This is a genomic window from Microcoleus sp. POL10_C6, assembly GCF_036701585.1.
In the GTDB taxonomy this organism is placed as follows: Bacteria; Cyanobacteriota; Cyanobacteriia; order Cyanobacteriales; family Microcoleaceae; genus Microcoleus.
This window is the reverse complement of sequence record NZ_JAUBRB010000048.1, coordinates 1-54,624: the sequence shown is the minus strand read 5'-3', so window position 1 is coordinate 54,624 and position 54,624 is coordinate 1. Positions and strand designations below refer to the sequence as shown.

The following is a 54,624-nucleotide window of genomic DNA, read 5'->3' as shown; positions in this document are numbered from 1 at the left end:
CAATTGCTGAAATCAGCATTTTATAGGATTCGTATGTCTATTTTCAGAATCCTATCAATAAGCGTTCAACACTTCTGGTTCTGAAGTTTATCGCTATGTCAAAATGCCTCATGCTGAATTTGAAGCACAGAGAGAGGAACTTATTCGCAAAGTTCTTGAGTTAGCAAATCAACAATTTGGTTATTTAGCATTCTAATAGCGTTTATCTGGGTCGCTCCCAGAATTCTTACTTATCATGACAAACTACGAACACAGTAAATTAACGCTGGGTAGAATCCTAAAAAATGCTCGGCAAGAACTTGGTTTTAGCCAGAAAGATTTGTGTAAATTGCTGGTAATTCCATCAGAAGATGAAGAGTTTCTTACGATCGATCGATACCTGTTATCGAAAATCGAAAACAATAGAATCGACATCCGAACCAGTGAGTATGACTGGCTTATACCCAGAATTGCTGCAATATTCGCTCTTGATGTTGCTTGGCTTGAAGTAATCCGTCAACAAACCGAAGTTGAACCTCTGGATTTAGAAAACGCTGTAGCAGTATTTCCCATTTACTTCAATCGCAAAACCTATGACCTATAAAACAGTGTATCTGCATCGGATGGTGGCAGAACAAACTCTCGATCGTAAACTCAGACCAGGTGAAGTTGTTCATCACCTGGACGAGGACAAATCTAACAACTCGCCAGTAAACCTGGTAATTTGTTCTAGTCCTTCTGTTCACGGACGATACCATGTCCGTTCTCTGAGACAAAAACTTGAAGCCGATCGACCTCTGATTCAAGTAGGCGATTTGTGGCTTTAAATCAACAGCTTGCTCAAATAAGTTATTCCAGTTCCAGTAAACCATTTTGGGTATTTCCCTGAAAACACAACACACGATTCTTGCCGTTACAACAGCTTTGACCGTCGCACTAGCAGCAACCAGTCCTCTATTTACTTCAGGCAAAGTAACTGAAGCTAGCCAAGTCGATCCATATCTTGGGGAATATGATGAAGAGTCATATCCGATGGGCATTCAAATTGAAGAACTAGAAGGCAATCGTAAAAAGTCACAGTAATGCTTCGCTGTAAGGTAGTGTTGCTTTTCTCAATGCTATGAACTTAAAAGAATTAGTTCGGTTTCTGAAATATGAAGCCGACCTCCCTAACTTTTTCCAGACTTCTGCCAATTACTACCATGAAAATCAAACACTACCTTCACAAACTGAAAGTCAGAAAATCAAGGTAGCTTTAGCCGTCAGCGATCAAAAAGAAGGTCAGCAGCCAAAGAGTAATGATCCACTCTATCAACAAGCCTATCAAATCGCTCAGTCTATTTAGTTGGAGCTGATAAGTAGATGGAAGGCATTAATATTTGGTCTGGCTCTGATATTGGGATTGGTGCAGCTTTGACTAATCCCACAGAGCTAGCTTTCCGAAAGGGCAACATCAAAAATCGCTACCCGGTAACATTCAATGGCGTGAATTACCGTGATGCTGAATCTGCATATCAAAAGTACAAAAGTCGTGATATGCAGGAATCGATCGAGATTATGACGGAAATCATTGTGTGCAAATTACAACAGCATCCGCGACTGTTTGAAGAAATTACCAAACGAGGCGGTGTTGAATGGCTTAAGCGATGCCGTCACATTGTTGGAGTAAGAAATAGTCGTTGGGAAGGCTACGGATTGGAAAGCAATTTCATCCTGTGCTTGGTATTTGCCTATCAATTGTGTAGTGAATAGCGTGATTGCCGGGTCGCTCCCGGTCTTAAATTATGTCTAAGCCTAAGTCTGAAATTAAGTTTGCGATTCTTAAGGCGAGTTATTGGGTTGGCGATGCTACTGAATATGGCTGCGTTTACTGGTTACTCGGAATGAAAGGAAAATGGTCTGAAGAGTTTGAAGCAGCCGAATTCTTCGATACTCGATCGGATGCTGAATTACGCTTAGCTGAGGAAAATCGTGCTTCTGAAAATCCTCATAGTTCCATTGTTGAAGTTGAATTGTACCGTGATTAAGTTAATGCTTCGCTCTGAGATTTTAACTTTAAGGAGAATCAGTCATGACAATTACAGTCGAACAAATCAAATCAATCCTTGCTGGTACTGAAGAAAATCTGCGACTTTTGCAGAAGCAGCCAGAGTATCAGGCGCTCGAACAGAGCGAGAATTTTGTTACGCAAAATGAACTACGTTTGGCGGATGCTATTCAGGCACTGAGTGAAATTTATCAGGCAATTACTGAATCTGAATGCGATTTAGTCATTGCTGTCGTTAGTTCACATCTACCCCCCAACGGAATTTCTTACTAATTAGTCAGCGCATTGCCGGGTCGCTCCCGGCAGTCTCATGAAATCTACAAGTGTTAAATGGAATCCCCCCACTGCTGAAGAGTTGCCGTGTAATTGGTCAGTTCAGGCGATCGGTGATGATGGCGGAGCTTATAGAAGTCGCGACGGTTTGGTTGTAATAATTTCTTGTTCGATCGAAAAAGACGGCCATTCGTGGGTTCATCTCTCACTGTCTCGGAAAAAATCAGTTCCAACTTGGATAGATTTGGTCAAAGTCAAAGAGATTTTCTTGGGTGCGGACGCTTTGGCACTTCAGATTCTGCCTGCTCGATCGGAATGGGTGAATGTTCATGAATTTTGCCTGCATCTTTATCATTGTCTCGACGAACGCCCAGTACCAGACTTTCGCAAATTAGGAACAATCTAATGACGATCGATCCACATGATATGAGAACCTATGAGGTTCGACAACTGCCTTGCAAAACTTGTCCGTTTAGTGGAGAAAAACCACTAATTCTATCTCCTGATAAGTTGGCAATGTACTACGAAAACTTGATGGGAAACGGGCAACACATTTGTCATACCACACATAACACGCAAATTTGTCGTGGTGGTAGGGATATACAACTAAAATGGTTTCATGCGATGGGAATGTTACCTGAGCCAACTGATGAAGCTTTCAACGAAGCAGTAAACTGGGCATTGAAAAATAAGGAGTCAGCAACGTCAACGACCCATAACTAAATCTTAGATTCTAGTGAGGGCTTGAGAAATCAAGTCCATAGTTGACCCGTCTAAGTTCCTTGAGAGCTACGTTATCTAAACCACAGCACCCGAGAATGCTTCAACAGTTCTCGGCTCTGCTGTCAGTTATTAAACGTCCGATTTGGGTTTAGGCAGTGTGGCTGACCTCGACACCGCCTAGATAACATTGACCAGTTGAACTTTACCCTAGCAATAGGAGCTTTCAAATGCCCAATAAAAATGCAGTTTTTGTAATTGATGCCGATCGCCTGTTGCCGGGGAATGTACCGGGGTTGGACGATCGGTGAAGCAACTGTTGGCAAAATATTCTTACTAACTATGATCGCTGCAATCATGTTTCGCTTATGGCAATCATGGCCGCATGAGTTTGTGGTGTTAAGTGTGTGGCCTCAAGGCGCGTTTTGGGTGTTTGTTGGGGGATTAGTCGGCTGCACTTCCAATTGGGGTGTCGAGCGAGTGTTTTCCCGTTGCTGATAATTATCGTTGCGAACCATCGCCTCAAACCGAATCGTCCATCCACCCGGACTCCGGGCAATCCCAATGCACCGGGGGCGTTTCATATTGGGGATAAGTCATTTCACATTGGGGACACCGGCCGGTAAACAGTGGGTGCGTGTCCAGTAGCTCCAACTGTTGCAAGGCGTGTCCACTGTTGCTATGGTTGCAAAATCAATTTGTCGCCATAGTAGCTCGCCCCTTCAGGTTCCCACAGTTCCTCCCGTTCAGCGTCGAGGCTTTCTCGAAAGTCAATCCAAGTATTAGTGTTAGGGCCTGTGGGATGCACGGCACAGACGAGGTGTGGCTTACGAGCGAGCGAGGAGACAGCGATGGCTCCGCCCCGGCTTACGCCTACGCATTCGGGGATTTTGGGCATAGCGTGTTGGGGTTTGGGGTTCGGTTTTAGTTTTCCCAACATGGGGGTGTTGGTGGCGATCGCACTCACGTCAAAACACCGCTGCTTTACCCGCATCAAGGATACCTCGCAAAAATTGGGCTAGCTCGGCAAAGTGCTCTGGGTTATTTTCAAGCAACCATTCTGTAAGCATGATTGAGTGTTTGGTTTTCCTAAACTTGACCCGCGCGAACGATAACTCGGCAAACAGCACATCGAGCAGTTTGGCTGCGTTAATATTTTTGTCAACGTATTGGGGATTTAATAGCTCATCTGGAGTAGCATCTTTAGGGAAACAATCCTTCTTCTCCTTCAACTTATCTTTATTGCTTTCCAGCCCTTCTCGAACTGCTTCGCTAGTAAGAGCGTGTTCTCGTCCCGCATCGTCTCGATTGAGAACGGCTGCTATAGCATCGGGATGCAGCAGGTAATTTTCATACATACACCTTTCGAGAAAATGAACTGCTTCCGAGCTTCTTTTCTGCAAATCCGCGCGATCCTGTTTAGTTCTATTTTCCCGGTCAAACACAAATCCAACCGCAGGAGGGTACAAATTATTCCCACCGCTGAGCCGTTGGTATAGGTCAAACATAACATCAACAAAGTGAGCTTTCTTTCCCAATAAATCCCCCGTGTTTTTGATGCTGACAATTTTAGATCCTGTCAAAAGTTCGGGAGCTAGCTCGGACAATATGAGCGGAAAGCACTGCTCCTCGGTGGGCCCTTCCACCCACAGAATGCTATCGGCACCGAAAACATCAGACAAACTCACCCCCAGTTCGGCTAATAGAGAGCGCTGTTCCTTAATATCTTTTGCATTCATCGCTGATGCTTGGGTTTGGCCGTCCTCATATCGAAGCTTCACGATAGTTGAGGGATTGGCAGCAGCAATAATCTCGGCCGAATGAGTGGCAATAAAATATTGGTGCTGCGGAAACTCCTTGAGGATTTGTATCAGCTTCTTGGCCGCCCCTGGATGCAAATAAGATTGGGGTTCGTCAATAATAATCGGCCTGGGTTCTCGGGAAGCCAGTACCGCGTAAAGAATCGCCAAAACCTGTCCTGTCCCCGTTCCGCACTCTGACAAGGGAAATGCTAAATCTTCTCTATCATTTTCAGACGCTTCTTGCGACCAGATTAGAATTTCTAATTCGCGGCTTCTTCGACTCGTATCGATTCCGGTAAAATCTTTGAGGTTTGGCTTAGGTCTGACAGAAACTAAACCTATTTCTGGAAAAATAGCGGATACATAGGTTAAAAAACGATTAAAAAGTTTCTTTTTTCCAGGCTGTTGAAGTTGATTCAAAACTTCCGCCAAGTTCGAGGCATCCGGTTCCAATTCGGAATTATCGCCAAAAAGGCAGCTTCCTAAATTGGGGCGTTCTGCATAAAGCCTATATGTATGACCACTCAAATATTGAACAATTCTGGTTGTTATTTCGTTGTCGGCAGTGTTCCTATTGAAATTAGTACCCGACGCTCTATCAATAAGGTAGTCTTGTTTGTTGACGCAATAGATGTTAAAGGTTAGGCTATCGCTTAAGCTTTTCTCTATTTCAGCTACCTTGCAGCTCTCCTCCATCCTAACTCTAATTTCTACAGCAGCACGAACCTCCAACCACTCTAGAAAAAGGCTGTGCATAGTTTGAGCCGATAGAGTTCGGTCTGTTTTGTGGCTGTAAACGAACTGAAAATCAATTGATATTTTTTGGGCAACTTCTTCGATTGCCGACTTGTCTGCTACTAGAGAAACTTTGGCGCATGAGTCTGAATTAAAATGTAGCCATGTTTGGAGACTGCGATGGGATTTATTCTCGAAATTTAAGCTTAAAGCTTCCAGCAGCGCTGTTTTGCCTGAATTGTTGGCTCCCACAATAATGTTGATGCCAGGTTGGAATTCTAATACCCCCGAATCCCGGAATGATTTGTAATTAAGTAACTGAAGACGGGAGATGTACATAGCTGTTTCTCGGGGCAAACTTTAATCAATAAGCTAGCGCAGTTGTAGAAGCGATCGCACTTCTGGTCAGTTAATCCCATTCGGCAAGTATAAATCGTCACCGGGCCGCCGTCGCTCGATAACTTCTTGCCGATACTCCAACATAACCGAATCAACGAATTTACCAAACCGCACATTGTACTTTCTTTCAGTGCGCTTGTGGCTAAATGCTGCATCAGCCCGCCGTTTGATAGATTCTGCTATGCTAGCTTACACTAAAAACCGACTTCATAACTCCAATTGCATCGACTTTGTACCCACCGTCGGGTAACTGGTAAACGTGAAGGTTTACTAATCAATCAATTGTATTTTGGGTAAAAAAATTAGTTGGGTGGCTACCGAACCCAGCCAGTTCGGTTTTCTGCACCGCTGTACTGCACGCCTCAAACAAACGTTCGATGTCCCGAAGCAGCTCCTTCGCCAGCCATCGCGTAGAATGCTAAAGTTTTGCCTATCGTATCCAATTTTTCAGGGTGTATTTTGCAAGACAATGGCAATATGTTACACAAAACCGAAAACAGTTGCTAACATTGTAAAAAAGCGTTAAGTACCTTCTTATGGCAACCGTTTTTATCGGAGCCAGAATCCCGCTCGCGCTCTCGGAAAAACTTTCGGAGTTCGTTAATCGGGTGGGCGCAACTAAGTCCGAGATTTTGACAGCGGCGTTGGTTCAGTATTTGGGTATAACAGAAGATTTGCCATTGAGTCAGCGGATGGTGGAGTTAGAGAAGCGGATGACCGCGCTAGAAGCTAGGTTTTACGGCTAATTCAGCATTTTTAAATAGGAGTCGATCGGTGAGCAACCCAACAGGTTTAATCGCTATCTCTGGCTGCGATAATGCCAACCGGATTGGTGATGTTATTTTCGTTCACGGACTCGGTGGCGATGCGCGAGGGACATGGCATCCCGCAGAGAAACGCGATGATAACAACTTCTGGCCGACTTGGTTGGGAGAAGAATTACCCGATATGGGTATTTGGTCGCTGGGGTACGAGGTAGAACCCTTTAAATGGAAGGGCAATACCATGCCGTTGGTGGATCGGGCAACCAACACTTTAGCCGTTCTGGACTCCCATGCAATTGGCGATCGCCCCCTAATCTTCATTACTCATAGCTTAGGGGGGCTGTTGGTCAAGCAAATGCTGCGCCACGCTTTGGATTATGGAAATCCTGAATGGAAGATAATCGTCGAGGAAACTAAGGGTGTTGTTTTTTTGTCCACGCCTCACTCCGGCTCCAATATGGCGAATTGGGTCAAGTATATTGGTGGAATTCTCCAAGCCTCTGTCAGCGTTGACGAGTTAGAAGCGCATCATTCCCGGCTGCGCGAACTGACCGAAGTGTATCGAAATCACGACTGGCTCAGTCAGATTCCCATACAAGTCTACTGTGAGAAGCAAAAAACTTCTGGGTTTCTGGTTGTGGACGAAACTAGCGCTAATCCTGGAATAAAAGGTGTAACGCCTATTCCAATGGATGACAATCATCTTTCAATTTGCCGACCTTCGTCGCGAGAAAGTTTGCTTTATCGGCGAGTAAGGGAATTTATAAAAAAAAAGTTACCTTCTTCCAACCGTCTCAGACCATCAATCAGACTATCATCAATCAGGGCAATGCAGCGTTAGCTCTAAACAATTATGATGTTTTATTAGCTGCTGTAGACACAATTAACAGTTGCTACTTCTCTCGCCTAAAAAAAGAAGCAATTGCAGGAAAAATAATTCTCAGAGATGAGGTAGTTCCTATTGTGGATAAGCTCACCTCACCAGAACATAAACGCGGTATATTAGTTACAGGTCAAGCCGGAGTTGGTAAAAGTGGTGTTATACATCAAACTATGGAAGCACTTATTCAAAAAAGTGTGCCACTCATAGCTTTTCGGGTAGATCGTTTAACTCCAACCCAGTCACCCAATCAAGTTGGAGAACAGTTGGAAAACTTACCGACTTCTCCTGCTCATGTTTTAGGCAACATTGCACAGGGGCGTGATTGTGTTTTAGTTATAGATCAGCTTGATGCGGTGAGTACAGCTTCTGGTCGCATTTCTGATTTTTTTGATTGTATAGAACAGATCGTAGATCAAGCTAAAGACTATCCGAAGATGCGTCTGTTGCTAGCTTGTCGCAAGTTTGACTTAGATTATGACTACCGATTGAAGCGTTTAACGGGTGAAAAGGGAATTGCTGATATGGTACCAATTAATCCCCTATCCCATGAAAAAGTGCAAGAGGTTGTTGCACAATTGGGATTAAATAGCATCTCCCTTAACAAAAAGCAATTAGAGCTGTTATCCATTCCTCTGCACCTGAGATTGCTAGCAGAAGTTGCAGAAGGCTCAAAAGCTAATGTCCTCAATTTTACAACAGCTAAAGATATATATGATAAATTCTGGGACTATAAAAAGGATATTATCGACAGACGGGGTAATTATGACCATTGGACAGATGTGATATACACTCTCTGTGATTCTATGAGCAAAAAGCAGAGGTTATCTGTCCCAAAAGCTCGTGTGGATCAATATGGAAAAACGGCTGAATTAATGACATCTGAGCACATCTTAGTTTTAGATGGACATCAGTATTCATTTTTTCATGAAAGTTTTTTTGACTATGCTTTTGCACGTCGATTTGCAGGTAAAGAGGAAGAACTATTAATTTTTTTAGGGAGTGGGGAGCAGCAACATTTATTTCGACGCGCTCAAGTTCGGCAAATTTTGGTTTATGAGCGGGATGCAGAGCGCGATCGCTATCTTGCTGACCTCGAAGCTTTAATTACTAGCCCGAACGTCCGCTTTCACATTAAGAAGGTAGTATTTGCCCTGCTTGCAGCGCTAGATGACCCCACACAAGAGGAGTGGGAGATTATTGCCCCGCTAATAGGTAAGCAAGCCGATCCCATCACGCAACAAGTTTGGCAAACTTTGCGTAGTTCTGTTCATTGGTTTCAACTGCTAGACTCGCTAGGATTAATAGAACAGTGGCTCAGGGATGAGAAGGACGAGCGTATCGAGCAAACGCTGATACTGCTATCTATTATGCAGAGGCAGATACCGGCTCGGGTGGCTGAGTTAGCAGAGCCTTTTATTGGTGTATCAGAAGCATGGCGCGATCGGCTCAACTACCTTATACAAAGGGCAGAACTTGTTACTGAGCGTCGTTTTTTTGAATTTTTCCTGCGACTTATTCATGCAGGAATTCTTGACCAACCACGAGGAAGAATCGCTTCCAATCGCGACTTTTGGAGGCAAATTTATTCTTTACCTCAACAGCGTCCAGACTGGGCTTGTGAAGCTATTAGCTGCTATCTCAATCGGTATTTAGATTTAAGTGTCGCTGCTGGACAACCCAATCTGTTCGATCGCAACTCTGGTACTCTACCTCACAGCCAATTTGGTGAACAGATTGTAATGGCAAGCGCGCGTCGGGCTCCAAGAGCATTTATTGAACACCTTTTTCTTTTTATGCTACGGGTCATGGAGTTAACATCTATACGGGAAAATAATCCACCTTGGCGTGATTCAGTCTGGTGTTATCGGCATTATGGTAAAGGCTATGACATTAATCATGCCTTATTAAGTGGGATGGAAGAAGCACTATCTGATTTGGCTGCGAACCATCCTGAAGATTTTTCCATCATCCTCGCAGAGCAACAACTTCGTAGCTCTAATTTTGAAACAATCCAGTTTTTATTAATTCGTGCCTATACTGCGAATGGAGAAAGATTTGCCGATGAAGCTATTGATTACCTCTGCGAACAACCAGCACGAATCCAAACAGGATATACCATTTGTAGCAGTAGTGAAGGAGCTTCCTTCTGGGCAACTCGCCAACTCCTAGAGGCGATTACTCCAAACGCCTCTAACGGGCATTTAGCAATGCTTGAAACAGAGCTCTTAAACTATTATCCTGAGTGGGAAAAAACAGCTAGTATGTACTCTTATGGTATGTACTCTTATTACGGTCATGCACAGTTTGTTTTGCTAGAAGGTATCAATTCCTCTCGGCGCTCAGAGTCAGCTACCCGTCGGTTACAAGAATGGCAGCGAAAGTTTAGTAAACAGTCAGTAGAAGCGCCGAAGCCAATGGTGGCAAGTTTCGTTGGTTCTCCCATACCAGAATCGGCAACACAGAAGATGACTGATGAACAGTGGTTGAGAGCAATTCAGCGCTATGACAAGCATGGCTTGGACTCCAACAAAGACTACTCTTTTGCAGGTGGGGCAAGCGAGCTATCACATCTTCTAGAAAGGCAAGTGAAGATTGAACCAAAACGTTTTGCTGCATTAGTTAGCCAGTTTCCAGATCGCACGAATTCATCTTACTTTGATGCAGTTTTACGCGGTATTGCAGAAGTTGAGCTAGATATTGAGACTGCTTTTTTCGTATGTCAGCGTTGCCATCAATTACCCAATCATCCTTGTGGTCGTTGGATTAGTTCGCTAATCGGAAAATTAGCTGATTTACTCTGGTCTGAAGAGGCTTTTGATATTGTAATTTGGTATGCCTTAAACGACCCTAACCCAGAACAAGAGTCTTGGCGCACTGAGACTTCCAACGGACAGGTTTATTACGGTGGTGATATTATTTTTGCTGGAATTAATTCGGCACGAGGTAGTGCTGTAAGTGCAATTGCCCAACTAATTTTTGCGGATAAAAATCGTGCCTCTTATTTTCAACAATCTCTCCAACAGATAGTTCAAGACTCTTCGATTGCTGTTAGATCCTGTGTGGCTCAAGCACTAACAGCAATGTTGAATTATGACCGAGACTTAGCTGTCAGTTTGTTTCAGCAACTTTGCGATACCGAAGATGCACTTCTTGGAACTCGGACTGTTGAGGATTTCTTGTGCTACGCTTTACAAACGCATTTTGAAGTGCTAGCATCGATTGTTGAACGGATGATTATGTCTCCTATACCGGAAGTAGTAAAGGTTGGGACTAGACAAGCCTGTAGAGCAGCTTTAATTATCGAAGAGGTACGTTGGCTGGCAGAACTTTGCCTGTCTTGTACAGAAACTCATCGAATCGCTGCGACTGAGATATTCGTTGCCAACTTTCGTCAAGCACGCTTTCGTGAATTTTGTGAAGATGTTTTAATTAAACTTTTCCAGGATTCGGCTGAACCAGTGCGTTCTCAAGCAGCTAGGTGTTTCTTACATTTTGAGGGAGATGAACTGGGTGATTACATCAGTTTAGTGGAGGCATTTGTTGATAGTTCCGCATTTTTTAGTGATGACTACAACTTAATCAATGCCTTGGAAGAGACAACAGCTAAACTTCCCGAGGCTGTTACTTATCGAGTGTGCAATCGCTTTATAGAGGGCTTGAAATCGGATGATGCTGAGGTCAGTAAGCGTGGAAGGCTTGAAGCAGACAAAGTTAGTAAATTACTCCTGCAATTATATAGTCAAAGTAAAGACCAAGAGTTACAGTTGCACTGTCTTGATCTGATTGATTTTATGACTCAGATGGAAGTTTACGGATTAGCTGAGGCGCTAATGCAATATGATTATGATAGATGAAAGCGATTATAGTAGTTCTTGGGTAGAGGAGGTTCGCACTCAAACTTAAAAAGCTTGGCAACAGGCTTGTTTTGGCATACTCTCGCACAGCTTCATCGAAGGCAGCTTGCTTTACAGAATCCACAACTCCGTGGCAGATCAACTCAACCATTGTTCGGTGGCAAGAGTTAGAAGTTCGCGATCATCCTTTCATGTTTGTTGGGCTATGACGATCACAATTCCTCCCCCCCGCCGATCGCATCCGACTCAACCTTACTCAGCACTTTGGGTTCCATCCCGTACAAATCATTCAGCACCGCCTTGACGTTCGGAAACGCAAAATACTCTGTCAGCTTGCCAATGCGATAATTAAAAGCTTTGTACCGGTGCTTGAAGTACAGCTCCACATTCCCCCGGTGTTCCCAAAGTCCCAGCAAATTGACGGTCACATCCGAGTAATGCGCTTTCACATCCCGCTGCACTTCGGCGATGCGTTCCTCGATCGATCGAGTTGTCACCCCAATTTTATAGAAGCAGCTTTCGTCAGCTTTAACTTCCAGAAAATAGAGCGCGTTCACCAAAATCCGACGAAGCTGTGCTCGATAAATCAGCAAATCAGCCCGCCGTTCTTCTAAGCAGGATAACCCCGCAGCTTCGGCAATCTCTACAGAGCTTTCCAACGAAGCCAGCTCCGACAGCAGCAAGGGTTCTTGGACTTTGTTGAACAGCGCCAGGGGAAGAGCACCCACTGGGATTTTACCCAAGTCGGTAAATTGATAAGTGCGATCGCCCTCTGATTCCAGCAATCCTTTCAACTGCCACCGAAAGTTTACCAAGTCTTTGGGAATGCCGTAATTTTGTGCGCCGTACTCTTTCCACAGCACTTTCAATTGCTCCAATTCCTCACCCTTAAGCTGGATTGTGAAATTATCGTAGAGGGGCAGCGCGGGGAAAGCTTTGGTTTTAATCCGCTGGCTGACGAACTTGCAAGTTTTTTCACTGTGTGCGAAGTGATGTTCTTTCACCGAGCCCTTTTTTGCTGTCAATCCGCCACCGCAGTAGAGGCAAGTTAGCTGAGTTTTTCCGCGCGCCACTTCATCTATGCTCACCAGTTCAGCACTGGGAGCAACACCAAATTTAAGCCACATCGCCTGTCAATTCTCCTTTGAGCCGGTTTTGGAGATGCACCTGCTCCACATGACCAACGATTCTAACAAATCTAGGGGTTAGGGCTTCTGCCTTGGGAAAGAAAGCGATCGGCACTCGATGCTCTTGATGCGTGGCTTTAATCCTTGCATCCAAAATCTAAAATCTAAAATCTAAAATCTAAAATTGCTCGTCACCAATCAGGAATTTCTTCAGTCCGAGTCTGATAGGTATTGTGACAGTTGCTCTCTCGCTAACGGCACTGCGGGCAATTCATGCTCTAATCCGCTACTTGGTTCAAGATGGGACTGGACAAAATTAGCCCGTTCCTTCGCTGACCGTCATACAGCGCGATCGCACAAATTTGTCTGGTAAGCACGATTATGCTTTGCTTCGGCTGCTGTGGGGTAATGCTTTGAGACGAAACAACTGGGGCCGCCACCAACAAGACGTTACCGAAATGCTTGACTCTATGTTTTGAATATTTTTACTGGCTTGGCTCAGTAATTCGTTGATTAGAGCTTGTTTTTGCCTGCGAGCAAGTCCTAGATTTTGCGGCATTGGCGACGATAGAGTATTGGCTGTCAGTGGTTTTACGTTTGAGGTGCCTAGAGAAGTTCTAAAAACTCTCCAGGAGAAGTATCCGGGGCTTTTGAGCGATCGGGAGCCAAACCGGTTAATTTTTGTCAAGGAGTCGCAGGCAGGAGATTCTAAGCTGGTAGAGTTCGATGTGGGAAAATTAGTAGCAGCTTGGGCTAAGGGTAAGTTTGTAGTACCGGTGTGGTTAGATGTGAGATGTGATTTATGGGCGGTTGCGTGAGAGAGTGGAGGGGTAAAGTGCGATCGCTCCAACTGCTAGAATTTGCTCGGGAGTGTGATCGCATCTTTGGAACAAGGTAAACCTGTTATTCCTATGTGGTTAAATGTAATTTATCAACTGTTACAATAAAAAAAAATTATTAACTTTATTTTCCTTAAAATATCTGAGTTATGGATAATTTACAGATGAATATGTTGCGTGGTTAACTTAATTGTTAAATTAAGTTTGCTAAAACAAAAATAGTAACTGGAGTATAAAATCTTGATTGCTGATGAAGACATGAAACCAATAACCGTATGTCGGGGGATGCCTAAAGTTTATCCATCAGCCGATCATGTCTTCAATGGTATTCCTATTCCTAAACCATGTCGTGTCGCTAGCTTCTCCCCCGAAGAATGGGAGTCATTTACAGAGGAATGGGCAAACTCGTTGATAGACTCCTATGCCAGTGTCCGAAGGTTTGGAGGATCTGGTGACCAAGGGATCGATATAGTTGGATTTCCAACTGATACAATGTGGGGTGGGGGTTGGGATAATTACCAGTGCAAGCGGTACAATAATCCTCTGTGTCCTGGTGATATCTGGGTCGAAATTGGAAAGATCATTTATTACTCTTACAAAGGAGAATATCCACCACCACGCAAATACTACTTTGTTGCACCCAAAGGGGTAGGCACAACTTTACAGAAGTTGCTGGGGAATCCAGAAAAACTAAAAGAGCAGGCTGAGGCTAAGTGGAAAGATAATTGTCAAGATAAAATAACTACAACTGTTAGTATTCCGTTAGAGGGCGAGTTACTCGATTGGTTTAACAAGTTCGACTTCTCAATTTTTTCCGAAAAATCAGTATTGGAACTCATAGATAGCCACGCTAAAACACGCTATCATTCCGTGAGATTTGGTGGTGGTTTACCTCCTAGACCTGAAGTTACACCACCACCACAAGAGCATCATGCCGAAGAGAGTGGCTATATTCAGCAATTATTCGACGCTTATAGCGATCATAAGGGAATAACTATAAATGATATTTCAGATATCCCTTCATCTCTAAATCAAGATTGTTTACTACAAAGGGAACGTTTTTATCACGCGGAATCTCTACGCAATTTTGCCCGTGATACTGTTCCCGATGGTACATTCAACAGTTTACAGAAAGAGGTCTTTCACGGAGTAATTGATATTTGCAATAATGCTCATACAGATGGATTAGCTCGTATGCGAGCAACCGTTACCCAATCTGCAAACATTTCGATTTCATCAAACCCACTTGCAAGTGTTGTTCAGGTGCAAGATCGACAAGGCATTTGTCATCAACTTGCAAATGAATACAAGCTAGTTTGGGTGCATAAGAATGGGGAGGTGCAAGATGATATCACCATTCAATAGTCCACTTGAGACGGGCATCAGAACACTTGCAATTTTGACGGCAGTATTTCCTAGATCACTTGATCTCCAACACCTTGTCTATTTTGACTATCTAGTTTTACATTCGGGTGATGTTGAAGGCCCAGACAGCCTACACGCACCACTTCCGCTACGTTTGGGTGAACTAAGTGTGCGCCGTGGTCTGATAGAGCGTGGCATTTTTTTGATGATGAGCCGTCAGCTTGTAGAGCGTTTAGTTTCATCCTCAGACGGCTTTCAATATATTGCATCGGAAAGTGCTAGTGCATTTCTCTCGATGATGAATTCTCGATATATCTTGAAGCTGAAAGAGCGTGCAGAGTGGGTAGCTGAAACCTTCGGTGAATCAACTCTTGAAGAATTGCAAGCGTTAGAGCGTCATTTTTTCAGGGAGTGGTCTACACAGTTTCATTCAGTTGATCGCGCAGGAGGCCAAGGAAAATGACCTGGAATCCTCTTCAATTACGTGGAATTTCGTTCAGCGGCCCGTATAAAGATCATGCTTTCTTAGAATTTCAAACTGGCTTGAATGTTATATGCGGTGCATCGGACACTGGAAAATCGTTGATTGTAGAGGCGATTGACTTTCTTCTCGGAGCTCAAGATCCTCTAAGGCATATTCCTGAGCGTGATGGATATGATCGGGCAAGGCTAGTTTTAGAACCAACTGATGGCGAAGTTTTCACGCTTGAAAGAAGTACGGATGGGGGAGATTTTCACAAATTTGAGGGAGATTGGCTGTTAGGTAATCCTAATGTACAACCACATATTCTTGGCAAAAAACACGCAGCGGGAAATAAAAATACACTTTCAAATTATCTTTTATCCACTATAGGAATCACGGATCAGCGTGTACGAACAAACCAAAAGGGAGAGACAGCAAGCCTTAGCTTTCGTAACCTTGTTAAATTAGTCGTAGTTAAAGAAAGTGATATAACAAAACGATTGTCGCCGTTTCTATCTGGACAGAACGTCAGCAAAACAGTAGATTATTCAGTCTTCAAGTTACTACTTACTGGTGTAGACGATAGTGCGTTGGTAGGACAGGCTCAAATCCAGAATGCCCAAGAATCTACTCGGCAGAATAATATTGCTAAAGTTGAATTAATAAACGAGCTTATTCAAGAGTTGGAAACTGAAATCCACCAGTTTGGTATTAATCGTACTGAAGCTGAAGTTCAGCTATCGCAACTAAAAGCGCAATCCGAAGCGCAACAAGAGATACTAAATAGATCAGAACGTGAATTGAATGACCGAATAATTCGTCGTCGTGTGCTCATGGAGCGACTAGAAGGCTTTTCTACTAGGATCAACGAAATTGCTAGTCTTTTATCACGTTTTGAACTTCTGAAAGAGCATTACCAAATAGATATTGAGCGTCTTGCTGCAATTGAAGAGTCTGGGTCTCTTTTTGTCCACTTAGAGAGAACCCCATGTCCTCTTTGCGGATCTCTTCCTGACGAGCAGCATCAAAGTGTAATTTGTGACGGTGACGTTGCGAGTGTAGTTTATGCTGCAACTGCTGAAATTGCTAAAGTAGAGAAACTTTTAAGGGAACTCGACCAAACCACAGAGGATCTCAGAGATGAAGTTGAGGAACTGACAGCACAACGGGAGCGGCTCAACCCTGAATTCCAGATACTCAATCAGGAAATACAAGAAATTAGCTCTCCTATTAGGGATGCTCAAAATATTTTCAGTGAGATTGTAAAACAGTCTGGTGATATACAACGTGCTATTGATACATTCAATAGGATTGAGCAACTACGAGATAAGAGAGTTGAGTTTCTGGCGGAGACTGAAAAACCAATCAAGGTTGTCATTCCGCCAGTTAGTCTTTCAGCCTCATTACTTGATTTATTTGCTCAAAAAGTTCAACATCTGCTCCAATCCTGGGATTTTCCTGACTCCAATCGAGTACATTTTTCCGAGGATATTAAAGATATTGTCATAGGTGGGCAACCCCGTACTAGCAGCGGGAAGGGGCTGAGAGCTATTACCCATGCGGCAATGACCATCGGTCTTATGGAATTTTGTAAAGAGAGGAATCTATCACATCCAGGTTTTGTTGTGTTAGATTCACCTCTTTTGGCATACTACAAGCCAGAAAGTGAGGAAGATAGCCTACAGGGTTCGGATCTCAAGGTTCGGTTTTATAATTATTTGGCTGACAACCATGGCGACAGTCAAATAACCATCATTGAGAATGAGCATCCCCCAGATGATCTTAAAAATAGGATTACCTTTACACACTTTACAAAAAATCCTGGTTCGGGACGCTATGGGTTATTTCCTCATGTTTAGTAGCTTTGTTCGATAATTCAGAGAAAAAGCCTTACAGAATAAAAGTGAAAAGAGAGGTTAAAAGAAAAATTAACTAAGGTTAAGATATTTAAACTCTCTTTTGCTTTTTCTGCATCTCCCTACACCCCATAAAACACCTCGGACACCACCCATCAACCCACAATGCTGGAATCTTAAACCTCGCCACACAGTGGGGACATTCCGATCGCAACATTAATTGATGCCGTAGCTTGCGGGGCGGAACGCCATCGCACCCCGTTGCCGTCTTAAACTGCCACTCGATCCGGTGACAAGGCGACTGGGGATAACACGCCCCACACAACCTAATCGGTTTCAACTTCATCCTCCTAGTCAAAACAGAAGGTTGCATTTCTTGTAACCATTCCAGGCTACTTTGGAGTAACACCCTACGGCAAACCGAGATGCCGAAACTCAGTATAAGGGGCTTCGATCGCACTGATGACACATTGAAGATTTTAGGGAAGAGATATGGCACTAAGGCAAAGATTATCGACTGGATTAACCCCTAGCCATAACACAAAAGCCCCCAACCTAAGTGCAGGCGGCTTCTTTGGGGCGTGTCACCGCTGCATAATGATATATATTCTGTCGATCGCCATCACCGCTCAAAATTTTAAAAATTGTCTCCACATCTGCCCAGTCCGTCTTACATTTCTTACGTCGGTCTTTCAACTGGCGCCAGCAAAGTTGCCGATTCTGACAAATCCACACTGGCAGGCTGCGATAGAAGTTCGGCGATTTCCCTTACCAGTTCCCGGTTTTTTTCCAACTGCTGGAGCAATTTGCTATTAGCTTCAGTTAAATTGGCTTTAGCATCGCTCGCGGGCGTTCTCGCTGCCAGCGTACTGCCGGAGAGTTCGATCGCCCGCCCTTCAGGCGTGAACATCAGCCATTTTATCTCTCAACTCTTGCTTGAGCTGCGCTAGTTCTTTGCTCACGCCTGCAACAATCGCAAGCTGTTCGGTAAGATTGTGTACCTCTAGTCCCAAGTCGCCGTTCCGCTCGTGCAATTGCAAAAGCTCCTTTTCCCGATCGGCGACTTGCTTCTGGGCAGCTCTCCACTCCTACCGCTCGTGATTTATCGTTGCCATCACGAGCGCCGACTATTTCCCACAGCTTTGCGCTCAACTCTGCCTTTGCTTGCTCAATCGTACTTGCCTAAGATGCCTTGAGGTCAGCTAGTTTATCAGCTAGCGTCTCTCTAGTATCAGCAAAACACATTCGAGATGGGGTTTCTTTTTCCCCTACAGTTACGAGATGGACAAGTTTCAAGAACACGATCCTCGCTGTGGCCGTGAGACACAGGGCCAGTGGTATAGCCAGCCACAAGACATCGCTTTAGCCGACACTCCTGAATTCAGTCAACGCTTCTTCGCTGAAATGTTCAAGGAATTCCCAACATTGGCGACAAGCGTCGCTTTCTTGCGATGGTGTGTTCAGCCAAACCACCTTTACGCCATATTTAACTTCTCTAGCGGTGGGTTTGGCGTGCAGATCGATCCGGGGCTAGAGTACATCATAGTGTGGGGGGCGGGCGAGCATGGGGAGTATGGCGATTGGATGGGCGATGGCGATCGCTTAGCTTCAGCGCTAGATCATGTCCGTACCTTAGTATGGTGGTTTGAGAGTTTGTCTAATGCGGTTGAGTGAGGATGAGACAAGTGCTGCCTGGTGAACGATCGTAAATTCCTCTGGCGGTCAGTTTTAGTCTGAACTTTCCCCTGCAAATATTACTTGCATAGACGAGCGAAGCTTTCGATCGCAAAGATTTTAATTGAAGTACAAGCAGCAGATAGATTTGGGCTGCATATCTCCAGCAAAACCATATCCAAGCTAAACTGATAATCGCCCAAAATTTTAGAATTATCTATGGGACAAGAAAGCGCAATATTATGATATCTGGGGAAATCAAAAGTCAAATAGATAAAATCTGGGATGCCTTCTGGTCCGGTGGTATCTCCAATCCCCTTGAAGTCATCGAGCAGATTACTTATCTGCTGTTTCTGCGTCGTCTCGACGATTTACATATTCTGGAAGAAAACAAAGCTAACCGGCTCAAGCGCCCAATGGAACGCCGGATTTTCCCAGAAGGGGAAGATATCAAAAAACGCTCCTATGAGGATTTGCGTTGGTCGAGGTTCAAGAATTTTGCGCCGAAGGAGATGTTTGAGGTCGTCAACGATCATGTTTTCCCTTTTCTGCGGACTTTGGGAGGCGATGGTTCGACTTACGCGCACCACATGAAGGATGCCCGTTTCACAATTCCGACACCGGCCCTGCTTTCTAAAGTGGTGGATTTGCTGGATGGTGTACCGATGGAAGACAGGGACACTAAAGGCGACCTTTATGAATATATGTTGGGCAAGATTGCCTCCGCTGGACAAAACGGACAGTTTCGCACACCGCGCCACGTTATTCAGTTGATGGTGGAACTGACTGCACCCAGCCCAGGCGATGTGATTTGCGATCCCGCTAGTGGAACTTGCGGTTTTCTGGTGGCTGCTAATGAATATCTGCGATCGCATCACCCGGAAATTCTGCGCGATACCAAAATGAAGCAACATTTCCACCATCAGATGTTTCACGGGTTCGATTTTGACAATACCATGCTGCGGATTGGCAGTATGAATATGCTTTTGCATGGTGTAGAAAACCCGGATGTGCGCTATCAGGATTCGCTGGCACAGGAACATTCTAGTGATGCAGAATCTTATAGTCTTGTTCTCGCTAATCCACCCTTTGCTGGTTCGTTGGACTATGAGAACACGGCTAAGGACTTGCAGGCGATCGTCAAAACCAAGAAGACTGAATTACTATTTTTGGCTCTGTTTTTGAGATTGCTGAAGCCTGGGGGACGGGCAGCGGTGATTGTGCCGGATGGGGTGCTTTTTGGTTCTTCTAAGGCTCATAAGGAATTGCGACGCTTGTTGATAGAGGAACAGAAGCTGGATGCTGTAATTTCTCTGCCTGGTGGTGTATTTAAGCCTTATGCGGGTGTTTCTACTGCGATTTTACTATTTACTAAAACTAACTCTGGTGGAACTGATTTTGTTTGGTTCTACAATGTGAATGCTGACGGGTTGAGTTTGGACGATAAAAGAACGCCTTTGCTTTCTGAAGATAAATTAGGTGCTGTGCCTACTGGGACGCTAACAGTAGAGGAACATACTAAGAATAATTTGCCGGATGTGTTGAGTCGTTGGCAATCTCGAAATACTACGGAACGAGAGCGATCGCCCACTGCTCAGAGTTTCTGTGTACCCAAGGCTGATATTGCGGCTCAGGGGTATGACCTCAGCTTAAATCGTTATAAGGAAGTGGTGCATGAAGAGGTGGAACATCGCGCACCCAAAGACATCCTCGCTAATTTGGCAAAGTTAGAAGTGGAAATTCAGCAGGGGATGGAGAAATTGGAGGAGATGTTGGGATGATTAGCTGGTGTAAAACTAAGCTTGGTGATTGCTGCGAAATCATTTCGGGGTCAACTCCAAGCACTAATGTGGAATCTTTTTGGAATGGTAGTATCTGTTGGGCTACTCCTAAAGATTTGAGTCAACTTGATGGAGCTTATATTTCTGATACTCCACGCAAACTAACACAATCAGGTTTAGATAGCTGTGGGGCTACGATTCTTCCTAGTAATTCTGTATTGTTCAGTTCCCGCGCACCTATCGGACACGTTGCAGTTAACACTGTACCGATGGCAACAAATCAAGGGTTTAAAAGCTTTGTACCAAAGGACAATAGAGTTTACGCTAAGTTTTTATATCATTGGTTGCGAAAAAATCGTGCTTATTTAGAGAGTCTTGGTAACGGTGCAACATTCAAAGAGGTTTCTAAAACCATTGTATCTAGAGTTGAAATTCTTCTACCCTCTTTGGAAGAACAGAAGCGGATTGCCGAAATACTCGATCGCGCGGAAGAACTCAGGTCTAAACGTCGGGAGGCGATCGCGCAACTCAACACCCTCAACCAAGCCATCTTTCTAGAAATGTTCGGCGATCCGTTAAGTAACCCAAATGGTTTTCCTATCCAAAAGCTTGGTGAACTTTGTTCACGTGTTATAGATTGTCCTCATTCAACTCCTACTTACGCTACGAAAATCACTCCATACGCGTGTGTGCGAAGTTCAGATATTCAAAGCAGTGAATTAGTTTTTAGTGATGTAAAATATCTCGAACTGGAAGAATACAAAAAACGTATTGAAAGAGGAGTTCCACAGCAAGGCGATGTTATTTACTGTAGAGAGGGCGCTAGATTTGGAAATGCTGCACTATTAACTGACGATACTCCTCTAATCTGTCTAGGGCAACGGATGATGCTCTTTCGCCCTGAAACCAGTAAAGCAAATGGTGAATTTATCTGGGGATATCTTTCCAACCCTATAGCTTATCATCAAGCACTCCGAGAAGTTGGCGGATCAGCATCTCCACACATAAATATCCGCGATATAAGAGCGTTTCAAATTCCCGTACCGCCACTAAATAGACAGTGTGAATTTGCTCAACGCATTTCTGCTGTCAACAAACTCAAAATCGCACACCGCACCTCACTGTCAGAACTTGATGTCCTCTTCTCCTCCCTTCAACATCGAGCATTTAGAGGAGAATTATGAGATGAACGCCATGCTAACCGAATTTACCCTCGCCAACTTCAAAAGTTACAGCACAAGCCGATTGCCTCTTGGGCCGCTGACTGTACTAATCGGAGCCAATGCCGCAGGCAAAAGTAACGCCCTTGAAGGTTTGCGCTTTCTGTCATGGCTAGCACAAGGTCAAAAACTCTCCAGTATTCAATATGCCGTGAATAGTGCAGAGCGTGTTGTGCGCGGTCGAGTAAATGACTTGTGCCATCGGGGAGAGTCAAACTTTACCATCGGTTGCCGTTTGGACTCAACAGAATGGAACCAACTTGACATCACCCTAAATGTGCGTGACGGAGAACTGCACATCAGTAATGAGCGAATCGTTGACTCAACAAGTCAAGTCCCGCTATATCAGCTAGATCAGCCTTCTCAAGGAGTAGGAACTGATGTTCGTGTAGCCTATAACAACTTTACAAAAGGGAAGAACAAGCCACGAATAACGTGCAGCGATCAAATGGCTATATTCGTGCAATTAGACACCCCTGCCCATTTTGATGCAAAGTACACCAAATCCCAAAAAAGCATTCCTGAAATCGTCCGCGAATATCAAAAAGTCTTACAAAATATCCTATTTTTAGATCCCGTCCCCGCCAGAATGCGCGAGTACAGCTTCAAGTCTGATAAGCGATTACAAGAAGATGGCACTAATCTTTCCAGCGTCTTGTTTCGTTTGTGGGAGAATCAAGCCGAAAATCAACAGGCAATTCTCAACTTTATCCAGAGTCTACCAGAGCAAGCTATAGATGGGCTAGATTTCATTTTCGGCCCGCGGGATGAAGTTATGGTGCGACTAGCAGAAACCTTTGGCAATACCCGCCGGGATTGTGAGGCTGCATTATTATCCGATGGCACTTTACGGGTGTTAGCGATCGCGGCTGCTATGCTATCGGCTACCGAAGGCAGTTTAGTTGTCATCGAGGAAATCGACAACGGCGTTCATCCCAACCGCGCCAAGCATTTACTCGCCAGCATCCGAGATATTGCCGAACGTCGTAAATTGCGAGTGCTGCTATCGACTCATAACCCCGCGTTAATGGATGCCTTACCCGACGCTGCTCTGGGTGATGTAGTGTTTTGTTACCGCAATCCAGAGGAAGGAGATAGCCGCCTGGTACGGCTTGGGGAGATGTACGATTTTCCTAGTCTGATATCTCAGGGGCCGCTCGGTCAACTGGTAACTGCTGGGGTAGTCGATCGATTCGTCAAATCGCCGCACACCCCTGAAGAGAGAAAACAGCAAGCTATGGCATGGCTGTCTCGTTTGCAGGAGTACGGCAATGAGTAGTATCTGCCTAATAGATACCAGCATATTCCTCGAAATACTCAACGTTCCCAACTATAATCAGCATAGAGAATCAGTTCTCGAAGATTTTAGAACCTATTCTCTAGCTGGCTGTACTTTTCTGTTGCCAATGGCAACCATACTCGAAACAGGCAACCACATCGCCCAAAACGGGGACGGCACACTACGAAGGAAAACCGCCATACGTTTTGTTGAACAAGTTAAAGCAGCCTTCGCAGGCATAGCTCCCTGGAGGCCTACTCCATTCCCGAGTACAGCAGAGATACTGGAGTGGATTGACCAGTTTCCTGATGAAGCTGGTAAAAACAAAGCTCCTAATAAACAAGAAGGAACAAGTTTCGGCGATCTCAGCATCATTCAGGAATTTCATAAATCCTGTAATATTTTCTCAATGAGTGAAGTTTTTATCTGGTCACTAGACAAGGATTTAGAGAACTATCACCAAATGCCTACATAAATATATGACCCAGTTTGCTTTCCTCCAAGCTGAATTCCCTACAATTTATGAATCCGCCAAGAAAGCTGTTGATGCAGTACATCCAGACCCTCGCACTGCCTGCTTTTATGCCCGTCGAACTTTGGAGTTAACCGTAAATTGGTTATATAAATACGATAATTCTCTTGAACTGCCTTATCAAGATAATCTAAGCGCCTTGATTCACGAACCTACCTTTAAAAACTTAGTAGGTGAAGCAATATTTAACAAAGCAAGAGTCATTATCAAACTAGGAAATCCGGCAGTACACAGCCCCAGACCTATCCCTGTTAATGATGCTATAAATGCTGTACGAGAGTTGTTTCATGTTACATATTGGTTAGCCCACACCTATGGACGCACTAGCAAACCGAATGCGGGGCTTACCTTCAACTCTGACGCATTGCCCAAGACTGCACCTGTTCCTAAGCAAACTATTGAACAACTTCAGAAACTAGAAACTCAACTACGCGATCGCGATGAAAAGCTCTCAACAGTTCTAGCAGACAAAAATGCACTTGATGAAGAACTGAAACAACTACGGGCAGAATTGGCAGCAGTCAAAAAAGCCAGTGTCACCCAGCCAGATACCCACGACTATTCTGAAGCACAAACCCGCGACATCTTCATAGACCTTTTGTTAAAAGAAGCCGGATGGAACTTAGATCAACAACGCGATCGAGAGTTTCCGGTTACAGGGATGCCCAATTCATCAGGTCAAGGTTTTGTTGATTACGTCCTCTGGGGCGATGATGGTAAACCCCTGGCAGTCGTAGAAGCCAAGCGTACCCGAAACGACTCCCGCACCGGGCAACAACAGGCTAAGCTATATGCCGATTGCCTAGAAAACCAATTTAACCAGCGTCCAGTTATTTTCTACTCTAACGGTTACGAGCATTGGCTGTGGGATGATACTAATTACGCACCGCGACAGGTGCAAGGATTTTATAAAAAAACTGAATTACAATTACTTATACAGCGCCGAGCTACCCGTAAATCTTTAGCAACAGGCACAATTAACTCTACCATTGCCGAACGCTATTATCAAACTCGTGCCATCCGTCACATTACCGAAGCCTTAGAGACTGATAAAGACCGCAAAGCCCTGATAGTTATGGCGACTGGTGCAGGCAAAACCAGAACCGCGATCGCCTTGGTCGATCTGCTGATGCGTTGTAACTGGGCGAAACGGGTTCTATTTCTAGCAGATCGTGTAGCTTTGGTAAATCAGGCAATCAATGTATTTAAGAAACATCTCCCCGATGCCGCGCCAGTAAACTTAGTCACAGAAAAAGATACTGAAGGACGAGTATTTGCTTGCACCTATCCAACCATGATGGGATTAATTAATGATACCCGTGACGGTCAGCGTCGTTTTGGCGTCGGGCATTTTGACCTAATTATTATTGATGAAGCTCACCGATCTGTTTTCCAGAAATACCGCACAATTTTCAACTACTTTGATTCTGTCCTGCTAGGGCTAACCGCTACACCAAAGGATGAAATTGACCGCAACACTTACGGGCTCTTTGACTTAGAAAATGGCGTACCTACCGATGCTTACTCGCTTGAAGATGCCGTAAAGGATGGTTATCTAGTCCCGCTTAAAGCAGTATCAGTACCGCTTAAGTTTCAGCGACAAGGCATTAATTATGGTGAACTCTCTGAATCCGAAAGAGAAGAATGGGATGCGCTTGAATGGGATGAGGAAGGCAATGCCCCTGAGCGCGTAGAAGCAGAAGCAGTCAACAAGTGGTTATTCAATAAAGATACCGTGGATAAGGTGCTAGAGCATCTGATGACTAGGGGGTTAAAGGTTGCGGGGGGCGATCGTCTCGGCAAAACCATTATTTTCGCTAAAAATCAAGATCATGCCGAGTTTATTGCTGAGCGGTTCAACGTCAACTACCCCCACTTAAAAGGTGAGTTTGCGCGCGTCATTACCTTCAAAACCACCTATGCTCAAAGCCTGATTGATAACTTTTCCCAAAAAGATAAAGAACCTCATATCGCAATCTCAGTGGATATGCTCGACACTGGAATTGACGTGCCAGAGGTAGTTAATCTGGTGCTGTTCAAAATTGTGCGCTCCAAAACTAAGTTCTGGCAGATGATAGGACGAGGTACGAGGCTATGCCCTGACCTATTTGGATTAGGGCAAGATAAAGAATTTTTTTACCTGTTTGATTATTGCCAAAATTTAGAGTATTTTCAACAGAACTCAGAGACTGTTAATGCACCAATAACTAAATCATTGGGTCAGCAACTGTTTACCGCTCGATTAGAATTAATCGGAGAGCTAGATAAAATAATCCATGAAAATCAACCAATTAATCAAGCAAACCTGAGCAAGCTTCAAGAGTATCAAGCTGCCTCTAAAGAACCCAAGACCGATGCAGAATTGCGCCAGGAACTAGCCAATTTGCTCAATACAGAAGTGGCTGCTATGAATCCTGAAAACTTCATAGTGCGACCTAAACAACGATTTGTAGAGAAATATGCTAATTCCGCAGCATGGGCGTCGCTATCGATCGATGATTTTCTTGAGCTTAGTCAAGAAATAGCGGGTTTACCTTCCCAATTGGAAACAGAAACAGAAGAAATAAAAAGATTTGATGTTCTGATGCTGAAGTTACAATTAGCAATCCTGCGCTCTGACTCTACGTTTAAGCGTTTACAAGAACAGGTGAAGTCACTTGCAGGACTGCTAGAGGATAAATCTGCCATTCCCTTCGTGCAAGAACAGTTAGCCCTGATTCAGGATGTACAAACCGATGAGTGGTGGCAAGATGTGACATTACCAATGCTGGAGGTGTTACGCAAACGCCTACGGGGGTTAATAAAGCTGATTGAGAAACAAAAACGCCAACCTATTTACACTGATTTTGAGGATGTAATGGGGGAGGAGATAATAGTAGAGTTGCCTGGTTTTACAGCATTAGATAACTTTGAGAAGTTCCGTGCAAAAGCCAGGGCTTTTTTGCGATCGCATCAAGATCATGTGGTCATTTTTAAGCTGCGGACTAACAAACAGCTCACTCCATCCGATTTATCTGAGTTAGAGAAGATATTACTAGAGAACAAATTAGGCGTAGAGGAGGATATAGACCGTGCAAAAGAAGAGTCGCATGGGTTAGGCTTATTCGTCCGTTCCTTAGTAGGACTCGATCGAGAGGTAGCCAAACAGGAATTAGCGAGGTTTATATCTGGTAAAAATCTTAACTCCAATCAGATTGAATTTGTGAATATGATTGTGGAGTACCTAACCGCACATGGCGCAATGGATGCAGCAATCCTCTATGAATCCCCATTTACCGACATTACGCCACAGGGGCCAGACGGATTATTTACCTCGACTCAGCTAGATGAATTATTTTCTATTCTTGAAGAAGTTTCTACACGGGCTGCTGCATAAGGCACAACAGTAAAACCTGGGGCGTTACAAATAATCTTGGCTGAAGCCCAATTGTGATGGCAGTGAACCCTAGCTTTTTGTGTTGAGGAACGCGGGAAGTGGGATGTCTTTTTCAGACAACAGTGCATCAAGTATCTTGGCAACCAAATCGGCCCCAACAATCTAGCTTTCGAGACAAAAGCTGGAGATTAGGGATAAGGGTAAGATAAGGTAATGTAAGCGTAAGATATTGTAAGACATACCAAGCGGAGGTAAGACTACCATTTCCATAAACGGGTAAGCTGTCGCGCATTTAAATTGTATATTTAGGGCGGGCGGGACGCCCACCCCACAAGACTTTGATTTTTTTTGACAGACAATTTAAATGTAGAACAGCTTATGAAGTGCTTTGACCAACCATTTCCATAAATGGGTATGAAGTGCTTTAACCAAGCTTTGAGGATTGGATTAACCCCAAGATGAGTAACTCAAGCTTTTTATACAGCGTATTCCTGGTTTATGAAGTAGGAACACGGAGTCGGTTTTCTGTCCCTACGGTAGAGATATAGCGATATGTGGTATCCTTCATAAATTAAGTAGGCTTAAAATTTTAACCGACGCAATCTATGACAGCATACCCCCTGACAAATGGTTTACCTATACCAGATGATTTCCCAACTGAAAATTACGAAAAAATAAATTCTTTGGTTTCTTCAAAAAGTAATACTAATAAAAATGAAGTTTTGTTTTTTTCAGCTTCGTGGAAGGGATTTTTATATCGTTTTTTAGCTTGCACTGAACATGATAAAAACTATAGAGAATCTGTGCCTCCAGTAGGAGAAAATTATACCCGGCATGAACGATATGTCGTAGAACGAGAGTTGTTTAATTTTTTGGTAAACGGACTGGCTGCTATTGAATGCCTTTGTTGCGCTTTATATGCTATCGGCGCAATAGAAGAAGTAGCACAGCCAAGACAAGCTACAGATAAAATTATTTTTATAAATATAGAAAAAAACATAAGGCAAATTAATCCTCAAAAGACTGCACTACATTTTGAATCAAAATTTCCAAATGCAACTATTACAACCAGCTTAAAAAACTTGTTTGAGGAACGTTCTATAACAGAAGACGCGGCAAAATATAAGGTTTGGAAAAAAATACGAGATATTTTAGCTCATCGAGCCCAACCCGGTCGCGATGTTCCTATATCGTCGATGAGTGGGGTTAGTAACCAAGCTGTTCCCGAGTCGTGGAACCTAAATCGCATAACAAATGAAGGCGAAGAAAATTTACCAAACATTGAATTTACTGATAATACTACAGCTTCTATGCGCGAATGGCTTACACAAATAATCAACAATATTTTGTCTGAAAGTTACATATTTGTTGATAGTTCCCATGTAGCGAGCGAATTACCTGCTGTCCCGTTACCCTTAGAACAACTGTCACAACCTTTAACTGACGGACTGGAAGGTTGAAAAAATTATATTTTAGATTTGGATTAAGGGCGATCGCTGAGGTTAGGCGGGAATATCCATCAATTCCGAAGTAGGCGAGTTCAAATTCATCATCAAACATTTGTCCTACTAATTCATCTTATTTAATGTGTTGCCACTCTAATTCAATTGGGTTCATTGCTTGCTGTTAGCTGACCACTTTTGCATTTGCTGAGAAAAGTTTCATGATGCTTGCTCAGAGCGTTTTGGTTTGGTACTGTTTTTTGATCCTGGGGTAAAGTCAGTTTCCGATCAGCCAAATCTTGGTAACAGGTGCCGACGAGTTCAGGGGCAATCACCACTTCATTGGTATCTGGTCGAATTGATAGTAGATGCAAATCGAACAGAGTGTGTATGTCGGCTCTGAGCGGTAAACCATTTGTTGGATGATTGGTTTGAGTACCTTGATATGGAATTATATGTGCTGCTTCGATAGCTGACTCTACATCACAATCAGTTATTGGACATCGGCCACCGTAAGCAATTAACAACTTACGTCGAAATTCAGACTGTCCCTGTCGCTGTACAATAGAAGCAGTTATCCGTCGTCTGGCATCTTGAAGAGTTCCAACGTCAAAATATCCCTCAGATTCAATTTTCTGACGCTCAGCATCTAGCTCAGGTAGCGCTAGATTGCGGGCGTGGGAGTAAGAGTCGGGAATGGTTCGCATATCATCACAACCTTGATAATCTTGACCGTACCCCAAAACTTCCGGGAGCATTAACACCGGATTACCTTGCAAATCTAGGCTTTTCAACTTTTTCCTTTTGTAAATCGCTTCCGGGATTCCCGTAATCTGATTATTAGAGAGGTCAAGCCATATCAGATTGGACAGTTGCCCTAACGCCTCTGGGATGGAGGTAATCTGATTTTCGCCCAAGTGAAGCAGTTCCAGATTGGACAGTTGTCCCAGTACCTCTGGGATGGAGGTAATCTGATTTTCGCCCAAGTGAAGCAGTTCCAGATTGGACAGTTGTCCGATCCACTCTGGAATGGAGGTAATCTGATTTTCACTGAAACCAAGCGATTTCAGATTGGAAAATTGCTCCAGTACCTCTGGGATGGAGGTAATCTGATTGTTACTGAGGTCAAGCTCTGTCAGATTGGACAATTGCCCCAGCGCCTTTGGGATGTAACTAATCTGATTGTGACTGAGGTCAAGCCCTGTCAGATTGAACAATTGTCCAAGCCACTCTGGAATGGAGGTAATCTGATTGCCACCCAGAGAAAGCTCTGTCAGGTTGGGCAGTTGCCCTAACACTTCTGGAATGGAGGTAATCTGATTGCAAGTGAGGAAAAGCAACTTCAGATGCCTACACTTGGCAATTTCCAGTGGCACTTCTTCCAACTGCAAGTCCATTAAGTCTAGTTTACTCAATTTTTTATCGGCAACCCGCTTAATTCTTCGCACTGCTTCCTCTCGGGTCATGTCATTTACTTCTCCGTAACATTTATCTTATTGTGATTAGAATTTAGCTTGTTGGAAAAAACAGGTTTATTCCATTTTAAACTTGCAACCGCGAAAGCTCTATCAAAATATCGATATAAGCTGTTTTAAGGGGTTTCTGCACAATTGCTACTCAAATCTCTCTCACTACTCTGCTTCAGGCTTAGGGTCCTTCGGTTTTTTCTCGAATACCTGAATACTTGGCTCTAGTAGCACAAAGCCGTTAGGGGTTGACTCACCCATTTTGCCACCAATAGCAGCCACCCACATGGGATAGTTGGCAGCAGCATCCTCAAGCTTCTTCCATATTTTTGGTTTAACAGTAACGGACACTACCCGATCGTCACAGTCAAGCTCAAAGGTTTTCCAGTTGTCTTTGTTAGTCTCTACGTTATTCGGGAGTTCGTTAATTTTGATGATGAGTTCAAGCTTGCCAATTGTCATAGGTAGTTTCGTTGGTTTAATGCGTTGCTTTTCTGGTACTTTGCCAGCTTTGTTATATTCTCCAGCATAGGGGTTAAAACCGCTACAGCTTCATTAGGATGATCTAATTTTCCCATCTACGACTCGAAACTGCTACGGCAAGGTCAGGATATAATAAATAACTTGTTTCGCTAACAGGTTTTTCGTGCTGGCAACTGGTTGGTAGAGGAAAGAAAGCAACAGCGAAGGTTTGTAAAATGGATGAAGTCGTCAAGAAAGTAGCTGCTTTGGGTTTACCAGGTATCATCCTGGTAGTAACGATGGCTGCGACAGGTTTTACAGGAGCGGCTGCAATCACAGCAGCTCTAGCTTTTCTAGGTGGCCCTGCTGGAATGCTCGGAGGCATTGCCGTACTAGGTTTGACGGGATTGATTGCAGATGCTCTGACAAAAGTAGGGTTAGAGGACTTGCTGACAGCAATTTATTGCCAAAGGCGCTTATCTGAGCCACACGGGAAACTTTTAGATGAGATTGAGCAATTATCCCTGTTTGATGGCGATATCAAAGAAAGGCTCAAGCAAACTGTAACAGATGGATGTGGCTGTTCAGCAGCCAGCGCTGCAAACATTTCAGATGTTACCCTTGAAGCTCGCGCCATTTTAGAAGCTGTCCCAGGAATGACACCAGCACACCACAGGGATTTTAACAGCTCCAATCCGATTATCAGACTTAGGGATGGAACAGCGGTTAGGGCTTGGAAAAACCCCCTCGGCGTCGATCACATTTTTTTAGCCGATCGCGATGGCAAAATGATTTACGGTGGTTTCGTAGGCTGGATTCACAGCGAGGGCTTGAATCAAGCGCTCTTGCAAATGAGAAGAGACTTGACGTAAAGTAGATAGGATAGAAAGCATATTGTAAATAAAAGTTAAGTTTTCCAAACCACTACCATGCCCTTATTAAGAGCTAAGGGCAATCTAGCAGAAACTTAAAGACTAAATCACTGAGAATTTAATAACTGTTGCCAATTCAGATTCATTAATACTATCTTGCTTTACAGCAGCCCAAACTTTCAGAAATATAGCACTCGCTATTTTCCAAAAAGTAAGCACTGTATATCAAACCAGCACTCATCAATATCTAAAATTCTGATAGTCGTCTTGGCAGGCTTTTTTTACGCCTCACCGCAAAGGCCTCCCACACTTCTTTGAACTCAGAACTCGATCGCTCCCAAATCGATCTGTGACCATTGCTCTAAATCTTGCCTTCAAACCTCTGATGCCAGAGGATATACCCCGACACGGTAATAACCAGAGTGATGCCTCCTCCTACCCAAGCCAGCATAGGATTGTAACCGCTACGGCTGAGGGTCTGCATCCATAGATGGGTGCGATCGGAGGATATTAACCAATCTGCGACGACCGGAAAAAGATACATCAAAGATGCACCAACGATAAGCCAGCCCACCATAGAGACGAGGAGAAAGATAGTTTTGGCTGTAGATTGGCTACCCATCAGCAATTGCGGTAAAGAACTAACTTTGAGATTAGCAAAGGAGATGCGTTATGTCAGCACAGGTATAGCCCGAGACAGTGGGCGATGCAAGCGTGAAACTGTAGAATTGATTTGAAGCGAAAGGTAAAGGGCGTTGCTGATTTAGGGTATGAAGGGCTCAATATGCAAGTCAGAGAAACCAGTATCCACAAAACTTCGGGATTTTTAAGTTATTTTTTTCATACCCTGATTAAGCAACGCCAGTAGCAGATGTTCCCTCACCGCATCAGACACAGTGTTATCACGGCTGCACTGGACGCAACAGAGGGGAATGTGCGGAAGGTTCAGAAACTCAGCACGCATAGGTTCCTGCGTCGAATGTCCGCTTCCTCATTACAAGACAAATTTCACAAAAAATGGATGACCTAGCTTTTTCACTTGATTTAGATCGCCCCAGCTATCGCCCCCACTCTTGCTATAAAAGTTGGCTCCCGAGCAACCGTTGTCTATTGAAGATAACTTCCCCCAATTGCTAGCAGTTGGGCACTGGTAAGTCAAATTTATTACTCTCCCTTGAGCCGAATATTTTGCCCAACCCTCTGAACCATTGGTTCCCGGATAATCTTGCAGCCAAAACCTTCCCTGTTCTCCGCGACTTATCTTTTGAGGAGGAGTAACTATATAATGTCCGTGTTTTGGTTCTTTTTCATATTCAAGTAAGTCCAGATCGCAGTTGCCTTGAGTGTTATCGATAATTAAATAACAAGAGTAATCAAATGGCGCAGCTACTTTAGTTTCTTCAGCCTCAGCCGCTTGAATAGTGTAGACTTCTCCCTCCTTGACTACTTGGAAAACCGCAGCATGGCAATCATCCGTATCAACGATAAGGAAAGTAGGATGCTTTTTAGAGAGGTCACATTTTGAAGGACAATTGAAGCCTGTATTAAAATACTTGATTAAAGAATCCTTCAGTCCAGAAATAGGCTTGTGGGTGTGTCCCATAATAACTAGCTCTGCCCCCACTTCAAAGGCTAGCTTTTGCGCGAACCAGCCCATAAAAGTCCCATTTAAATCGGCTATAGCCGATTTAGACGTAGTAATTCTATCTGATTTGCTTTGCCATTCAGACCACAAATTGCGATAAATATTTTTAGCTTCTTTGATGCTAGTTTCTGTGTTGTTTGCCATCCGAATAGGGTGTGTTTCTTCTAGCCCGGTCAATGTGACTATATAGTTGAGAACTGTTTCAGCTACGGAATCATTAACTGAATTTACAAGATTGTATAGGCAAATGCCATTCGGTTCGCCAGAAGCATCTAAGTCAGCCACGGTTTTACCAGGTTCAATATCCCGTTGCCACTTATAAGCCATAGCGCGGGTAATAAATTGACCTAATGGCAATGGTTTAAGTGAATTGTTACTATTATTGTAAGGAGCATTAAACATCGTGTAGAGATGCCCGTGCGTGCAAACAATCCTGTGGTTTCCGTTGCCTAAAGGGTAGTAAATGTCATCAGGCGATAATGTAATTTTGTAGCCATTTGGATTTGGAATATTGTCCAAGTCACTTTGTGTAATGGTCATGTCGTGATTGCCACGCACATAGGTGATTTTCCCCTCCAGTGCAGTTAAAACCTCACTTAACTTGCCACTAGAACTAAAAATCTTTGGGTTGGCAGCCATAATCTCATCAAAACTAGGGGGCTGTTCGTCAGGCGGATAAGTCCAAAAATCCACGATATCGCCCAGAAGAATTAGTTCTCGAATTGATTGAGAATTTTCGATGACCCAATCTAGAACAGCTATTAAATACTTCTCGTGAATACCCTTTTGATACCATACTGTAGGCGCATTCGTTCCAATGTGAATGTCGCTTAATATGACTATTTTAGTCTTTGACATAGTTTTTACCTTGTTTACCCTATCAGTTGGGTTGCCCATCCACTTTATGCAGCAACCATAAAGAAAATCTCCAGACTCCTGTCACTGCTGCCAAATTATTTGACCATATCTCACGATCGCTCTCTGCCTTCTGAAAAAATAAATGCGTGAGAATTCAATTTTTTATCCTCAACCTGGTAATGATGCAATACTTGCTGACAGAGGCAATACTTTTTCTCAATTAGTTGGGAACCAGCTAACTGTCTTCTATCTTTCGATATATCAACTATATTTCTGTTCCGATAGACAAACTCTATTTCTTTAGATAGATGCTTGTCAAGGGGGTCTTACCCCGTTTTTTTGGTTATTTATATTAAGAAAATCTACAGCCTGTAAAAATTTAACGCCTATTCGCAAACAATGCCGTCTGAAGCGAATGAGCGATCGCAATCTTACTCTATAACTGTCACAATCTTGGAAATTTAACGAGTTTGCGCCATTTCAAGCAACGAAAAGTCGAGGTTCGATCCTTGGAAAGACAGCTATAGGGTAATCTGTCATCTCCTTAAAAACCGCTTGTAAGAATGCCCCTCTAGCAATCTTTTCGCTTAGGCGGCTTTACGTTTTATCGTTATACGGGTACGAAGCGATCGCTTATTTTCTGAAGTAAAAACGCCAGTTCCAGAATTCGGCGTGCATTTTTCAAGCGCCCTCCTGACGGCCGGCACCCCAACTTTTGCCCTAAACGGGTATCCCCAAATCTTGCTTAAGTCAGGAAACGTTGATTTTTTCTATCCTTTTTCTGGTTCTTCATGCAAACTTTATGTTCTTGCCATTGACAGGCATTTATCTATAGAGGTAGATTAAGTATGTCTTTAGGCAGGTGACAAAAATGAAGCTGTTAAAAACTAGCGACCTACATAGGGAACCGAGGGTGCACAGGTTTACTTGCGAAAAAGACAGCGGCGTTGCTGCATCTTGGCTTCGAGAACGGGCGATCGCACATTCGCGATCGATCGCACCTACCATCCGGCTCTCGAACGCTTGCTCCCGCCTTTCCAATAGTGGCTTGATACAGAAATTGGTGTCCTATTATTAGAACGAGTTTGCCCGAAAATATTTGACGCTGAAAATGCGCTGCAAATTATGCCCCATAAAATTTCCTGCGCTCTCCATCTAAAAAAATTAAAAGACAGGAAAATTTTAGGAATTTCTCTAATGTTCAAGAAAGCGCAAGCGTCCCATTTTTGTAAATCCCTTTCGTAGTAAAAGAGCATTCGCATTACAAATCATTGGGTTTGACCAATAGATAATTCGCCAGGACGGAACACTTCTGCCAAGGCGATCGCTTGCCGTGCCTGAATTCCAGAACCTATGCTTTTTCTTGTAATTTTTCGGCACCGACAGCCCCAGAAGGCGATAATCTGACCGCCATTTCTTGCGCCCGATTAACTAACAACATCTTAGGAACACTTAATGACTCAAAATACATCAGGTTCCGTAAATACCACGGAAAAAGAACCGATCACTATTATCGGTATGGGTTGCCGCTTTCCGGGCGGCGCCAACAGCCCAGAAGCTTTCCGGAAACTACTTCACACACGAGTTTCATGGCTGATGGCAAGGGTTATTGCGATCGTGACGGTTGGACTCGTCGCACCGTCTACCTTTCGAGCGGCAGAACACAGTTTTTCCGATAATGTTTCTACCGGGTTTCGTGGCGGTAATGCGCTCAAAGCTTTGCATAAATTCTTTGCAATTACTATGATTTGCATTGCTTTAGTTTTCGGGATGGCAGTCACTCCGGCTGAAGCATCGAGAGTGTATGTTCGGAACGAAGCCCACTCGCCAGAAGCCCAGGAGGATATTAAATCACTCAAGATTGCGCTGGCTAAGATGCGTCAGATGGACTGTAGCAATCCCTTGAGTTGGTATTACCAGGGTGCAATTCATTGGGTGCCGACGGGCGATTATGAAATGAAGTACCTGGAAAGCAATCCGCTGTGTCCTTCTTACACTAAAAGCCATCAAGATCGTCTAATTGCTTGGGACAACTGCACCCACTACGCACACGGAGAAAGAACGGAGGTATCCGATGACAACTTCCTAGTCTGGCACCGACTCTACCTTTATCATTTCGAGAATATTGTGCGCGCGCTTTCGGGAGATAAGAACTTTGCTCTACCGTATTGGAGGTATGTAAGCCTGGGTTCGACCGATAAGAATCCAGGAGATATCTTTCTCACCATGCCGGAAGCCTTCAGACTTCCCGCTGATGATAGCAATAGTCTCTTTGAGGACGGACGGTTTAGTAAATTGCTGAACGGTGAAAAGATCGAAGCGGGCTTTGCAGGGAAGCACTTGTATAACGAGGTGGAGGGTCTCATAAGAACGCCTGACTTTAAAGAGTTCAATAATATAATCAAAGACGAGCTTCATGGATCCATGCATGACTACATCGGTGGTGGCGATGGAAAGTATGCCGACCCACACAATAAATTCAACAAGATATTCAATGGGGTGTTTAATGGCAATGCCAAAACTCCCGAATGGGGCGACGGCTTGATGGCTGATGTTATAAGTGCTGGTTTCGATCCAATCTTTTGGATGCACCACGGCAATATAGATCGCCTATGGGATCAGTGGACAAATTCTGACAATGGAAATTTCGTCACGAAAGGTAACTTACACATAGATGGTCAAGACGACTGGGAATACACATTTTTCGACCCTAAAGTCGAATCTGATGGCACGATTGGCTGGACTAAAGTTAAGTACACCTTAAACGATGTAATTAAGAAGGTTTACAACCTGGGCTACCAGTATGACGATACGCCTATAGTTCTGCCCCCATCAAAGGGATTGCTGGCAGAGGTTAGCAAACCATCAGCTCCCAAGCTGCTTGCTTCAGAAAAAGTTGACAGTGTTGTTAGCAGCGATCGCCCCATCGACTTAAAGTTACCTCTGAAGACTGAGATAGCAACAGAGCTGGGACATCTGAGAGCTAACACCTCAACTCCTACAGATCCCAAGGGCTACACATTAAAAGTTGATGTCACTTATACTGGCAGACCCTACGGCAGTTACGATGTGTTTCTGAATCTCCCTAATAAAGATTCAAAGACTAATGAAGATTCAAAGAGTGACATCGATACTTACTACGCGGGTTCAATTTCTTTCTTTGTGATTCCGAGTCCTGAACCCGTCACCAAGACTTTCCAATTCGACGTTACAGATGAATTGCTCCTCCAGTTAGAGAAGCTGGGTGAGGCAATGGATAGTACAAATCTATTGATATCGATTCAGAAGGCAAGCGGTCCAAAAGATGAGTCCCTGAAAATTGAACGGGTTTCGCTTTACGCCTACTAACTGATAGGGCGATTGAATAGCTAAAATGAAGCTCAATTTTTTGAGATTTAAAATCATAAAATTTTGTCTTCATATTTAGCGATTTCAATCGTCACTTATATAGCCACGTCAAGAGGATGCTTAATTTACCCCCAGTCGGAGGCAAAAATATCGCGATCGCGCTTAGCCTAGAATCTTAACTATCCATTGGCAAACTCGTCTTCCTAATGTAGCTCCAATTGGGAGAAGCGATCGCCCACTAGCTACATATCAAAATACCGACAGCTAGGAAGCGATCGCCCCTCTATCTTTCTTTAAATTGATACAACTTTGAAGAACTAGCACTACTTCTAACGGAAAACTTAATGACTCAAAATACATCAGAAAACATGAATAACTCGCAAAAAGAACCGATCGCTATTATCGGTATGGGTTGCCGCTTCCCTGGCGGTGCCAACAGCCCCGAAGCCTTCTGGAAACTGCTGCGAGATGGCGTAGACGCTATTACCGAGGTGCCAGAAGATCGCTGGAACTTAGATAATTTCTATGACCCGGAGGGGACAAAACCGGGCAAAATCAGAACTCGCTGGGGCGGTTTTGTAGATAAAATCGACGAATTTGATGCGGAATTTTTCGGGATTTCTCCGCGAGAGGCTTCTTGCATGGACCCGCAGCAACGGTTGCTGCTGGAGGTAGCCTGGGAAGCGCTGGAAGATGGGGGGCAGGTGCCGGAAAATCTGGCCGGGTCAAAAACAGGAGTATTTATTGGCATATCGAGCAGCGATTACCACGACATTCAGTTAAGTGTGAGCGATCGCGACTCGATTAACGCTTACACAAATTTAGGTGGCGTTCACTGTGTCACAGCCAATCGCATCTCCTATATTTTGAACTTCAAAGGGCCGAGTATGGCCGTTGACACCGCCTGCTCCTCTGCGCTGGTTGCTGTCCATCTGGCAAGTCAAAGTATCTGGAATGGAGAGTCGGCGCTGGCAATCGCAGGCGGCGTAAATGCCATACTCAAACCAGAAGTGACCATAGGATTCTCGAAGGCATCTATGCTTTCTCCCGATGGGCGTTGCAAAACCTTTGACGAGCGAGCTAACGGTTATGTCCGCGCTGAAGGAGCCGGTATCGTTGTCTTGAAACCTTTATCCCAAGCGCTTGCAGACAAAGATCCGATTTATGCGGTTATCCGAGGTAGCGCAATCAACCAGGACGGTCAAACCAATGGGATCACAGTTCCCAGCGGAATGGCTCAAGAGGCCGCTGTCCGGGAAGCCTGCAAACTTGCAGGCATTTCACCAGAGCAAATACAGTATGTGGAGGCTCACGGCACCGGCACGTCTGTAGGCGATCCGATTGAAGCCAACGCGCTGGGAAATGCCATCGGGAAAAATCGGTCTGCTGGAGACTACTGCACTGTCGGTTCGGTAAAGAGCAATATCGGACATTTGGAATCAGCGTCAGGTGTTGCTGGATTAATCAAACTAGCTCTAGCTCTAAAGCACCGGCAGATTCCGCCCTCTCTGCATTTTGAAACCCCAAATCCCAACATTCCATTTGAGGAATTGCGGTTGCGCGTGCCGACTGCCCTAGAACCTTGGCCTAATGGTAAAGGGCCGCGTCTTGCCGGCATCAATTCTTTTGGATTTGGCGGCACTAATGCCCATGTAGTGGTCGCAGAAGCCCCTGAAAATGCTGGAGGCGGAATTTCTCCCAACTCCCAAATTCCAAGTTTTAAATCTTTTTTATTGCCCCTGTCAGCTCGCTCTGAAGAAGCACTTAAGGCATTAGCAGCGGCTTACAAAAACTTTTTAATCACTGAAAATTCCTCACTCTCCGACATCTGCTACACTGCTAGCCTGCGCCGAGGGAATCACGACTACCGGCTGGCAGTAGCGGGGAATTCCAAAGAAGAACTTACAGAAAACCTGTCAGCGTTTTTAGCAGGAGAAACCCGCACCGGGATGTCTTCCGGTCGCTCATTTCCAGACTCCGAACCCAAACTGGCTTTCATGTTTTCAGGCATGGGACAGCAATGGTGGGCGATGGGGCGGACGTTGCTGTCAGAAGAACCCGTATTCCGAGGAACTATTCAACGGTGCGACGAATTGCTGCGGCAATATGCTGATTGGTCGCTATTGGAAGAACTGATGGCATCCGAGGAAAACTCTCGCATCAACTCTACCCAAATTGCTCAGTGTGCGATTTTTTCTGTGCAAGTCGCACTCGCTGCTTTATGGCGCAGTTGGGGCATTATCCCTGAAGCAATTGTCGGTCACAGTGTCGGCGAAGTGGCAGCCGCCCACGTTGCTGGAGTTTTGAGTCTAGAAGATGCCATTAGCGTGATTTTCCACCGCAGCCGATTGCAAGCAAAAACGGCGGGACAAGGAAAAATGCTAGCCGTCGGGCTGTCTTTAGAAGAAGCTCAGCAGGTTCTAGTCGGATACGAAGATCGCCTTTCTATCGCAGCTATCAACAGCCCACAAGGTCTAACTCTAGCTGGAGAAACTCTCGCTCTAGAAGAAATTGCCAAATCTCTAGAACTGAAAGAAATTTTCTGCCGGTTCCTGCAAGTGGAAGTGCCTTATCACAGTCCCTTAATGGAGCCTTTGAAAGCAGAACTAGCAGAGTGCCTGCAAGGAATTAACCCTCAATCCGCTACTATTCCTCTATTCTCCACCGTCACTGGCCAGCAGGTTGAAGGGCCAGAAATTGATGGGGTCTACTGGGGGCAAAACATGAGGAATCCGGTGCTGTTTGTCACAGCAGTCGAGGGACTGATGAGAGCCCAGTATGACGTATTCCTAGAAATTAGCGCTCATCCAGTCCTGACCAGTTACATCTCTGAGTGCGCTGCCAAACAAGGCAAAACAGTAGCGGCACTGCCTTCGCTGCGGCGCAAAGAACCGGAACAGATTGTGATGTTGGGATCGTTTGGCAAGCTCTACACGCTGGGATATCCGGTAGACTGGCACCGGCTCTATTCAGAAGGTCAGTTTGTTCGCCTGCCTTCCTATCCCTGGCAGCGAGAACGCTATTGGAACGAATCAGAAGAATCGCAACAAGCTCGGCTGGGACAAACCTATCAGCGAACCTTGCTGGGAGTGCCGGTTCACCCGCTGCTGGGAAGCCGTCTAGAATCGCCCCAGCCGCAGTGGAATGCAACGATAGACTTGCACCGCCTCTCTTATCTAGAAGACCATCGCGTTCAGGGAGCCGTGGTATATCCGGGAGCCGCTTATATAGAAATGGCGCTGGCTGCTGCCAAAGAAATTTTCGGTGAAGGGTCTTATGTTTTAGAAGACCTTGAATTTCACAAGGCGCTGTTTTTAGCAGATGAACCGTCAACACTTCAGTTGAGTGTCGATCGCCAGGGTCAAACCTCTTTCAACATTCACAGTCAAGTCAAGGGTAAGGAATCGTTGTGGGTGCAACACGCAACTGGCAACTTGCAAAGGCTACAGAATGGCCACGCTCCCAAGTCGGTTGTGTTGGATGAGATTCGCAGCCGGTGTACTGGCGAAATTTCCAAGAGCGATCTCTATCAGCAGTTCCAGGAAATGGGACTGGAATATGGCCCGAATTTCCAAGGAATCGAGCAACTCTGGTGTGCTGACTCTGAAGCGATCGCGCTACTAAAAATTCCTAAAGGTTTAGAGAAAGAAGTCAAAGACTACCAATTGTACCCGGTTCTTTTGGATGCTTGCTTTCAGGCTTTTATCAGCACTTTGTCAGAAAAGCAAACTTACCTGCCGGTTCAGATAAAACGACTTCGCGTTTATAGTCCTCCCGGAGTTCAAGTGTGGAGTTACGCCCGTCTGGTGGAGCAGAACCAGCATCGGATTAAGGGAGACATTCAACTGCTAGATGAATCTGGCAACGTACTGGTAGAAATTCAGGGGCTCTGCTGCAAGTCCCTGGGATCTACAAACGAGGTGATTTCAGAAAAAGAGGATTATCTCTACCAATACCAATGGGAATTGAAAGCACGCCCTGGAACCACGCGCTTGAGCCAGCCTGCTGATTATCTGCCCTCTCCCCAGCTTCTGGCCCATAGCTTGCAAAACGAAGCGGCTCACTTGAGCGTACAATTAGGCCGTCCGCATTACTACTCGACGGTAGGGCCGCTCTTAGACCTTTTGTGTGCCGGTTACGTCTGGAAAGCCCTCGAAAAGCTCGGCTTTGAGCCTCAATTGCTGACTCGCATAAGCGCGGAAACACTTGCTGAGCAACTGGGCGTGATATCCCAGCACCGCCGCCTATTGGGTCGAATGTTAGAAATTCTGCACGAAGATGGCGTTCTGCGTCGGGTAGAGGACGAGTGGGAGGTCTGCCAGATTCCAGAATACAAAGAACCGCAAGAAACTTGGAAAGAACTTTTGGCGAGATTTCCTGCCTATCAAGCCGAGCTAATGCTAGGGCGTTGTTGCGAGCAATTGGCAGAAGTGTTGCGCGGAGAAGTCGATCCGCTGCAACTAATTTTCCCGGAAGGTTCGATGACAACATCGGAGCATCTGTACCAAGACTCGCCGAGTTTCCGTATTTATAACCTGCTAGTTCAGAAGGCGATACGGGCGGCACTGGAGCGTTTACCGTCAGGGCGAAAAGTGCGGATATTGGAAATTGGTGCGGGGACGGGATCTATGACATCCTATGTACTACCCGTGCTTTCAGCAAAGCAGACCGAATATGTCTTTACCGATATTACCCAAGTATTCGCCACCACAGCCCAGCAGAAATTTAGCAATTATCCGTTCATTGAGTACCGAGTTTTGGATATTGAAGCCGACCCGGTTTCTCAAGGATTTGACCCCCATTCTTTCGATCTAATTGTGGCATCAAATGTATTGCACGCCACCCGCGAGCTACGCTCCACTTTGGAGAATGTTAAACAGCTTCTAGCATCTGAGGGGTTACTGGTGGTGCTGGAAATAACAAAGGCTCCCCGTTTAGCGGATCTGAGCTTCGGAATGCTCAAGGGCTGGTGGCTGTTTTCCGATCTGGACTTACGACCGTCACACCCGCTCCTTTCCTGGCAAAAATGGCAAAATTTACTGGCGGATGTCGGGTTTCTTGAAGTAGCTGGCATTTCAGATAACGACGCGAGTGAGTCTGCGAGTAATGTGATTTTGGCTCAAGGCCCTCAAGTTCAGCTAGAAACTAAAACCGAGTCCGCCGTTACTGCTAAATCTTTACAGCCGGGAAGCTGGCTGATTTTTGCCGATCGCTCCTTAGTTGGGCAGCAGTTGGCAGTCGCACTCAAAGAACGCTTAGAGACTCCTATTCTCATCAAGCCTGGAGATAGCTTCAAGCGTCTTGATGCTGGTTTTTTCCAAATCCGCCCAGACAGTCCAGAAGATATGCAGCAACTTCTGGAGACTGTGAGTGCCTCTGAGCCTGCCTGTCGCGGGATAGTTCACCTGTGGAGTCTAGACATAACTCCAACCGAGGAAACTACAATTGCTTCTCTGGAAGAAGCGCAGACACTGGGAATCTTGAGCGTTTTGCACCTGGTTCAGGTGTTGGAGCGAGTGGGGAGTTCCCCTCGTCTTGTACTGGTCACCAAAGGAGCGCAGGCGGTAGGAGAATCAGTCAAATCCGTTTCGGTGGCTCAGTCTCCTTTGTGGGGTTTGGGTCGGGTGATCAATAATGAATTTCCTAATCTCCAGTGTACGAAGGTAGATATCAGCCTTGCTGACTCTCCCGCAGAGATTCTGTCGCTTTTTGCTCAATTGTGGTCAGACGAGCAAGAAGATGAAATCGCCCTGCGGGGAGAAGCGCGGTATGTCCATCGCCTGATCTCGGTGTCGCCCGCAGATATTGCTACAGAAAAGAAAAAGGCTGTAACTGCTTCTTCTCAACCGTTCCATTTAGAAATCTCCAAACCTGGAATTTTAGACAACCTGACCTTGCGGGCGATTGAACGCCAAAACCCCGGGCCGGGAGAGGTTGAGATTCAGGTTTGTGCGGCAGGTCTCAACTTCAAAGATGTCATGGCAGCAATGGGGATGCTATCAGATGAAGCTTTAGAGGGGGGCTACTCAGGGCGATCGCTTGGCTTAGAGTGTGCTGGCATTATTACTGCTATTGGCTCGGGCGTTGAAGGGTTTGAGATAGGCGAGGAAGCGATCGCCTGCGCCCCTCACAGTTTGAGCAGTCATGCGATCGCAGATGCTCGCTTGGTAGTACACAAGCCCGCACATATCAGTTTTGAAGAAGCGGCCACGATTCCCGCCGTTTTCCTCACGGCTTACTACGCTCTGCACGAATTGGGGCGAATCCGTAAGGGGGAACGGGTTCTCATTCACGCTGCCGCAGGCGGTGTGGGTCTGGCCGCCATCCAACTGGCACAAAAAGCCGGTGCGGAGATTTTTGCCACAGCCGGCAGTCGGGAAAAACGGGAATTTCTCAAAGCGCTTGGCGTCCATCACGTCATGGATTCCCGCTCCACCGCGTTTGCTGATGAAGTAATGCAACTCACCGGGGGCAAAGGAGTTGATATTGTCCTCAATTCTTTGGCGGGAGAAGCAATTCCTCTAAGCATCTCTGTACTCGCACCCTACGGACGTTTTATCGAAATCGGCAAGCAGGATATTTACGGAAACAGCAAACTGGGGCTGGGACCTTTTCGGAATAATCTGTCGTTTTTCGCTGTGGACGTAGACCGTATGTTCCGCGATCGCCCTGATTTTTCCGGGGAGCTATTCCGGGAATTAATGAAACACTTTGAGGAACAAACTCTGCATCCGCTCCCCCACCGAGTCTTTCCAATCTTCAAGGTGCGAGATGCCTTCCGCTACATGGCGAGGGCATTGCACATTGGCAAAATTGTGCTGTCTTTGCAAGACCCAGATGTAGTGGTAGCTCCCGCAACAGACGCAACACAGGAGAAAGTGACATTTCGCGCTGATGGAACTTACTTGATTACTGGCGGACTCGGTGGGTTTAGTTTAGCCGTAGCTCAGTGGTTGGTGAAAAACGGTGCTAAACACCTAGTTTTGATGGGACGCAGCGGTGTCGCCTCACCAGCCGCCCAGTCAGCCGTAAAAACCCTGGAGGCAGCGGGCGCGAACGTGGTAGTTGCTAAAGCAGACGTGAGCCAAGCTCTTCAAGTGACTGATGTGCTGGCTGACATTAAGAAGTCTATGCCTCCGTTACGAGGGATTATTCACGCTGCAATGGTTCTAGACGATGGTGTTCTGCTGCAACTCAACCGCGAACGCTTCTTCAAAGTAATGGCTCCCAAGGTTATCGGAGCCTGGAACCTGCATACGCAGACCTTGGATGCGCCGCTAGATTTTTTGATGCTATTCTCCTCTTTGGCTTCAACTTGGGGAAATCCAGGACAAGGGAATTATGTCGCTGCCAATGCTTTTCTGGATGCGCTGGCGCACCACCGCCGCGCTATGGGACTTCCAGCCCTGACTGTTAACTGGGGAGTCATTGGCGATGTTGGTTTCGTTGCTCGCCAAGGTGAAGTAGGGGAACATTTGCAGCGGATTGGAGCTAAATTGCTGCCATCGGAGCAAGCGCTCACAATGCTGGGAGAATTACTCCATGTTGAGGCAGTCCAGACAACCGTGGCACCGGTGAACTGGCAGCGGTGGTGTCAGGTTCACGCAGCGGGCGCATCAGAGCGATTCTCTTATCTGAGAGGGGGAGAATCTATTTCTGAAGAACCTGGTTCCTCCAGCAATAAAGGAGATTCCTTCTACAACACCCTCATGGAAAGCGAACCGGCAGATCGCCAACATTTATTGGAGTCTCGTCTGTGCGAACAAGTTGCCCGTATCTTGGGAACTTCTGCCGCCAAGCTGGACAACTCCAAACCGCTGACCAATTTGGGACTTGACTCTTTGATGGCAGTGGAGCTGAGTAACCGCATCAAGAGCGATCTGAAAGTGGACGTGCCCACAATGAAACTCATGCGGGGTCCGAGCATTTCTCAACTCGCAGAGCAATTGCTGGAGCAATTGCTGGGGCAATTGGCATTGACGCAGATAATCATGTCAGTGCCCCCATCTTCTGAACTCAATGAGGACGAGGAAGAGGAAATGGAGCTGTAAAATTGCCTCCGGTTAATTAAGACTTTGAACAGCTCCCCAATCCTTGGGAGGAGCTGTGCCTATAAATTGTTAACAAACTGCACGCATTCTATGAAATTTAATCAGTTTGTCGATGAACTCTCCCAACAAGGTGTAAAAGTGTGGACTGAGGGAGAGCAGTTGCGCGTTCGCGCCCCCAAAGGAGTTCTGACCCCGGAGCTGCGCGATCTAATGGCTGAGTACAAGGCAGAACTGCTTGCGTTGGTGCAACATAGCAACGCGATCGCAATTGAGAGTGAACTCCTCTTTATACCTGTCTCGCGAGAAGAGGAATTGCCTCTGTCTTTTGGCCAAGAGCGATTCTGGTTTTTGAACAAATTCGATCCAACTAACCCTTTTTACAGCGAATTAGTAGCCTTGCGTCTCAAAGGATACCTGAACGCGAAAATACTAGAGCAAAGTATAAACGAAATTATTCGCCGTCACGAAGTATTGCGTACCACGTTTAGGGAAGTTGACGGACAACCGATTCAGGTTGTCGCCTCAACCCTGAAGCTGACAATGCCCCTCAAAGACTTGCAGCAGCTTCCGAATGACGAACGAGAGATTGAAATCCAACGATTAGCCACCGAGCTAATTCAGCGTCCCTTCGACTTAGCGACAGATCCCTTATTGCGTGTCCTGCTGTTGCAGCTAGAGGAAACTGAACACATATTTATAATTAATGTACATCATATTGTTTTTGATGGTTGGTCGGGCGGTATATTTTCCCAAGAGTTAGCAACACTCTACGACGCCTTTTGTCGTAACAATCCTTCACCGCTACCGGAACTGACCCTACAGTATGCCGACTTCGCCCACTGGCAGCGGCGGTGGTTGCAGGGACTGACACGATCGTCCTACTTAGCTTACTGGAAAGAAAAACTCCAAGGCGCTCCCTCAATGTTGGAACTGCCGACGGATCGACCGAGACCTCCTGTTCAAACTTTCCGGGGGGCGCATCAATCCATGCCCCTCTCAAAAGAGCTGAGTGAGGCACTTGCCAACTTGAGCAAACGGGAAAACGTCAGCCTGTTTATGACGCTCCTGGCAGCATTCCAAATATTGCTATACCGCTATACAGGGCAGGCAGACATCTGCACTGGCACGCCGATTGCTAACCGCAATCGCCTTGAAATTGAAGGATTGATTGGATTTTTTGTCAACACGCTCGTATTGCGAACTGACCTCAGCGGGAACCCCAGCTTCTTAGAATTACTGTTGCGAGTGCGGGAAGTGGCGCTGGGTGCTTACGCTTATCAGGAGCTGCCCTTTGAACAGTTGGTAGAAGAATTGCAGCCAGCGCGTTCCTTAAGTCATACGCCTTTGTTTTCGGTGATGTTCGTATTCCACAATGTTCCCTTGATTCCCTCAGAACTTCCCGGGTTAACTGTCAGTCCGTGTTGGGTGGAAACCTGCACAGCGAAGTTAGACTTAACCTTATCTTTTGAAAACACCGACCGAGGGTTAATCGGGTTATGGGAATATAACACCGATTTATTTGATGCAACCACGATCGCTCGCATGGCGGGGAATTTTCAAACTCTGCTAGAGGGGATTGTTGCCAACCCCGATCGAAGGCTGTCAGAGTTGCCCCTGCTCACTGCTACCGAAAGACATCAGTTGCTAGTGGAATGGAACAACACAAAAACCGAGTATCCCTGCGATCAATGCGTCCACCAGCTATTTGAAGCCCAGGTAGAGCGATCGCCTGACGCTGTGGCAGTGGTGTTTGAAGACAAGCAACTCACCTACCGCGAGTTGAACGCAAAATCCAATCAACTAGCACACCACCTGCAAAAATTGGGTGTGGAACCAGAAATGCTGGTCGGAATTTGTGTAGAGCGATCGCTAGAGATGGTCGTAGGACTCCTAGGCATTCTCAAGGCTGGTGGGGCTTATTTGCCGTTAGACCCATCGTATCCCCAGGAGCGTCTCGCCTTCATGCTGGAAGACGCCCAGGTGTCGGTGCTATTAACCCAACAGAAGCTAGTCGCCGGTCTTCCTGAGTACAGAGGGCACCGTTTCTGCTTGGACACCGAGTGGGAAGTCCTCGCCCAAGAAAGCGAGGAAAAACCCGTCAGCAACGTGACGACCGATAACCTGGCCTACACAATCTACACCTCGGGTTCTACAGGGAAACCCAAAGGAGTGCTGGTAACCCATCAAAACCTAGTCCACTCCACCAGTGCTCGTATTTCTTATTACAGCGAACCTGTGACCAGTTTCTTATTACTTTCGTCGTTTGCCTTTGACAGTTCGATCGCGGGCATCTTTTGGACATTATGCCAGGGAGGCATACTTGTACTACCACCAGCAAAGTTCCAACAAGAGCTATTACAGCTTACAAAGTTAATTGCTCAACATCATATATCGCATTTATTGAGTCTTCCATCTCTCTATAACGTGATTTTGGAGCAAGCGGAACCACAACAGCTCACTTGTCTTCGTACTGTTATTGTGGCAGGCGAACCGTGTTCCAGAGAGTTGGTTGAAGACAATAGCAAGCTGCTGGCGCACACATCTTTGTTCAACGAATACGGTCCAACAGAAGGAACGGTCTGGAGTAGTGTATATCATTGTCAGTCTTCAGGACTCAGAACACAGGTTCCGATTGGTCGCCCTATTGCCAATATGCAGATCTTTCTGCTGGACAAATATTTGAATCCTGTTCCTATTGGTGTACCGGGCGAGATTCACATCGGCGGCGCAGGCATCGCCAGAGGCTACCTCAACCGCCCGGAGTTAACCAACCAGAAGTTCATCCCCAACCCCTTTAGCGATGAACCTGGGCAACGCCTTTATAAAACTGGCGACTTAGCCCGCTACCTAAGCGACGGCAACATTGAGTTTCTCGGTCGCATTGACAACCAGGTAAAAATTCGCGGCTTCCGCATCGAACTCGGAGAAATCGAATCCTTGCTGGCGCAACATCCCGATGTGAACTCAGCAGTCATTATTGTCAGGGAAGACACTCCGGGGGACAAGCGCCTCGTAGCTTATGTCGTCTCCAAGCTCATTCCAGATCGCATCCCTTATCAGAGTGAATGCCAACTAGAACTAGACGGCAACGCGATCGCACTCCACACAGCGGATATCTCCACCGGTGGCGTTGGTCTGGCGGGGGTGCCAGCTATCGATGAAGGTACAAGCGTCCGCCTGCACCTGCAACTGCCTGAAGAGAGCTTCCCGCGCTGGCTTTCAGGGACAATAGTTTGGTCGCGTCCCCCACACGCTGGGGTTCGCTTTCATCTTACGCCCAACGAACAGGCATTAGTTGACCAAACTGTATCACATCTGTTGGAAACTCAAGGCTTGTGGAAAACTTTGCAGCGCACCGTGACTCGCAACCTGCGGGACTACTTAAAACAAAAGCTGCCCGAATATATGATACCGAGCGCTTTTGTAATGATGAATGCGCTGCCACTGACACCTAATGGCAAGGTAGATCGGCGCTCCCTCCCGTCACTGAATACATCCCATCTCAGTCTAGAAACCACCAGCGTCGCACCTCGCAGCAACCTGGAAATGCAACTGGTACAAATCTGGGAAAATGTTCTAAATGTCTATCCCGTTGGAGTCCGGGACTGTTTCTTTGAACGCGGCGGTCATTCTCTTTTAGCTGTCCGCCTGATGGCTCAGATTCAGCAGCAGTTCGGAAAATATCTGCCCCTGGCAAGCCTTTTCCAGAACTCCACAATCGAACACCAGGCAAGTCTTCTGCTCCAGCAAACGGATTCTGTGCCATTCTCTCCCTTGGTAGCGATTCAGCCCGCTGGGACTCAGCCACCTTTCTTCTGCGTCCACCCCGTTGGTGGCAACGTCCTCTGCTATTTCGAGCTCGCCCGTCATCTGGGGAAGGAGCAACCCTTTTACGGCTTGCAATCCGCCGGTTTAAATGGCGAACAGGAACCCAAAACCAGTATTGAGGATATGGCTGCTCACTATATTGAAGCCCTACAAGCCATTCAACCTTCTGGGCCTTACTATCTGGGAGGCTGGTCTTTGGGCGGCATTGTCGCTTTTGAGATGGCACAGCAGTTGTGCTTTCAGGGAGAAGAAGTCGCTCTCCTAGCCTTAATAGACAGCTATACACCGGCTGCTATTAACTGGTATGAGGAGATGGATGAGGCTTCGCTGTTAGTTCATCTTGCCAGGGATATGGGGGGTCTGTTCGGTAAGGAGCTGCCTCTATCCGCTGATGAATTGCGAGAACTCCCACCAGAGGAGCAATTGAACTACATCCTAGAGCGCTCTAAAAATCTCAATATTTTGCCGCCCGAAGTCAGCTATGAACAAATGCACCACTTGATGCGGGTTTTCCAAGCTAACAGGGAAGCCATGTTGAGCTACATTCCCCAGCCCTATCCCGGCAAAATTGCCCTCTTGTCTGCTAGCGAGAAACCGCTGCAAGTCAAGCTTGACCCAACCCACGGCTGGGGTGAATTAGCAACTCACGGCTTATTAGATATCCAGCCAATTCCAGGCGATCACTATGCCATTCTCCGAGCCCCCCACGTTCAGCTTTTAGCTCAACAGCTAGCAACTAACCTCAAAGCAGAGAATTAATAAGATGGCAAAACGCCCTGTAGCTCAAGGAATGCGGATTTTCCTCCTCATCTGGTTCGGACAGCTTGTCTCTCTCATGGGGTCGGGTCTGACGAGCTTTGCCCTTGGGGTCTGGGTCTATGAACGCACCGGTTCAGTCACTCAGTTCGCTCTCATTTCTGTGTTTGCTAGGCTACCGGCGATCTTACTCTTTCCCTTCGCCGGTGCCCTGATAGACCGATGGAACCGCCGCTGGGCCATGATTCTGAGTGATTCGGGTGCCGGTTTGAGTACAGTAGCCGTCGCCCTTCTCCTGGTTACAGGTCGCTTGGAAATCTGGCATATATACCTAGCAGTCGCGGTCAGTTCTGCCTTTAGCGCTTTTCAATGGCCAGCCTATAGCGCCGCCACCACCCTACTGGTTCCCAAACAGCATCTGGGTCGCGCCAGCGGGATGATTCAGCTAGGAGAAGCCGCCGCCCAGTTCCTCGCGCCGATGCTGGCGGCTGGACTACTGAGTGTCATACAACTTGAGGGTATTATCCTCACCGACTTCGCGACCTTCCTGTTTTCCCTAGTAACCCTGCTGAACATCCGCTTCCCTGATGCCAAGACCCATACTGTCAGGAAAGCCGGGAATCTGAGTCTGCTGCGAGAAATGGCTTACGGTTGGACTTACATCACCGCCCGCCCAGGACTGCTGGGGCTGCTGATTTTCATAGCTGTCAGCAATTTCGCGATCGGCATCGCTCAGGTGTTGTTCGCACCGCTAATTCTAGCTTTCGCATCAGTCGCTGTGCTGGGCACTGTGCAGTCCATTGCTTGCAGCGGTATGGTGGTCGGGAGCATTCTGATGAGCGTTTGGGGAGGCCCGAAACGCCGTATGTACGGGGTATTCGGTTTTGAGCTGCTGCTCGGTCTAGGCATTTTCTTCCTGGGAGTGCGGGCTTCGATTCCCCTGATTGCGATCGCGGGGTTTGGTGCCTATTTCAGCGCCGCATTTTTCCTGGGCTCGGGCCAAGCAATTTTGCAGACCAAAGTCGCACCCGAGGTGCAGGGAAGAGTGTTTGCAGTTCGACGGGCGATCGGTGGGTCATCCCTACCGCTTGGTTATCTCGCTGCTGGCCCTCTAGCCGATCGCATCTTTGAACCCTTAATGGCTGCCAACGGTTTGTTAGCAGGAAGCATCGGACAAATCATCGGCGTTGGCACAGGTCGTGGTATTGGTCTGCTGTTGGCGATCGCAGGAGTGATGGTCATGCTAGTAACGGTTGCAGGTTACCAGTATCCTCGCTTGCGGCTACTGGAAGATGAACTGCCGGATGTTATTGCTGGTGAACCTGCTGCCAAAACTCAATAAGGGCATGGGAAAGAATAATCCCACCAATTACCTTTTTCCCAATGCCATGTATGCCCCATTCCTAATCCCCAGACGTTTAATCTAGAGTTAGATAAACTTGTGGAAATATTCGACTCAACGGTAACAGAAAGTGAGGAGCCGTTCTCCGCGATCGGTGAGGTGCGTGAAGCAAAGCTATCCCGTAGGGAATCGCCTTTTGGAGTTGAGTCGCCTTCTGGGGCTGCATTCCCTCTCGCTCTGCAAGACAATTGCGATATCGAGGCGAGTCAAGATCGGCATCGGGACGGACACTCTCTCCCAATTGTCTTTTCAGACGCGGCTTTAAAGGCGCTACAAGAAGATGTGGTGAGGTTGGAGAAGTCAATCGTACAGCTAAAACAGCTCAAACAGGAAGCTCAAAAGCAGCATCTGAAAGAGAGAATGCAACATTTGGAGGAGCAGGCAGAGCGCATAAACGCCCTGGCGGAGCTGTTAGCGACAGAGATGGTCAAGTTTCAGGAAATGGCTCAACAGGTTAACCGAGACTGCCACGTTATTCACTCCCCAGAAAATCAAGGAATTTCCCTTTCTGTCGCTCAACAAAATTCAACGCGATCGGATCGGGTGTGGGAAGTTCAAGATATCACTGTCCCTACGGTAGTCAAACGCGGTTTTCAGTTTGTCTTGACGCCCATAAAGGTGGAAAAGCCACGTAGCGAGGAAGCGGATGCCACACAGCGGGCTGCAAAAGCACAACAGCGTCGAAAAGCGTTAGAGGGCTGGTTAGAGGCGCGGCGGCAACGGATTATTGATAATTTTTCCGGTTTGTGATAATAGAATTTTGGTAGATTTTGCCCTAGCAGTCGATCGCCCTATTTCTTTGCTTGGCGCGAGCTGGATTTGCTCCCACGGCCCATTAGCAAAGCGCCGAATTGCCTCAAATAACTTTTGATTTGTTGCGATTCGACGCTAGAAGTCAATTTGCTTTCATACCCCACGACTTAAACACAGTTTTGTTACTCCAGAAATCCCACAATTTCAACAACTGGTTTAGCTTTCCGATGATTCTGCCAAAGACTGCACAAAAAGAAAGTCACTCTCACTCAGCGGTGGGACGGGCTGTACGGAATAATCGATTGCCAAATCTAGAGCCGCTTCCTGATAAACCTGTTCCAAAATCTCAGCTAAATTCACAACAGGTTCTTCATCTGGTGGCTGCAAAGGAAACAAGAATTGGGGAATCGGTTCGGTTACATTAAACGGGTAAAGTTCAGCTTCAGGACGGAGATTAGCCCGACTGACTAGAATGCGGTAGTCCGTGAGAATCCCTTCTGTCATTGGCATAAAGTTTCCGGTTCTCAGCAAATCGATTTCAACTAAATGAGTAGCACTGTCCAGAATTTTTTGTCGCTTGGTGAGGTACTTATCTCGACCTTCACCGACTCGTTTATTCTTGGGTGAGAGAACTTCTACAACCGTTACCACCCTCCCAGTCTTGACCTCTCGAATCTCTAGGTAGCGTTCTGTGATTTCTTCAGTCAGGGGCAATGTTACTCGAATTGGTTGAGTTAAAACCCCAGTTGTTACGCGGTTCGTGGCTGGCGAATCAGAGGGGTTTTGTTGAAAAACCGAGGCATCTGGAATACCGACCAGTAGAGAATCCATGTAAACCCGTTTCTCTACAGCAGCTCGGTATTTGGGTATGAGTGAGGGATTAAGCGATCGGGCCAACTCGATAATCAGCCAGGAGTGAACTTCTGACCACAAAGTAGGATTTTCAAGATAAGGATTCATTCCTGGAAAATGCAGTTTCATAGGAATATCTCTGTTCTGTACAAAACTCATTATGACATAATTGTTGATTGGCTGCACTAATAACTCTTACATACTTAGAGTTTGGTCGATCAAAAAATCCCACAGTTCTCAAAGTTACAGAACTGTGAAAAAACCAATTATAATTACAAATCCTGTTGCTGGATAAATCTTAGAAGTTCTCACAATCCCTACAACAATAACAGTTCGCTCGCTCGTCGATAGCAATATGAATACCGATGTTCGCTTTAAATTAAACGGTGTTGAAGTAGGAATAGATACAACGATCACTAATATCAATTATATGGATTTGAAAGAATTTGTGAAGTTTCTCAAGTACGAAACTGACCTGAACAGATTCTTTGATTCGACTGCCGGGTATTGTATCACTAACCGAGTGCTTCCCACTGAATACGAAGTGCATAAAATCAAAATTGCTTTGGCAGTAAGTGACCAGATAGAAGGTCAGCGCCCGCAAAGCACCGACAAAATCTATCTGGCAGCATATCAAATTTCAGAATCTGTTTAGTTAAACCATGACCTCTCATCCTACTGAGAGGTCAAACTCAACCTTAACCTAAAACCAATGGCAAGAGATTTAAGTGCTTACAATGTACCAGAAAAACCCTGCTACACCAGCCCCTTTGGTGGTAAAAACCCAATTCCTCTAGCGCCCGATCAACTCACATATTATTACGATCAACTCCTCAATGGCGGCTCCCAGCACTTATGCCATAGCGCAGAACACACTATTTGCCGAGGCGGACGAACTATCCAACTCCGATGGTTTTGTTCGATTGGTATCATTGAAAAACCCACCGATGAAGCTTTCAATCAAGCTGTTGCAGAAGTTGAATCAAGGAAAAACGATGGAAACACTAGAAACGATGGAGAAACAGAAAACATCTCAGAAACACATTGATTTGTTTCTGAAACCTAAAGATTGTTTCTTCTTGTACAATCCCTCTCTTTGGTGTCCGGGATGGGCGATTGGTCAAATTGAGCTGCCGATTCCTACTAGCTATTCCCGTTGCTTGACTTTGGTTCGTGATGCTGAAGGTGGCTGTCATTGGGTTTCTGCTAATAAAGTTGCCATTCGAGGCGGGAATCATCGTCAAACTCATCTTTTTGAAACTTACTCAGCAAATGCTTTCGATTGGGCGAAAATCAACAGTTTTAAGCCAATTGCTTGGTGATTCTATGGAAACCTTAAAAATTACTCAAGAACACATTACTTGGTTTCCAGAACCAAAAGACTGTTTCTTTCACTATGGAAACGTTTGGTGTCCGGGTTGGGCTGTTGGTGCAATTGAATTACCGATCGTTCCCTGCTATTCCCGTGCCTTTACCTTAGTTCGAGATTGCAGTGGCGAAAGTCATTGGTTTCCTGCCAACAAGGTTTTGTTGCGCGGTGACAGTCACTTATTCGACAGTTACATCGGAAATACTTTCGATTGGACAAGAATTCACACTTTCAAGCCTCTTGTTTCCTAAGTTCTTACCTGACAGCAGCGGTTTACCAGTTCGCTACTGGTTTTTTTATGCTCAATTCCCCCGTTCCCAACACTAATGCTGATGCTCTTTTTTCGATTCAGCACAGATTTGTTATCTGTTACGCATATTATTCGATCAGTGCTGCTACCGAATCGGGTACTATCTTGGGTAGTAATAAATATGTAGTGAAATTTAATTACAGTAATTGAATACATAGGATACTTGGGTGCATCTCACTTTTGCGAATGTGTCAAAAAAGAGTTAAAATGAAAAAGCTAGTAAAATTGTCAAATAAAGATGA

43 protein-coding genes are annotated in these 54,624 nt (G+C 45.7%); 32 read left to right on the top strand and 11 right to left on the bottom strand.

The window, feature by feature from the left end:
* Positions 1-235: 235 nt before the first annotated feature.
* Genes QUA34_RS22725 through QUA34_RS22685 form a run of 9 tightly spaced genes read left to right on the top strand, consistent with a single transcriptional unit; the run spans position 236 to position 3,022 of the window.
* Positions 236-583 carry a helix-turn-helix transcriptional regulator gene (locus tag QUA34_RS22725; RefSeq protein WP_333389320.1) on the top strand — a complete coding sequence of 116 codons (348 nt, stop codon included), beginning with the start codon at positions 236-238 and terminating at the stop codon, positions 581-583.
* Positions 573-806 carry an HNH endonuclease gene (locus tag QUA34_RS22720; protein ID WP_333389319.1) on the top strand — a complete coding sequence of 78 codons (234 nt, stop codon included), beginning with the start codon at positions 573-575 and terminating at the stop codon, positions 804-806. Before QUA34_RS22725 ends, QUA34_RS22720 begins: the two co-directional genes overlap by 11 nt.
* 46 nt (positions 807-852) lie before the next feature.
* Positions 853-1,062 (top strand): hypothetical protein, encoded by a 210-nt coding sequence (locus tag QUA34_RS22715; protein WP_333102162.1) that lies wholly within the window; start codon positions 853-855, stop codon positions 1,060-1,062.
* 37 nt (positions 1,063-1,099) lie between these two features.
* Positions 1,100-1,324, top strand: coding sequence for a hypothetical protein (locus QUA34_RS22710; RefSeq protein ID WP_333102163.1), 225 nt, complete (start codon positions 1,100-1,102; stop codon positions 1,322-1,324).
* A 17-nt stretch (positions 1,325-1,341) separates the two neighbouring features.
* Positions 1,342-1,731, top strand: coding sequence for a hypothetical protein (locus tag QUA34_RS22705; RefSeq protein WP_333102164.1), 390 nt, complete (start codon positions 1,342-1,344; stop codon positions 1,729-1,731).
* Positions 1,732-1,763: 32 nt separating this feature from the next.
* Positions 1,764-2,006, top strand: coding sequence for a hypothetical protein (locus QUA34_RS22700; RefSeq protein WP_333348387.1), 243 nt, complete (start codon positions 1,764-1,766; stop codon positions 2,004-2,006).
* Between the two features lie 44 nt (positions 2,007-2,050).
* Positions 2,051-2,299, top strand: a complete 249-nt coding sequence (locus tag QUA34_RS22695; protein ID WP_333389318.1) for a hypothetical protein — start codon at positions 2,051-2,053, stop codon at positions 2,297-2,299.
* Positions 2,300-2,336: 37 nt separating this feature from the next.
* Entirely contained in the window at positions 2,337-2,705 is a 369-nt protein-coding gene (locus QUA34_RS22690; RefSeq protein ID WP_333389317.1) for a DUF7694 domain-containing protein, read from the top strand.
* Entirely contained in the window at positions 2,705-3,022 is a 318-nt protein-coding gene (locus QUA34_RS22685) for a hypothetical protein (protein ID WP_333389316.1), read from the top strand. The genes QUA34_RS22690 and QUA34_RS22685 overlap by 1 nt, the downstream gene beginning before the upstream one ends.
* A gap of 410 nt (positions 3,023-3,432) precedes the next feature.
* Here the strand turns inward: QUA34_RS22685 and QUA34_RS22680 are convergent, their stop codons facing one another.
* From QUA34_RS22680 to QUA34_RS22670, 3 genes are all read right to left on the bottom strand, one after another.
* Complete coding sequence (locus QUA34_RS22680; protein WP_333389315.1) at positions 3,433-3,603, bottom strand: hypothetical protein; 171 nt, start codon at positions 3,601-3,603, stop codon at positions 3,433-3,435.
* Between the two features lie 95 nt (positions 3,604-3,698).
* Positions 3,699-4,016 (bottom strand): hypothetical protein, encoded by a 318-nt coding sequence (locus QUA34_RS22675; RefSeq protein ID WP_333389314.1) that lies wholly within the window; start codon positions 4,014-4,016, stop codon positions 3,699-3,701.
* Positions 3,988-5,895 carry an AAA family ATPase gene (locus QUA34_RS22670; protein ID WP_333389313.1) on the bottom strand — a complete coding sequence of 636 codons (1,908 nt, stop codon included), beginning with the start codon at positions 5,893-5,895 and terminating at the stop codon, positions 3,988-3,990. Before QUA34_RS22670 ends, QUA34_RS22675 begins: the two co-directional genes overlap by 29 nt.
* A gap of 596 nt (positions 5,896-6,491) precedes the next feature.
* Here QUA34_RS22670 and QUA34_RS22665 point away from each other — a divergent pair.
* Both QUA34_RS22665 and QUA34_RS30260 read left to right on the top strand, forming a co-directional pair.
* Positions 6,492-6,701, top strand: coding sequence for a hypothetical protein (locus QUA34_RS22665; RefSeq protein ID WP_333389312.1), 210 nt, complete (start codon positions 6,492-6,494; stop codon positions 6,699-6,701).
* Between the two features lie 729 nt (positions 6,702-7,430).
* Positions 7,431-11,456, top strand: coding sequence for an NACHT domain-containing protein (locus QUA34_RS30260; RefSeq protein WP_445242838.1), 4,026 nt, complete (start codon positions 7,431-7,433; stop codon positions 11,454-11,456).
* 212 nt (positions 11,457-11,668) lie between these two features.
* On the opposite strand, the gene QUA34_RS22655 is transcribed toward QUA34_RS30260, so the two are convergent.
* Positions 11,669-12,583, bottom strand: coding sequence for a GIY-YIG nuclease family protein (locus QUA34_RS22655; RefSeq protein ID WP_333389310.1), 915 nt, complete (start codon positions 12,581-12,583; stop codon positions 11,669-11,671).
* Between the two features lie 575 nt (positions 12,584-13,158).
* Here QUA34_RS22655 and QUA34_RS22650 point away from each other — a divergent pair.
* The 4 genes from QUA34_RS22650 to QUA34_RS22635 all read left to right on the top strand — a co-directional run bounded on the left by QUA34_RS22650 (position 13,159) and on the right by QUA34_RS22635 (position 17,109).
* Positions 13,159-13,401: a hypothetical protein gene (locus tag QUA34_RS22650; protein ID WP_333389309.1), complete on the top strand. Its 243-nt coding sequence runs from the start codon at positions 13,159-13,161 to the stop codon at positions 13,399-13,401.
* Between the two features lie 261 nt (positions 13,402-13,662).
* Complete coding sequence (locus tag QUA34_RS22645) at positions 13,663-14,787, top strand: ABC-three component system protein (protein ID WP_333389308.1); 1,125 nt, start codon at positions 13,663-13,665, stop codon at positions 14,785-14,787.
* Positions 14,768-15,250 (top strand): ABC-three component system middle component 2, encoded by a 483-nt coding sequence (locus QUA34_RS22640; RefSeq protein ID WP_333389307.1) that lies wholly within the window; start codon positions 14,768-14,770, stop codon positions 15,248-15,250. The genes QUA34_RS22645 and QUA34_RS22640 overlap by 20 nt, the downstream gene beginning before the upstream one ends.
* On the top strand, positions 15,247-17,109 hold the full coding sequence (locus QUA34_RS22635; RefSeq protein ID WP_333389306.1) for an AAA family ATPase: 1,863 nt from the start codon (positions 15,247-15,249) through the stop codon (positions 17,107-17,109). The genes QUA34_RS22640 and QUA34_RS22635 overlap by 4 nt, the downstream gene beginning before the upstream one ends.
* A gap of 676 nt (positions 17,110-17,785) precedes the next feature.
* On the opposite strand, the gene QUA34_RS22630 is transcribed toward QUA34_RS22635, so the two are convergent.
* Positions 17,786-18,016 (bottom strand): hypothetical protein, encoded by a 231-nt coding sequence (locus QUA34_RS22630; protein ID WP_333389305.1) that lies wholly within the window; start codon positions 18,014-18,016, stop codon positions 17,786-17,788.
* Positions 18,003-18,146, bottom strand: a complete 144-nt coding sequence (locus QUA34_RS22625) for a hypothetical protein (protein ID WP_333389304.1) — start codon at positions 18,144-18,146, stop codon at positions 18,003-18,005. The genes QUA34_RS22630 and QUA34_RS22625 overlap by 14 nt, the downstream gene beginning before the upstream one ends.
* A gap of 364 nt (positions 18,147-18,510) precedes the next feature.
* Between QUA34_RS22625 and QUA34_RS22620 the strand changes: the two genes are divergently transcribed.
* The 7 genes from QUA34_RS22620 (at position 18,511) to QUA34_RS22590 (ending at position 28,428) form a co-directional block, all read left to right on the top strand.
* On the top strand, positions 18,511-18,780 hold the full coding sequence (locus QUA34_RS22620) for a hypothetical protein (RefSeq protein ID WP_333389303.1): 270 nt from the start codon (positions 18,511-18,513) through the stop codon (positions 18,778-18,780).
* A 242-nt stretch (positions 18,781-19,022) separates the two neighbouring features.
* Entirely contained in the window at positions 19,023-20,561 is a 1,539-nt protein-coding gene (locus QUA34_RS22615) for a class I SAM-dependent DNA methyltransferase (protein WP_333389302.1), read from the top strand.
* Positions 20,558-21,745: a restriction endonuclease subunit S gene (locus QUA34_RS22610; RefSeq protein WP_333389301.1), complete on the top strand. Its 1,188-nt coding sequence runs from the start codon at positions 20,558-20,560 to the stop codon at positions 21,743-21,745. The genes QUA34_RS22615 and QUA34_RS22610 overlap by 4 nt, the downstream gene beginning before the upstream one ends.
* Entirely contained in the window at positions 21,696-23,060 is a 1,365-nt protein-coding gene (locus QUA34_RS22605; RefSeq protein WP_333389300.1) for an AAA family ATPase, read from the top strand. The genes QUA34_RS22610 and QUA34_RS22605 overlap by 50 nt, the downstream gene beginning before the upstream one ends.
* A complete protein-coding gene (locus QUA34_RS22600) occupies positions 23,053-23,535 on the top strand; it encodes a hypothetical protein (protein ID WP_333228196.1) in 483 nt (160 codons plus the stop codon). Before QUA34_RS22605 ends, QUA34_RS22600 begins: the two co-directional genes overlap by 8 nt.
* A gap of 4 nt (positions 23,536-23,539) precedes the next feature.
* Positions 23,540-26,968 carry a DEAD/DEAH box helicase family protein gene (locus QUA34_RS22595; RefSeq protein WP_333389299.1) on the top strand — a complete coding sequence of 1,143 codons (3,429 nt, stop codon included), beginning with the start codon at positions 23,540-23,542 and terminating at the stop codon, positions 26,966-26,968.
* Between the two features lie 605 nt (positions 26,969-27,573).
* On the top strand, positions 27,574-28,428 hold the full coding sequence (locus QUA34_RS22590) for a hypothetical protein (protein WP_333389298.1): 855 nt from the start codon (positions 27,574-27,576) through the stop codon (positions 28,426-28,428).
* A 143-nt stretch (positions 28,429-28,571) separates the two neighbouring features.
* Here QUA34_RS22590 and QUA34_RS22585 read toward each other — a convergent pair whose 3' ends face one another.
* Complete coding sequence (locus QUA34_RS22585; RefSeq protein WP_333389297.1) at positions 28,572-29,876, bottom strand: leucine-rich repeat domain-containing protein; 1,305 nt, start codon at positions 29,874-29,876, stop codon at positions 28,572-28,574.
* 165 nt (positions 29,877-30,041) lie between these two features.
* Positions 30,042-30,338, bottom strand: a complete 297-nt coding sequence (locus QUA34_RS22580; protein WP_333389296.1) for a hypothetical protein — start codon at positions 30,336-30,338, stop codon at positions 30,042-30,044.
* Between the two features lie 236 nt (positions 30,339-30,574).
* Between QUA34_RS22580 and QUA34_RS22575 the strand changes: the two genes are divergently transcribed.
* Complete coding sequence (locus tag QUA34_RS22575) at positions 30,575-31,210, top strand: hypothetical protein (RefSeq protein ID WP_333389295.1); 636 nt, start codon at positions 30,575-30,577, stop codon at positions 31,208-31,210.
* Between the two features lie 361 nt (positions 31,211-31,571).
* On the opposite strand, the gene QUA34_RS22570 is transcribed toward QUA34_RS22575, so the two are convergent.
* Positions 31,572-31,832, bottom strand: coding sequence for a hypothetical protein (locus QUA34_RS22570; RefSeq protein ID WP_333389294.1), 261 nt, complete (start codon positions 31,830-31,832; stop codon positions 31,572-31,574).
* 372 nt (positions 31,833-32,204) lie between these two features.
* Positions 32,205-33,713, bottom strand: coding sequence for a metallophosphoesterase (locus QUA34_RS22565; RefSeq protein ID WP_333389293.1), 1,509 nt, complete (start codon positions 33,711-33,713; stop codon positions 32,205-32,207).
* Positions 33,714-34,584: 871 nt separating this feature from the next.
* Between QUA34_RS22565 and QUA34_RS22560 the strand changes: the two genes are divergently transcribed.
* The 6 genes from QUA34_RS22560 to QUA34_RS22535 all read left to right on the top strand — a co-directional run bounded on the left by QUA34_RS22560 (position 34,585) and on the right by QUA34_RS22535 (position 51,848).
* The gene (locus QUA34_RS22560; RefSeq protein WP_333389292.1) at positions 34,585-34,791 is read left to right on the top strand and encodes a hypothetical protein; all 207 of its coding nucleotides are present in this window, start codon (positions 34,585-34,587) and stop codon (positions 34,789-34,791) included.
* A gap of 377 nt (positions 34,792-35,168) precedes the next feature.
* Positions 35,169-37,061, top strand: coding sequence for a tyrosinase family protein (locus QUA34_RS22555; protein ID WP_333389291.1), 1,893 nt, complete (start codon positions 35,169-35,171; stop codon positions 37,059-37,061).
* 344 nt (positions 37,062-37,405) lie between these two features.
* Positions 37,406-45,112 carry an SDR family NAD(P)-dependent oxidoreductase gene (locus QUA34_RS22550; RefSeq protein ID WP_333389290.1) on the top strand — a complete coding sequence of 2,569 codons (7,707 nt, stop codon included), beginning with the start codon at positions 37,406-37,408 and terminating at the stop codon, positions 45,110-45,112.
* Positions 45,113-45,202: 90 nt separating this feature from the next.
* The gene (locus tag QUA34_RS22545) at positions 45,203-49,699 is read left to right on the top strand and encodes an amino acid adenylation domain-containing protein (RefSeq protein WP_333389289.1); all 4,497 of its coding nucleotides are present in this window, start codon (positions 45,203-45,205) and stop codon (positions 49,697-49,699) included.
* A gap of 4 nt (positions 49,700-49,703) precedes the next feature.
* A complete protein-coding gene (locus tag QUA34_RS22540; protein ID WP_333389288.1) occupies positions 49,704-51,038 on the top strand; it encodes an MFS transporter in 1,335 nt (444 codons plus the stop codon).
* Positions 51,039-51,137: 99 nt separating this feature from the next.
* Positions 51,138-51,848 carry a hypothetical protein gene (locus QUA34_RS22535; RefSeq protein ID WP_333389287.1) on the top strand — a complete coding sequence of 237 codons (711 nt, stop codon included), beginning with the start codon at positions 51,138-51,140 and terminating at the stop codon, positions 51,846-51,848.
* Positions 51,849-52,067: 219 nt separating this feature from the next.
* Here the strand turns inward: QUA34_RS22535 and QUA34_RS22530 are convergent, their stop codons facing one another.
* A complete protein-coding gene (locus tag QUA34_RS22530) occupies positions 52,068-52,832 on the bottom strand; it encodes a DUF4058 family protein (protein ID WP_333389286.1) in 765 nt (254 codons plus the stop codon).
* 226 nt (positions 52,833-53,058) lie between these two features.
* Between QUA34_RS22530 and QUA34_RS22525 the strand changes: the two genes are divergently transcribed.
* The 3 genes from QUA34_RS22525 to QUA34_RS22515 all read left to right on the top strand — a co-directional run bounded on the left by QUA34_RS22525 (position 53,059) and on the right by QUA34_RS22515 (position 54,323).
* On the top strand, positions 53,059-53,358 hold the full coding sequence (locus QUA34_RS22525; protein ID WP_333389285.1) for a hypothetical protein: 300 nt from the start codon (positions 53,059-53,061) through the stop codon (positions 53,356-53,358).
* A 292-nt stretch (positions 53,359-53,650) separates the two neighbouring features.
* Complete coding sequence (locus QUA34_RS22520) at positions 53,651-54,025, top strand: hypothetical protein (protein ID WP_333389284.1); 375 nt, start codon at positions 53,651-53,653, stop codon at positions 54,023-54,025.
* A 4-nt stretch (positions 54,026-54,029) separates the two neighbouring features.
* The gene (locus QUA34_RS22515) at positions 54,030-54,323 is read left to right on the top strand and encodes a hypothetical protein (RefSeq protein ID WP_333389283.1); all 294 of its coding nucleotides are present in this window, start codon (positions 54,030-54,032) and stop codon (positions 54,321-54,323) included.
* The last annotated feature ends 301 nt before the right edge of the window (positions 54,324-54,624 follow it).

What these genes read in the sequence shown, in the direction of transcription:
- QUA34_RS22710 (WP_333102163.1), top strand. Translation starts at nt 1,100, where the DNA reads ATGAACTTAAAAGAATTAGTTCGGTTTCTGAAATATGAAGCCGACCTC.
- QUA34_RS22595 (WP_333389299.1), top strand. Translation starts at nt 23,540, where the DNA reads ATGACCCAGTTTGCTTTCCTCCAAGCTGAATTCCCTACAATTTATGAA.
- QUA34_RS22550 (WP_333389290.1), top strand. Translation starts at nt 37,406, where the DNA reads ATGACTCAAAATACATCAGAAAACATGAATAACTCGCAAAAAGAACCG.
- QUA34_RS22570 (WP_333389294.1), bottom strand. Translation starts at nt 31,832, where the DNA reads ATGGGTAGCCAATCTACAGCCAAAACTATCTTTCTCCTCGTCTCTATG.
- QUA34_RS22700 (WP_333348387.1), top strand. Translation starts at nt 1,764, where the DNA reads ATGTCTAAGCCTAAGTCTGAAATTAAGTTTGCGATTCTTAAGGCGAGT.
- QUA34_RS22525 (WP_333389285.1), top strand. Translation starts at nt 53,059, where the DNA reads ATGAATACCGATGTTCGCTTTAAATTAAACGGTGTTGAAGTAGGAATA.
- QUA34_RS22685 (WP_333389316.1), top strand. Translation starts at nt 2,705, where the DNA reads ATGACGATCGATCCACATGATATGAGAACCTATGAGGTTCGACAACTG.
- QUA34_RS22520 (WP_333389284.1), top strand. Translation starts at nt 53,651, where the DNA reads ATGAAGCTTTCAATCAAGCTGTTGCAGAAGTTGAATCAAGGAAAAACG.
- QUA34_RS22615 (WP_333389302.1), top strand. Translation starts at nt 19,023, where the DNA reads ATGATATCTGGGGAAATCAAAAGTCAAATAGATAAAATCTGGGATGCC.
- QUA34_RS22690 (WP_333389317.1), top strand. Translation starts at nt 2,337, where the DNA reads ATGAAATCTACAAGTGTTAAATGGAATCCCCCCACTGCTGAAGAGTTG.
- QUA34_RS22580 (WP_333389296.1), bottom strand. Translation starts at nt 30,338, where the DNA reads ATGACAATTGGCAAGCTTGAACTCATCATCAAAATTAACGAACTCCCG.
- QUA34_RS22600 (WP_333228196.1), top strand. Translation starts at nt 23,053, where the DNA reads ATGAGTAGTATCTGCCTAATAGATACCAGCATATTCCTCGAAATACTC.
- QUA34_RS22575 (WP_333389295.1), top strand. Translation starts at nt 30,575, where the DNA reads ATGGATGAAGTCGTCAAGAAAGTAGCTGCTTTGGGTTTACCAGGTATC.
- QUA34_RS22515 (WP_333389283.1), top strand. Translation starts at nt 54,030, where the DNA reads ATGGAAACCTTAAAAATTACTCAAGAACACATTACTTGGTTTCCAGAA.
- QUA34_RS22585 (WP_333389297.1), bottom strand. Translation starts at nt 29,876, where the DNA reads ATGACCCGAGAGGAAGCAGTGCGAAGAATTAAGCGGGTTGCCGATAAA.
- QUA34_RS22545 (WP_333389289.1), top strand. Translation starts at nt 45,203, where the DNA reads ATGAAATTTAATCAGTTTGTCGATGAACTCTCCCAACAAGGTGTAAAA.
- QUA34_RS22695 (WP_333389318.1), top strand. Translation starts at nt 2,051, where the DNA reads ATGACAATTACAGTCGAACAAATCAAATCAATCCTTGCTGGTACTGAA.
- QUA34_RS22605 (WP_333389300.1), top strand. Translation starts at nt 21,696, where the DNA reads ATGTCCTCTTCTCCTCCCTTCAACATCGAGCATTTAGAGGAGAATTAT.
- QUA34_RS22530 (WP_333389286.1), bottom strand. Translation starts at nt 52,832, where the DNA reads ATGAAACTGCATTTTCCAGGAATGAATCCTTATCTTGAAAATCCTACT.
- QUA34_RS22720 (WP_333389319.1), top strand. Translation starts at nt 573, where the DNA reads ATGACCTATAAAACAGTGTATCTGCATCGGATGGTGGCAGAACAAACT.
- QUA34_RS22540 (WP_333389288.1), top strand. Translation starts at nt 49,704, where the DNA reads ATGGCAAAACGCCCTGTAGCTCAAGGAATGCGGATTTTCCTCCTCATC.
- QUA34_RS22560 (WP_333389292.1), top strand. Translation starts at nt 34,585, where the DNA reads ATGAAGCTGTTAAAAACTAGCGACCTACATAGGGAACCGAGGGTGCAC.
- QUA34_RS22555 (WP_333389291.1), top strand. Translation starts at nt 35,169, where the DNA reads ATGACTCAAAATACATCAGGTTCCGTAAATACCACGGAAAAAGAACCG.
- QUA34_RS22665 (WP_333389312.1), top strand. Translation starts at nt 6,492, where the DNA reads ATGGCAACCGTTTTTATCGGAGCCAGAATCCCGCTCGCGCTCTCGGAA.
- QUA34_RS22655 (WP_333389310.1), bottom strand. Translation starts at nt 12,583, where the DNA reads ATGTGGCTTAAATTTGGTGTTGCTCCCAGTGCTGAACTGGTGAGCATA.
- QUA34_RS22630 (WP_333389305.1), bottom strand. Translation starts at nt 18,016, where the DNA reads ATGTTCACGCCTGAAGGGCGGGCGATCGAACTCTCCGGCAGTACGCTG.
- QUA34_RS22565 (WP_333389293.1), bottom strand. Translation starts at nt 33,713, where the DNA reads ATGTCAAAGACTAAAATAGTCATATTAAGCGACATTCACATTGGAACG.
- QUA34_RS22670 (WP_333389313.1), bottom strand. Translation starts at nt 5,895, where the DNA reads ATGTACATCTCCCGTCTTCAGTTACTTAATTACAAATCATTCCGGGAT.
- QUA34_RS22705 (WP_333102164.1), top strand. Translation starts at nt 1,342, where the DNA reads ATGGAAGGCATTAATATTTGGTCTGGCTCTGATATTGGGATTGGTGCA.
- QUA34_RS22680 (WP_333389315.1), bottom strand. Translation starts at nt 3,603, where the DNA reads ATGAAACGCCCCCGGTGCATTGGGATTGCCCGGAGTCCGGGTGGATGG.
- QUA34_RS22610 (WP_333389301.1), top strand. Translation starts at nt 20,558, where the DNA reads ATGATTAGCTGGTGTAAAACTAAGCTTGGTGATTGCTGCGAAATCATT.
- QUA34_RS22635 (WP_333389306.1), top strand. Translation starts at nt 15,247, where the DNA reads ATGACCTGGAATCCTCTTCAATTACGTGGAATTTCGTTCAGCGGCCCG.
- QUA34_RS22590 (WP_333389298.1), top strand. Translation starts at nt 27,574, where the DNA reads ATGACAGCATACCCCCTGACAAATGGTTTACCTATACCAGATGATTTC.
- QUA34_RS22620 (WP_333389303.1), top strand. Translation starts at nt 18,511, where the DNA reads ATGTTCAAGGAATTCCCAACATTGGCGACAAGCGTCGCTTTCTTGCGA.
- QUA34_RS22725 (WP_333389320.1), top strand. Translation starts at nt 236, where the DNA reads ATGACAAACTACGAACACAGTAAATTAACGCTGGGTAGAATCCTAAAA.
- QUA34_RS22640 (WP_333389307.1), top strand. Translation starts at nt 14,768, where the DNA reads ATGATATCACCATTCAATAGTCCACTTGAGACGGGCATCAGAACACTT.